The organism is Thermococcus gorgonarius, assembly GCF_002214385.1.
GTDB lineage: Archaea > Methanobacteriota_B > Thermococci > Thermococcales > Thermococcaceae > Thermococcus > Thermococcus gorgonarius.
In genome coordinates, this window is sequence record NZ_CP014855.1 from 164,593 (window position 1) to 220,505 (window position 55,913).

Here is a 55,913-nt window from a genome sequence, read left to right on the forward strand (position 1 = left end):
ATATAGTGAGAACCGTAGCCGAAGAGCTCCAGAACGTAGGTGGCGACCTTGTAAAAGGCCTCGGCGGCCTTTTCGAATTTTCTATCTTCGAGCATCTTCTCGGCCAGCTCCCCGTATATGGTTACTAGAATGTCGGCAATCCTTTTGATAGATTCTTCATCCTCAAGTATCTTATAGTATCTGAACGCATCTTCGTACGTCTTGATCGCCAGCGAGAGGTTTTCGTTTTCCCTGTATGCATTGGCTAGATCCTCGTAAATCTCTGCGAAGTATTTTGCATATTTCTTGAGGTTCTTTTCGTCCCCTATGGTCGCGAAAATGGAGAGAGTTTTTGAGATGTACTCGCTGAGCTTATTTACATCAACTTCAAACTTTGCCAGTTCCTCCTCGATGAGTTCTATGTAAAGCGAGGCGCTCTTGAGAAGCGGTTTTTTGGCCATATCGGGCTTTCTCAATCTCCCTAGAAAGAAATATCCAAAGTACCGGTATAGCCTAGCGGCGTCTTCAAATTTTTTTTCTTCCTCGTACTTTTTCGCCGCTCGAAGAATTAGCTTCAATCCTTCCTTTATTTCCCCTTCTTGGAGCTTTTTGAAGCCCATCCTCTCGAGGTCCTCAGGTGAGGCAAGATCTGGAAGGATAGTCAATTTGCTCACCCCGTGATTTAAAGCTTCAGTCCCTAAAGTTTGATATGGCCCTTTCTATTTAAGCTTATCCAGCTTATACTTTGACAACCCGGTAGCCGGCTGCTTTTCTGAGTCGGTTCATTACGGCCATACCAAGGCCACTTTCCTCCACACCTTCCGCTATTATGAGATCTACCCCCCTCCTGTCCAGTTCTCTCAGGGCTTTGAACAGGTTCCTGGCAACTTCTTCAACGCTCCCCCCAAGGTAGAAAAATTCGTCGGCATCATGTTCTTCCGTGGCCATTACTCCAACCTTGAATCCCTTTTTTCTGTACTCCTCAACGAGCTCGTCTATCTTCTCCCTGACTTTTTCTCGGTTGCCTTCTACTACTATCACCTGTGCGTTGGGTGAGTAGTGCTTGTACTTCATCCCTGGGGACCTCGGTATGTCAACTTTCTCTCCCTTCACGGCCGGATGAATGATAATCTCTCCGATTACCTTCTTGATCTCTTCAACTGGAAGTCCCCCCGGACGAAGAAGTAGAGGCACTTCGGACGTCAGGTCTATAACGGTTGACTCAACCCCAATTGGGGTTTCCCCTCCGTCAACTATGCAATCTATCTTCCCGTAGAAGTCCTCGATGACATGGTCTGCGGATGTTGGGCTTGGCCTGCCGCTTATGTTTGCCGAGGGGGCGGCAACTGGAACGTTGCTGAGCCTTATGAGCTCCAGTGCTATTGGATGGGCGGGCATTCTCAAGGCAACGGTGTCTAGGCCACCGGTAGTGGTTCTCGGCACGGTATCCCTCGCGGGCAGGACAATTGTCAGGGGCCCCGGCCAGAACTTTTCAGCCAGTTTCCATGCTTTTTCTGGAACTTCCTTTGCCAGTTTTTCGAGCCATTCTACCTCCGCTATGTGAACTATCAGGGGGTTATCAGCGGGCCTTCCCTTGGCCTCGAAGATCCTTCTGACAGCACTTTCGTTGAGGGCATCAGCGCCAAGGCCATAAACCGTCTCGGTTGGAAAAGCAACAAGACCACCTTTCTTAAGTATCCTGGCCGCCACGCTCAATTTATCCCTTTGTACTCCTTCCCGCATCAGGATCACTATCGTCATACCATACCACCGGGATTGTGCCCTTTTACGTCAATCCTTGGCAGGGGTACGTGGTAGGGCAGGCCCATCTCCTTGGCTATTACGAAGAGCATCGGCGCCACAGAGTGGGTTATAAAGTTGACGACCTCGGTAAAGACCTCGGGCTTGACTTTTCTCTCGCTTTCCCACGTGTCCAGGATCTCATCGATTTCTTCCCTTCTTGGGGGGAGGTACATCACAGCCCCCTCGATGAAGCCCTCAGCTATCTCGGGCCTGTAGGTTATCTCGTACTTGAACAGGATCTCAATACCCTGTGTCTTCCCCGTGGGGGTTCTTATCTCGCCGAGGCGCATATCCTTAACTTTGGGGCTTAAGTTTACCTCTATTCTGCCGCCGGGAAAGGGCGGAATTTTCTTTTCGAACTCTATCCTTGTGATGTTTATGCCTATAACCGGCATTTCCCTCACCTCAGACCTTTTTTGGAGAGGCTTTAAAAAGTTAAAGTGATAGCTAAAGTGATGCCGAGGGAAAAGGTCGTCCGGGTATGGGATGAGAGAGAGGTGGTTTATCCCCCAAAAAGATGGCGCTATCTGTGGGAGAAGCGTGAAAAAGCCCTGAAAATAATGGAACGCCTTTCCCAGTTCGACCCGCAGCTCTACGGTAGTGTGGCCAGAGGAGACGTGAGAAAAGACAGCGACATAGACATATTCATCCCGATAAAGGTTCCCAGTTACCTCATCGAACTCGCCCTTGAGGGCCTCGTGCGGAGGAGAAAGATAGTGATGGCAACGCCCTGGCACCTCATAAAGGGCGTCATCGAGATAGACGAAGAAACGACCGTTACCTTCCCGCTGATCGAGCCAACCGACAGGGAGCTTGAGTTCTACCGCTGGGGAGGGATGATTGACCTGTGGGGAGTCAAAACCAGGGAGCGCGTTCCCGGGGTGAACAAGAAGCTCATACTCATAATCCCGACCGAGAGGGGGCACATTGAAAGGGAAGTCGTTGGCAGGGAGAGCGAGGTCGCGAAAATTCTTGGCGTGAGCATTGACATCGTGACGGAGCGCGTCCATGTCCTCATGAGGAGGGACAGAATAGGGAGGACGGGAATCTATCTCAACGAAGAAGTGCCCGACTGGATGAGCTTTGAGGAGGCCCTGAAAATCATCGCCGACCGCGACCCGAACGTGAGGAAGAAGGTTAGGGAGAGGGGAGGAGTTTAGCAACCCTTATATCTTTCAAAACAGAACCAACCTTGGGTGGAGAGAATGGAAACCGTTAAGGTTGAGGTTCCCAAAGAGTTTGAGAAAAAAGTTAAGGAGTATCTTCAGGAGCTTGAAAAGAGGCGTGAGATTCTGAAGAAGACGGCAGGGATACTGAAAACCGAAAAGTCCGCCAAAGAGCTGAAGGTGGAGATTTATGAAGAGCTTTATGGTTGATTCCACCGTTCTTGTCGAGCACTTGAAAGGGAACCCAAAGGCCACTGAACTTCTTGAGGCACTCATTGATGGAAATGTAGAGGGATATATCAATGAAACCGTTGCCTCAGAAGTCATTTTTGTATATTTAAAGCTCAAAACTGGCAGGAGCTTTAGAACGCTCAAGAAAAAACCGAATTTAGTCAAGAAAGTCCAAAAAGAACCTGTTTACGAGCTTCTCTCACTGTTCAAGTTCCTTGACACAAACGAATTCGTGTTTGCCGTTTCCAAAAGGCTGGTAAATGAATATGGTCTCCTTCCTAACGATGCAATTATTGCTGCAACGGCCATCTTCTACAAACTCGATGGGATAATAACCCTCGATGAAGACTTTGAGAACATAGCCCAAAACGAGAATCTTCTGTTAATTTCGTCCCCCGAGGAACTCTCAAGGATATAGTGAACTGTATACACAACAACCTCGTATGAACCCCTGTATTGCGCACAGAATAATGCTCCAAAGGGAGATTTGGAAAAGGAAGAAAAATCAATCCTGGCAGCAGCGCTCCTTCATGTGGGCTGGCAGGATTTCCTTGAAGCCCGTGTACTTCCACAGGGCCCTCGGGAGCTTGACAACGCCTTCCTCCGTCTGGTGGTTTTCCAGGATAGCGACGATGGCCCTTGAGGTGGCTATGGCAGTTGAGTTCAGCGTGTGGACGAAGCGCGGCTTCTCGTTGGTCTTATCCCTGAAGCGGATGTTCAAGCGTCTTGCCTGCCAGTCGGTGCAGTTGCTGGCTGAAACGACCTCCCTGAACTTGCCCTGGCCGGCCATCCAAGCCTCGATGTCGTACTTTTTGGCCGCGACGTAACCGAGGTCGCCGGTGCAGATGTTGACGACGCGGTAAGGTATCTCAAGGGCCTGGAAGAGCTCCTCCGCGTTGGCTATAATCTTCTCGTGCCAGTCCCAGCTCTCCTCCGGGCGGGAATAGACGAACTGTTCGACCTTGTGGAACTGGTGGACGCGGAAGATTCCCTTGGTGTCCTTTCCTGCAGTTCCTGCCTCCTTCCTGAAGCAGGGGCTAACCCCGACGTAGAGGAGCGGCAGGTCTTTTCCGTCGAGTATCTCGTTGGCGTGCATTCCAGCTAATGGGTGCTCGGCCGTCGGGATGAGGTATAGGTCTTCGCCCTCAACCTTGTAGATTACGTCCTCGAAGTCCTCAAAAGTAGTTGCTCCCTCTTCCACGAAGCGCCTGACCATATAGGGCGGAATCACCGGGGTAAAGCCCTTCTCTATGAGCTTGTCAAGGGCGAAGCGTATCAAAGCTAAATCGAGGATGACCAGCTCGTTGAGGAGGTAGTAGAACCTCGCCCCACTCACCTTAGCGGCCCTCTCAAGGTCGGCTCCCCTCAAAAGTTCGAGCATGTCAACGTGAAGCCTCGGTCTCCAGCTCAGAACCTCGTACTCCATCTTCCCGAGGCTCTGCTCCTTAAAGCTTTCAAGGAAGCCCTCCCAGACCTTAGCCTTGCCCCAGAACCTTATCGGGACGTTGTCCTCGTCGCTCTCTCCAACCGGGACGCTCTCGTGGGTTATGTTCGGAAGCCTCCAGAGGTAGTAGTCGATTTTCTTCTTCAGTTCCTCGACTTCCTTTTCGAGTTCCTCAATCTGCTTCACTATTTCATTACTCCTCGCGAGTAAATCGTCTATTGGCTCTCCGGCCTTTTTGCGCTTTCCTATCTGTATTGCCAGCTGGTTGCGCTCCTTTCTCAGGGCGTTTATCTTCTTTAAGTTCTCGCGCCACTTCCTGTCCAGTTCAAGGATTTCATCGATCCACTTGACCTTCTCGGTTTCGCCCCTCTTGAGGAGGTCTTTCTTTACCAGCTCCGGGTTTTCGCGGATGAGCTTTATGTCGAGCATAGCCAACACCTAAGGTTGAGAAACGAGCGGGACTTTAAAAAAGGTTTTGATGGGAAATTGAAGGAATGGAAAGTCAGCCGAAGAACGTTACCTCGACCTCTTCTCCGGCCTCAAGTATCTCCACCGTCTCAGGGATCTCGATGAAGCCGTCGGCCTCGACGAAGCTCGTCACGGCTCCACTTCCCTTCAGTATTGGTACTGCCTTTTCGCCTTCAATCTTAACCGGGAGGAACTGCCTTCTTCCCTTAACGGAGAAGACCTTGTGGACGAGCTTTTTCCTGACCTTCCTTACTTCGCTCTCCCTTCCGATGAGCCTCCTCAGGAGGGGCGCGACGAGAAGGGTGAAGTTGGTGAGACAGCTAGTGGGATAACCGGGCAGGCCGAAGACAGGCTTTCCGTCCACGACGCCTATTATCGTCGGCTTTCCTGGTTGGATTGCTATGCCGTGTATATAGACCCTTCCGAGTTTTTCTATTACCGAACTTGTGAGATCCCTCATTCCACCGCTTGCGCCGCCGCTTATTAACACCATGTCGCATTCGGCAACCCCTTTTATCATCAGATCCGCGAGACTTTTCTCGTCATCCCTCGCGATTCCCAGAAAGCAAGCTTCGCCGCCGAGCTCTCTTATGGCGTCTGTGATGGCCCTTCCGTTTATATCATAGATTTTTCCCGGCTTGAGTTCTTCCCCTGGCAGGACTATCTCGTTCCCCGTGCTTATTACTGCAACCTTTGGCTTTGCGTAGACTTTTACCGTGTTGAATCCCAGGGCAGACAGTAGGGCTGTCTCTTTAAACCCCAGTCTTGTACCTGTTTCGAGGACCAGTTTGCCCCTGGGAATATCGGTTCCGGCTTTCATGACACCCAGGCTTGGGTATGCTGGTTTGTAGACTATTACCGTATCGTCCTTCCTGTCAACGTCCTCAAACTGGATTACCGCGTCTGCTCCTTCGGGAAGCGGGGCACCCGTTGAGACGTAGACTGCTGTACCTGGGGCGAGCTTGATTTTGGGTTCTTCTCCCGCGTGAACTTCTCCTATTACCTTTAGTTCAACGGGGTCGCTTTCGCTCGCCATAAATGTGTCCTGGGCCCTTACCGCGTAGCCGTCCACCGTGGCCCTGTCGAAGGGGGGCACGTTTATCGGAGAAACGATGTTTTCTGCGAGAACCCGTCCAAGGGCTTCGTCTAGGGATACTTCTTCGACTCGGGGCTTGAGTTTGAATGAGTTCACGATTCTTAAAGCCTCTTCCAGCGGGACTACCTTAAGGAAAGCCATAATACCACCGGGGAGAAATGGAATGTGGGCATATAAATCAGTTTTGCTAAATGGAAGCATTAACAGAATTGTGGCGGACCGGCGGGGCTTCGAACCCCGGACCTGCGGCTTAGGAGGCCGCCGCCCTATCCTGGCTAGGCTACCGGTCCAGACCCGTTTTTCCCTTTAGCGGAGGGTATTTAAAGTTTACGGTAAACTGTAGGCGGTGGTGAATATGGATGAGCTGGACTTAAAGATACTCAAACTCCTTCAAGAGAACGCTAGGTACTCCTATAGAGAGATAGCCAAGAAACTTGGCGTTGCGGTTGGAACAGTTTACAATCGAATAAAAAAGCTGGAAGATGCGGGAGTTATCAGGGGCTTCTGCGTTGATGTGGACTACGAAAAGCTTGGTTTTGGCCTTACTGCGGTTATCGGGATAAAGGCAAGGGGGAAGGACATAGTCAGAATAGAGAGAGAACTCTCAAAAAGTCCGAGGGTAATGCAGGTGTACGACGTTACAGGCGAGTATGATATAATCGTGGTTGCCAAGTTTAAGGACAGGGCGGACATGAACAAATTTGTCAAATGGCTGCTCTCTCTTGACGGAGTGGAAAAGACAAACACAAGTGTCGTCATGGATATAGTTAAAGAAAAGTTTGCGCTCTCTCTGTTCACAGAAGAATAAGGTTATTCTGGTTTTCTATAAACCTTTTTGCAAAGTCCACCAAGCTTTCGGCTGGGAGCTCAACTTCTTTCCCGTTTACCCTCCCCCTGAACACGTACTTTCTCACTTCTATTTTTTCGATTGGTTTGAAGTTTGGGTCTTCCTCTATAGTGCTCTCTAGGGCTTTATTGAACTCCGCCTCGGAGACTTCGATTATTATCCCCTCGAGGACAACCTTCTTGCCGCATTCTTCTTCGGGGCACTCAAAATAAAAGGGGGAACCAACTTTGGCCTCCACAGGTAGTGTGAGGCCGGCCGTGTTGTAGACCATGAACTTTGCCATAGTTCATCTCTCCAGGGCCACGATGCTCTCTACAGGAATTCCGTATTCTTCCCTGAGTCTATCAACTATGTCCCCAACGCTCACCAGGAACACCATTCCGACGGGTTCTGCACCGGCCTGCCTGCAGAGGTCAACGAGTGCTCTCTGGGTCTCTCCGCTCCTGACGACGTCGTCGACTATGAGGACTTTCTCCCCCTTCGACAGCGCCCACGATGGGAGATAGAGGGTTGTTATGCTCCCCGAGGCGCTTGGGACGTAGTTGACCTCGTAAAACTTCTCCACACCGACCTCTTTTTTCTTCTTGGCGTAGACAACGTCAACGCCGAGCTCTCTTCCAAGGTGAACTGCCAGTGGAATACCGTCGGTGGCCGCTGTCAGTATCTTTTCGATTTCAACGTCCTTAAGCCTGCTCGCTATTTCCTCGGATAGGAGGGTCATCAGTGATGTGTCGCTGAGTACGGACATGCTGTCGAAAAAGCCCCTGCTGTCAAAGCGAAGCCTCTTTTTCACCTCATTTTCGAGGTTCACGTACTGGGACAACAGCTGGGTAAGCTCTCTGGTTCTCTCGCTGTTGGGAAGGACCTTTCCTCTTACGTATCTGTTGAGGACAGTTATTGGGAGTCCGGTTATCTTTGAAAGCTCTTCGTAGGTGTAGCTTTTCTTCAGGAGCCTGAGTAAAGTAATAAGTCTCAGTTTTTCCTTAACTGACTTCAGCTGGCTCACGCTATCACCTCCGGTGCTCCGCATTTAACAAGAAAATGTATAAATATGTTTCGGTTTTGCTTCACTTTCGCTCAGCGAGTGTCCCCGACTCTTTCGTGGTTTTGGTGTGGTATTCTTCAATCACTTCGCCGTACTCTCTCAGGATGAACTCAGCCGTTACGGGTTCTCCCTCGGGATGGTCTATTCCGGGGCAGAGAGAATCAAGCTTGATGTGAACCTCCATTTTGTCGCCTTTTTTTATGAAAACAAAGGGGTAAAGCCGGCAGGCCAGGGGTCTGTGCTTGTATATTCTGCATCTTTTCGTCTCAGGGTCCAGGAAAACACATGAATCATCAAAGGGTCTCTTTTTCAGGCCGTAACCCAGGAATTTGTCCCCCCTATAGAACAGTTTTTCATAGTCCACGAATTCCCATGCGTTGTACCCGAGTTCTTCTATTCTCTCTATATCCTCGTCTCTGAGTGGTATCTCCAGCTCTCGGCAGCATTTTCCGCAGTTCTCAACGCATTTAAACTTCACTCTGGAGTGAATTGTAACATCTAGAGTCTTCAGGTCTATTGTGGCCACGAGCCTCGTTTCGAGGTTCATGGCCTTCACTCCTTGGCTCCGTAGGTACTGGCTATCAGTGTCTCAGTTGCCTCGATCTCTTTTATTTTTCTAAGGACGTTGTCGTGGAACTCATCGAGGTTCCTTATGTCTTCAACTTCCACCCGGGCAATGAGGTCGTACTCTCCGTATACTTGGTAGACTTCCTTTACTTTGGGGTGGTTTTTAAGCTGGTCGTAGACCTTTTTCTCTGCCCCGGGTCTCGTAACTATAAGGATTATGGCCTCCATCATATTCCAAACCCTCCCAGCCCTCCAAACTTCTTCGCCATTTTTGCGAGCTTCCTCTTATCAAGGTTTTTGAACATCTTTCTCATCTGGTTGTACTGGGCTAGTAATTCTCTTACCTCCTTTGTTGAAGTCCCTGATCCTCTGGCAATTCTCTTTATCCTGGAGTAGTTTATGATGTCTGGGTTTTCGAGTTCTTCCTCGGTCATGGAGTCCATTATAACCTTGTAGCGCTTGAGTTTTTCTTCACCGACTCTAATGGCCTCGTCCGGTAGGGAGTAGCCCAAACCGGGAATCATCTGGAGTACTTTCTGGAGGGGCCCCATCTTCTGCATAGCCTCTAGTTGCGCGTACATGTCCTTTAAGTTGAACTTACCTTTGAGGAACTTCTCTAGATCTTCTTCCTTGATCTCCTGTTCCTGGGCCAGTTCCTCGAACTTTTCAAGAAGGCTCTCTATATCTCCTAGCCCGAGAAGTCTGGAGACGAACCTCTTGGGGTCAAAGGGTTCCAAATCGTCTATCTTCTCTCCGGTACCTATGAACTTTATGGGTGCTCCAGTTGCAGCGACTGCCGAAAGAGCTCCACCGCCTTTAGCGCTTCCATCCAGCTTCGTGACTATTATTGAGCCTATTGGTGTGGCCTCTTTGAACGCCAGGGCTTGATTGTAAGCCTGCTGGCCGATTGTACCGTCTATAACCAGTATGACTTCATCGGGCTGGATGACTGAGCTTATTTGCTTCATTTCCTCTATCAGGCTGGCCTCTTCCTTGTGTCTGCCCGCGGTGTCGACTATGATAACGTCTACACCCTTGTTCTTAAAGTACTCAACTCCTTCTTTAGCCAGCTTTATTGCGTCCTTCTCTTCTGGATTTCCAAACACCTCTATCCCTAGGGGATCAACGAGCTGTTTGAGCTGGAAGTAGGCACCTGGACGCCATGTGTCTGTACACACGAGACCGACCTTGTAGCCCCTCTTTTGGAGGTATCTTGCAAGTTTGGCTATGGTCGTGGTTTTTCCCGATCCCTGAATTCCGACCGTGAGTAGAACTGTGGGTTTCTTCTTTATCTCCAGGGGCACGGCTTCCCTACCGAGGAGATTAGTGAGTTCCTCGTACACTATCCTGATAACATGCTCCCTTGGGCTCATCCCTGCCGGTGGTTTCTCTTTTAGTGCTCTTTCCTGTATTCTTCTGGTGAGCTGAAGAACCAGCCTAACGTTCACATCCGACTGGATTAGGGCCCTCTGTATGTCCCTCACGACCTCTTTTATTAAGGCTTCGTCGATTGTGCCTGCCCTCGCGAGTTTTCTCAATGCACTGTTCAGTGCCTTTCCCAGCCTCTCTAGAGCCATTCTCAACCCTCCGGGGTTAAGTGTTCCGCCATCTTTATAACCCTTCCTTCGTGTTTTTGCGAGTTTGATGTTCATGATTTTTGATTAAACTCCGTTTTAAATCGTTGAATTTTTCCAATTATGTACATTATAGTAAAACTTGGAGCAACCATCCTCTTTAGGTTTAATCTCTATTTTGGAACGAGCATTGACGAAGAAAGCAGAGTTGAAAACTTTTTTAAACCTAAAACCCATATTCTCTTCCGGAATAGGTGAGAGGAGGTGAGAGAATGGAGTGGCTGATTGCACTTTACAATTACAAGTATCTAAAGGACATGGAGCGCCGCAGAAAGAAACCCATACCCGAGGAAATGGAGTACGTTGAAGCACTTCTCCGGTGATATCGTCGTTTGACGATATCCTTTTTAACAATTAACTTTCCGAAATCTTTTTATATATTGAAGTTGTAGTAACTATTGGTGAGTACCATGACCACGGTTATTAAAAGAAACCCCCTCCTGTTTTTGAAGGAGCTTAGAGAATACTACGACGACATCTGGAAGCTCCCTGACAGTCAGTACCTGGTCGATCCTGATTTCCTGGTTGTCGACCCAAAAACTGGAAAAGGAGCAAAGATTGCTTTTGTAGTTCTTGACGACGGAGAAACTGTAAGCGTCGTCTACGACGATATAAGTTGATATTAGTGCACGCTAAAATTCCCCACATAAAATAAGTTTTTAGCTGTATTTTCTCCGGAAAAGTTATATAACGCTGACTCCTTAAAGAACTAATGGGTGGTACTGTGAATACAAGTTCTCCAGAGCGGATAAAACTACACTCTCAGGTTATAAATGTCGCTCAGGAGATCCCTGATCCCTACGTGCGGGCTGTAACCCTTGCTAGAATTGGCCACAGGCTTTATCTTGCTGGTGACGCCAACTACGGGAAGGCTTTTTCCCTTGCTCTCTCTGCCATCAATGATATTGATAATCCATTCATGGTTCTGAAGGCCATGGTGGACATTTCCAAGTATTTTCACCTTTCTGGAATGGAAGAGAAGGCAAAGGATTTACTTAGAAGCGCCTATGAGGGTTCTCTTCTTTTAAAAGGTCCTGCAAGAGACGTGGTCCTTTTGGATATAGCAAGGGGTGCTCTGGCTATCGGAATGCCCGATGAAGCTCTTCTTTACTCAACTGACATTCAAGACATCCAAAGGCGGGACCTTATTATGGCGGAAGTCGTTCAGTTTTATATCAAAAGGGGTGATCTGAGAAGGGCGTCATCCCTCTTAGATGGGGTGTCTTCGGAGGAGGTAAAGTCGAGGATTTCCTTTGAGCTTCTTAATGCTTACCTTAGAAGGGGGGAATTTGCAAGTGCCCTGAGAATTCTTCCCAAAATAGAGGTTTATTACTGGGTGGACTCTTCTATTGAGGAGATCGCTAAAAGGATCAGTGAAGAAGATGCTTTCGAGGATGTTTACTGGAAGTTTGTTGAGGCCATAACGGAGCTCTCCATGACCTCGGGGAAGGATTATTTGACAACGTTTCTAATCGGGCTCTCCCGTGGGGGGAAGGCAAGGTTTGTAGCCAAGGTTTTGAACTCTCTGGCCGATTTTCCACGGGCTGAGGCTGTAAAGAGGATTGCCATGGCCCTTATCTCCAGTCCTAGAAATCTTGAAGAGTTCATCCGTGAGCTATCTCTTCCACCCGAGGAGTTTGATCCCCTTGCACGTGCGGTAATGGATGAGCTGTTGAAGGGACCGGTATCACCCGCTTACCGGGAGGTTGCTCTGATTATAGGGCGGAGAACTGAGGACATGGCTGTCCTCGTTAAAGTTTCCACTTATCTTTCAAAGATTGGCTATCCCGAAGAGGCCAGAACTTTTGCAGAACAGATCATCGACCCATATTTAAGATCCCTGGCGTTTGGTGCCATAGCGCTCGCCCATCTCAAGAGGGGAGACATCGATAGCGCCATTGAAGCGGCTGCCGAAGTTCGTGACAGGGACTGGGGGTCATGGTTGATGGGAGAAATACTCGTCAAGGTAGTTGAAAGCTCTATAGGAGAGAACGCTGAGGAAGAGTTAAGCGAGAGGGCTCGGAAGCATAAAAAGTGGAGAGAAGATATTGGCCCCTAAACCTTTTTAATGAATTCGGGCTGATTGTTTTAGGTGGTGTGCATGCCGAGGATAGCGATAATAGGTGGTTCTGGAGTTTACGACCCTTCTTTGCTCTCTAACATCCGGGAGCAGGTCGTTGAAACGCCCTACGGTAGGGTTAAGCTGAAAATTGGTGAGTACGAAGGCGAAGAAATAGCCTTCCTCCCAAGACACGGCGAAAAACACAGTGTTCCGCCGCATAAGATAAACTACCACGCCAACATATGGGCCCTTTATGAGCTCGGCGTTGAGAGGATTCTTGCCACCTCAGCTGTTGGTTCCCTGAACTTGGATATGAAACCAGGAGATTTTGTAATACTCGACCAGCTGATGGACTTCACCAAAACGAGGCACTACACCTTTTACGACGGAGAGGACAGCCCTCACGATAGGAAATTCGTCGCCCACATAGACTTTACGGAGCCATACTGTCCGGAACTCAGAAAGGCTCTGATGAGTGCGGCTAAGGAACTGGGTCTCAATTACCACCCGACCGGAACCTACGCATGTATGGAGGGTCCGAGGTTCGAAACCCGGGCGGAGATAAGGGCACTCAAGATACTCGGTGCCGACGTCGTCGGAATGACTCAGTGTCCGGAGGCAGTTCTGGCAAGGGAACTTGAGATGTGCTACGCCAGTGTTGCTGTAGTTACCAACTACGCCGCTGGAATAAGCAGGGAAAAGCTGACCCACACTGAAGTAGTGGAGCTCATGGAGAAAAAGGGCAACGAACTCAAGTTGCTCTTGATGAGTGCCATCAGGTATATCCCCAAAGAGCGCCGCTGTCCGTGCAAGGACGCCCTGAAGGGCGCGACCGGTGAGTGATGTCCTCTTTTCTTCATCTCTCTTCCAAAAAGTGCTTACGTTGAGAACTTAAGGTTAAAGAAAGCGTTTAATAATCAGAAACCCCGTTCTTTATGGTGATTGAAGTGAAGTACGACGTCGTGGTTATTGGAGCCTCCGCTGGAGGATTGACGGCAGCAATTTCCGCCAAGAAGTTCTACCCTGACAAGACCGTCCTGGTCATCAGAAAAGAAGAAGTCGGGATGATACCCTGCGGAATCCCGTACATATTTGGAACCCTGAAGAGCGTTGACGATGACGTTCTGCCTGTTGAAAGATTCCTGAAACCCCTCGGTGTTGACATTCTGACCGATGAGGTCGTTGAAATTGACCCCAAGAGGAAAGTCCTCAAAACTAGGTCGGGAAGGGAAGTTGCCTGGGAGAAGCTCGTCATCGCAACGGGTTCGAGGCCGGCAAAGCCGAACTTTCCGGGTGTTGAGCTCGATGGTATCTACACAGTTCCCAAGGACTACGAATACCTCAAAAGGCTCAGGGAGAAAATTGAGGAAGCGGAGAGGGTTGTTATTGTCGGTGGTGGCTTCATAGCCCTTGAAGTTGGAGACGAAATAAGGAAGCTCGGAAAGGAAGTCACGCTTGTTGTCAGGAGCAGGCTTTTGAGGAACTCCTTTGATCCGGAGTTCAGTGAGATGATTGAGGAAAGACTGAAGGAAGTCGGGGTTAATATCGTCCACGGCCAGGTTGAAGCGTTTGAGGGAAGCGGAAAGGTCGAGAAAGTTAAGCTCCTCGGTGGGGAAGAAGTTCCCGCGGATTTGGTAATTCTCTCGACCGGCTACAAGCCAAACGTTGAGCTCGCGGTTAAGGCCGGGCTCAAGGTTACACGCTATGGTATCTGGACCGATGAGTACATGCGGACTTCTCATCCGGACATCTTCGCAGTTGGAGACTGCGTTGAGCACAGAGATTTCTTCACAGGGAAGCCCTACGGCCTTATGCTCGCCTCGACAGCGACCTTCGAGGCTAGAATAACGGGTGCGAACCTCTTCAAGCTCCAAATCGTGAGAGAGAACAGGAGGACGATAGGTGTTTACTCCACCCACGTTGCAGGATTAACCCTCGCTGCTGCTGGATTGACTGAGGAGAAAGCCAGGGAAGAGGGCTTTGAGGTTATAGTCGGCTACGGAAAGGGCCCCGACAGGCACCCCGCGAAGTTCCCGGACACCTCGATGGTAACGGTCAAGCTCATATTCTCCCGCGACAGGGGGGCGATACTCGGCGCCCAGATAGCGGGAGGAAAGAGCGTCGGCGAGATGATAAACATCCTCGCCCTGGCGATCCAGAAGAGGCTGACCGCGAGTGAGCTCTACACTCTTCAGATAGCCACCCACCCGCTCTTAACGGCTTCCCCAGTAGGCTATCAGATTTTACAGGCCGCCGAGGACGCGCTAGCGAAGCTGAGGGCTTGAAACCTCTTGCCCTGTTTCTGCTCTCTTTTTAGCAAACTTTTCAGTGCAAAGTTTGATCAGAGAGATTCTTTTCCCTCCAAGAGCAAAAGGTCAGTTGTGCCTTATTCAAGGGCAAGTTTTGAGTGGGTTTAACGTTAAATTACACTCTCCAAGCAGTTTCAACTTTATTATCGACGCCCGAAGGGTGCCTTTAGAGAGCGAAACACTCACCAAAGGAGCAAGCAAGTAAAAAACCCTTCAAGACCTGAAGCTTGTAGAGGAGGCACCTAATTTTCCGCCAGCGCTTTCGTCAGAAAGGGCTGTAATGGTGCGGTGGCCGGGATTTGAACCCGGGTCACCGGCTTGGGAGGCCGGTGTCCTGGACCAGGCTAGACTACCACCGCGCGTCCTCATTATGGGATGTGAAATTTAAAAGTTTTACGCGGACTAAGATGGACAGAGTAGTTCATTGAGGGTGCTTTTTGGGTGTGAAACCTCTCTTAAACTTTTCGTAAGGCCTATAAACCCTTCACCTCACTTCTACCTCGAAAAGCTTATATAGGTGAACCTGAACCGGTGGATAGTGGCGGTCATTCTTAAAAAACTGTAAGGGGGCATTTCTCGGTGGCGGCGAAAAAAGAATTTAGTGTGTTTATGCACGAACTGGTTCCAGAACACAGGATACTTAGCGAGGAGGAGAAGGAGGAGCTCCTCAGGAGGTACAGGATCAAAATCTCCCAGCTCCCCCAGATACTGGCTTCTGATCCAGCAGTAGTGGAACTGGGTGCAAAGCCCGGCGATGTTATTGAGATAAAGAGAAAGAGTCCTGTGGGCACTTCCTACTACTACAGGCTCGTTGTTGAAGGCTGATTTTGAGGTGAGACCATGAGCGCGAGAGGACCCACTCTTGTTGATGTTACCCCCGACGACCTCTGGCTTGTTATGGAATCCTACTGGAAGGAGAAGGGACTTGTTAGACAGCACCTCGACTCTTACAACGCCTTCATTGACTATGGCCTTCAGGAAGTAGTTGACGAGTTTGGCGGTGTTAAGCCAGACATACCCAACTTCGAGGTCAAGTTCGGGAAAATAAGGATAGGGGAACCAGTATTTCAGGAAGCCCAGGGACAGAGAAGACCTCTTTATCCCATGGACGCCAGGATAAGGAATCTCACGTATTCTGCGCCACTGTTTTTGGAACTCATTCCAGTAGTCAACGGGATTGAGCAGGAACCCGTTGAGGCGAGAATTGGAGAGCTCCCAATAATGCTCAAGTCCAAGATATGCAGGCTTTACGGCCTCAGCGATGAAGAGCTCGTGAAGCTCGGTGAGGATCCAAAGGATCCGGGAGGATACTTCATCATCAACGGTTCTGAGAGGGTTATTGTTTCTATCGAGGATCTCGCACCCAACAAGACCCTCGTCGAAAGAGACGAAAGGCAGGACAGGATAATTGCCAAGGTCTTCTCTTACAGACACGGTTACCGCGCACTTATAACCGTCGAGAGGAGAAAAGACGGGATTCTTTACGTCACGATTCCGAACGTTGCTAAACCAGTCAAGTTCGTTTACGTAATGCGCGCCCTCGGTCTTCTCAGCGATAAGGAGATAGTCGAAGCGGTTAGCGACGACCCGAGGATTCAGCAGATCCTATTCGACAACTTGGAAGATGCCAGCGATATAAGAACACAGGAGGATGCGCTCGATTACATAGGCAAACTTGCCCTGCCGGGACAGCCAAAGGAGTACAGGCTTAGAAGGGCCGAGCACATAATAGACAACAACCTCCTGCCACACATGGGCGTTGAGCCCGAGAATAGAAAGGCCAAGGCCTATTACCTCGGAATGATGGCCCTCAAAGTTCTTGAGCTCTCACTCGGCCTGCGCGGTGAGGACGACAAGGATCACTACGCCAATAAGAGGCTCAAGCTGGCTGGAGACCTCCTTAAGGATCTCTTCCGCGTTGCCTTCGGCCAGCTCGTCAAGGACATGCAGTACCAGATGACCAAGACTTACCAGAGGAAGGGAGAAAGATACACCTTCCAGAACATACAGCGCTTTGTCAGGAACTCGATAAGGCCCGACGTGTTGAGCGAGAGGATAGAGCACGCCCTGGCGACCGGTTCATGGCCGGGCGGAAGGACGGGTGTCAGCCAGCTCCTCGACAGAACGAACTACATGTCGACTCTTTCACACCTGAGGCGCGTAACGTCTCCACTAAGCAGGGATCAGCCCCACTTCGAGGCGAGAGATCTCCACGGAACTCACTGGGGTAGGATCTGTCCGACCGAAACGCCTGAAGGTCCGAACTGTGGTCTCGTTAAGAACCTCGCCCTGATGGCCCAGATCACTACAGGACTCCCGGAGGAGGAGGTAAGGGCTTATCTGGAGAAACTTGGCATAGTCCCCATTGAGGAGAGAAGACCTGCTCCAGGCCTTTACAGAGTTTACCTCAATGGTGTTCTTATTGGCACGGTTGAGAACGGACGCGAGCTCGTCGAGAGAATAAGGGCCGACAGAAGAGCGGGTAAGATAAGCGACGTAATCAACGTGGCCCTCTACGAGGAAGAGGACGTTAAGGAGATTTACATAAACAGCGACGATGGCAGGGTCAGGAGGCCGCTCATCGTAGTTGAGAACGGAAAGCCGAAGCTCACCAGGGAGCACGTCGAGGGCATAAAGAACGGAACGCTTACTTGGAGCGACCTCATCAAGATGGGAGTCATAGAGTACCTCGACGCCGAGGAAGAGGAGAACGCCTACGTGGCAACATGGCCATGGGAAGTTACCGAGGAGCACACCCACCTCGAGCTCATGCCTGCTGCGATACTCGGAATTCCGGCTTCACTCGTCCCCTATCCGGAGCACAACGCGGCCCCGCGTAACACCTACGGAGCCGGTATGGCCAAGCAGAGCCTCGGTCTCGGCGCTGCCAACTTCCGCATAAGGGTCGACACGCGCGGCCACCTCATGCACTACCCGCAGGTTCCGCTCGTCAACTCACGCATAATGAAGGCCGTTGGTTTCGAGGACAGACCTGCGGGCCAGAACTTTGTCGTTGCAGTTCTCAGCTACCACGGGTACAACATGGAGGATGCTGTTATCATCAACAAAGCATCAATAGAGCGCGGGTTGGCTCGTTCGACCTTCTTCAGAACCTATGAGGCCGAAGAGAAGCGCTACCTCGGTGGCCAGATGGACCGATTCGAAAAGCCAGACCCGACCATCAAGGGCTATCTTGGAGACAGATACTACCGCAATCTCGATGAGGACGGTATAATCTTCCCAGAGTCAAAGGTCGAAGGCAAAGACGTCCTCGTTGGAAGAACTTCCCCACCCAGGTTCCTTGAAGAGCAGGGTCGCCTCGGTGGAATCGCCCTCCAGGAGAGAAGAGAAACCAGCGTTGCAGTTAGACCGAGTGAGAAGGGTATAGTCGACAAGGTGATAATCACCGAGACAGGTGATGGAACCAAGCTCGTCAAGGTTACGGTGAGAGACCTCCGCATTCCGGAGCTTGGAGACAAGTTCGCTTCAAGGCACGGTCAGAAGGGCGTCATCGGTTTGATCGTTCCGCAGGAGGACATGCCTTGGACCGAGAGCGGTATCGTTCCGGATTTGATTGTCAACCCGCACGGTATCCCGAGCCGTATGACCGTCGGACAGCTCATTGAGGCCATCGGTGGAAAGGTAGCCTCGCTCAAGGGCAGGCGCGTTGACGGAACTGCCTTCATCGGTGAGTCCGAGGAGAAGCTAAGAAAGGAACTTGAAGAGCTCGGCTTCAAGCACAGCGGAAGGGAGGTCATGTACGACGGTATAACCGGAAGAAGGCTTGAGGCTGACATATTCATAGGCGTCATTTACTACCAGCGCTTGCACCACATGGTTGCCGACAAGATGCACGCGCGCTCTCGCGGTCCGGTTCAGGTTCTCACCAAGCAGCCAACCGAGGGAAGGGCCCGCGAGGGAGGTCTCAGGTTCGGTGAGATGGAGCGTGACGTACTCGTTGGTCACGGTGCGGCAATGCTCCTCATAGAGAGACTCCTGGAGGAGAGCGACAAGACGGAAGTATTTGTCTGTGAGAACTGCGGACACCTTGCCCTAGAAGACAAGCGCCGTGGTAAGGTCTACTGCCCGGTCTGTGGTGAGGAAGAGAGGATAAGCAAGGTTGAGATGAGCTACGCGTTTAAGTTGCTCCTCGACGAGTTGAAGGCGATGGTCATTAGGCCTTCCCTCAGGCTGAAGGATAGGGTGTGAGAGCCATGCAGTCGATGAAAAAGGTCATCGGAAGTATTGAGTTTGGAATCCTCTCACCTCAGGAAATCAGGAAAATGAGCGCCGCCGAGATAACAGTTCCGGACACCTACGACGATGACGGCTATCCGATAGAAGGCGGCCTCATGGACAAGCGGCTCGGTGTTATCGATCCTGGACTGAGATGTGAGACCTGCGGTGCCAGAGCGGGCGAGTGTCCCGGTCATTTCGGACACATAGAGCTGGCCAGACCAGTCATCCACGTTGGTTTTGCCAAGACTATCTTCAGGGTTCTCGAGAGCACCTGCAGGGAGTGCGGCAGGATAAAGCTCACCGATGAGGAAATAGAGGAGTACATGAAGAAGTTTGAAATAGTCGGCGACAGAAAGAAGGCCAAGGATAATTTGATCAAGGAGATCCACAAAAAGGCCAAGGAAAGAATGGTATGCCCTCACTGTGGCGCCCCACAGTTCCCGCTTAAGTTCGAGAGGCCAACAATTTACTGGGAGCTCAGGAAGGACGAGGAAGGCAACGACTACAAGCACAGGATGATGCCGAGCGAGATAAGGGACAGGCTTGAGAGGATCCCCGATAAGGATCTGCCGCTCCTTGGCCTTCACCCGGAGAAGTCCAGGCCGGAGTGGATGGTTCTTACGGTCCTTCCAGTTCCGCCGGTCACGATGAGGCCGTCAATCACCCTTGAGAGCGGCATCCGCGCAGAGGATGACCTCACCCACAAGCTGGTCGACATAATCCGTATCAACAACAGGCTCAAGTCCAACATAGAGGCCGGTGCACCGCAGCTGATCATCGAGGATCTCTGGGATCTCCTCCAGTACCACGTCACCACATACATCAACAACGAGACCTCGGGCATTCCACCGGCCAAGCACAAGAGCGGAAGACCGCTTAAAACACTCTCCCAGAGGCTTAAGGGGAAAGAGGGGCGCTTTAGAGGCAACCTCAGCGGTAAGCGTGTCAACTTCTCCGCCCGTACGGTCATCAGCCCTGATCCCATGATAAGCATCAACGAGGTCGGTGTTCCTATAGCCATTGCAATGGAACTCACCGTCCCCGAGAAGGTCACCGAGTTCAACTACGAAAAGCTCAAGCAGAGAGTCCTTAATGGTCCTGACAAGTATCCGGGTGCCAATTACGTCATTGATCCTGAAGGGAGAAGGATACGCCTGATGGAGAGCAATCTTGAGCTCATAGCTGAAAAACTGGACATAGGCTGGACGGTGGAGAGGCACCTTGAGGACGGTGACATAGTCCTCTTCAACAGACAGCCTTCCCTGCACAGGATGAGCATAATGGCCCACCGCGTCCGCGTTATGCCCTACAAGACCTTCAGACTTAACCTGTCAGTGTGCCCGCCCTACAACGCAGACTTCGATGGTGACGAAATGAACCTCCATGTCCCGCAGACGGAGGAGGCCCAGGCGGAGGCAAAGATACTCATGGAAGTCCAGAACCACATAATCTCGCCACGTTACGGTGGGCCGCTGATTGCTGGAATCCAGGATCACATCTCGGGCGGCTATCTCCTCACCAGAGAGGGGGCGTACTTCACCAAGCTGGAAGTCAGTCAAATGCTGACCTTTGCAGGTGTTGAGATTGACGAGCTCCCTGAGCCGGATAAGTATGAGGACGGTCAGCCCCTGTGGAGCGGAAAGACGATCTTCTCACTCCTCCTTCCCGATGACCTAACCATCTGGTACCGCAACAAGCTCTGTGATGAACTGGAGAGATGTGAAGCCTTAGAGAAACTAATCGAGGAGAAACTCGTCCCCGATCCGGAGGAAGTCAGAAAGTTAGCCTACGATGGCTTTGTCTACATCCAGAACGGAAAGTTACTCAGCGGTGCGATAGACAAGAAGGCCTACGGAAGGGAGGACGGAAAGCTCCTCGACATAATAGTGAGAGAGTACGGCGTCGAGAGGGCCAGACAGTTCCTTGACCAGGTCACCAAGCTTACGATCTGGGTCATAACCCACAAGGGCTTTACCACTGCCATAGACGATGAAGATCTCCCAGAGGAGGCTTTGGACAGAATCAAGGAGATAATCCGTGAGGCCGAAGAAAAGGTTCAGAAACTCATCGAGGCCTATGAAAGGGGCGAACTTGAGCCCCTCCCGGGCAAGACACTTGAAGAAACTCTCGAGAGCAAGATAATGGCTGTCCTCGCCGAGGCACGTGACAACGCAGGTAAGGTTGCGGAGAGATACCTTGGTATGGGCAACCACGCGGTGATAATGGCCAAGACCGGGGCAAGGGGTAAGATACTCAACATCACCCAGATGGCGGCAATGCTCGGTCAGCAGTCAATACGTGGAAAGCGTCTTTACCGCGGCTACCGCGGAAGGGTACTAACCCACTTTAAGCCAGGAGATCTTGGAGCGAGGGCTAGGGGCTTCGTTACCAACTCCTACAAGAGCGGTCTAACTCCTCAGGAGTACTTCTTCCATGCCATGGGTGGTAGAGAAGGTCTCGTCGATACCGCGGTTAGGACTGCACAGAGCGGTTACATGCAGAGGAGATTGATAAACGCCCTCCAGGACCTCAAGGTGGCCTACGACGGAACGGTCAGGGATCCAACGGGAATCATAGTCCAGTTCAAGTACGGTGAAGACGGTGTCGATCCAATGAAGAGCTGGCAGGGCAAGACGGTTGACGTTGACAGGGTCATTGTGAGAACCCTTCTCAAGGTGAGGGGGAACGGAAAGGCGTGAGGTGAGAAAATGGTAGCGGCCAAGACCATTAAATCTTTAGTTGAGAAGACTCCCCTCCCGGATGCGGTTAAGGAAGAGCTCTACAACAAGCTCATCGAGTACAATAAGAAGTACAAGCTCAAAAAGGCCGAGGTAGAGGCTATCGTTGAGGAAGTGGTGAAGGAGTACGAGAAGGCCCTTGTTGAGCCGGGAGAACCTGTTGGTACTGTTGCGGCACAGTCAATAGGTGAGCCTTCAACGCAGATGACCCTCAACACCTTCCACTACGCGGGTGTCGCTGAGATAAACGTTACCCTCGGTTTGCCCAGAATTATCGAAATTGTCGATGCCAGGAAGAACCCATCAACACCAATCATGACGGTTTATCTTGACGAGGAGCACAGGCACGACATGGCCAAGGCCCTTGAAGTCGCCAGGAGAATAGAGGGAACCACCCTTGAAAACCTCGCCAGAGAGGAGACAATAGACATCCTTAACTTCGAGTATGTAGTTGAGATTGATCCTGAGAGGCTTGAAAAGGCAGGTCTTGACATGGAAAGGGTGCTGAAAAAACTGTCCAGCTCTTTTAAGAGCGCTGAGTTTGAGGCCGACGGGTACACGATCATCGTCAGGCCCAAAAAGGTTGGTAAGCTCTCAGACCTGAGAAAGCTTGCCGAAAAGGTTAAAAAGCACCGCCTTAAGGGTCTCTCTGGCGTCGGGAAGACCATCATAAGGAAGGAAGGCGACGAGTACGTGATATACACCGAGGGCTCGAACTTCAAGCAAGTACTAAAGGTCCCCGGCGTTGATCCAACCAGGACGAGAACCAACAACATCTGGGAGATCGCGGAAGTGCTCGGCATTGAAGCCGCCAGAAACGCCATAATAGAGGAAATAGTGAGCACAATGCGTGAGCAGGGTCTGGAGGTTGATATAAGACACATCATGCTCGTCGCCGACATGATGACTCTGGACGGGGCAATCCGTCCGATAGGGAGACATGGTGTGGTCGGAGAGAAGGCGAGCGTCCTGGCTAGGGCCGCCTTTGAGATAACTACCACGCACCTCTTCGAAGCAGCCGAGAGGGGTGAGGTCGATCCCCTCAACGGTGTCGTTGAGAACGTCCTCATCGGCCAGCCAATCCCCGTTGGAACCGGGATGGTCAACCTGAAGATGGGCCTTCCCCTGAGACCGAAAAGGGAGTAGGGAGGTGTGAAGTATGGATCTTGCGTTTGAACTGAGAAAGGTATTGGAAACCGGAAAGGCAGTGCTCGGTTCAAGGAGGACAATACAGCTCGCAAAAACCGGTGGGGCTAAGCTCATTATAGTGGCTAAAAACGCCCCTGCCGAGATAAAGGAGGACATCTACTACTACGCGAAGCTGAGCGGGATACCCGTTTACGAGTTCGAGGGAACGAGCGTCGAGCTCGGCACTTTGTTGGGTAAGCCATTTGTCGTGGCTTCCCTGGCCATAGTGAACCCTGGCGAGAGCAACATACTCGCCTTGGCTGGGGGTAAGGAGTGATGCCGCTCAAGCTCAACACGGACCAGATCAAGTACATAGCCCTCTTCGAGAGCATGACCGGAGCGACTGTCCTCGACTGCCTCATCGATAACAACAGAAACAGACTCATCTACGTCATAAAGAAAGGAGAAATGGGCCTCGCCCTTGGAAAGAAAGGAGCAAACGTCAAGCGCGTTCAGAACATGCTCGGAAAGGAGGTAGAGCTCATAGAGCACTCCGAAAATCCTGAGGAGTTCCTCAAGAACATTTATAAGAGCCTTGGGGTTAAGGTTAAAAAGATCCACATCACTGAGAAGCGTGATGGTAAAAAGGTCGCCCTCCTTGATGTTGGCCCGCGCGACAAGCCGAGGGCCATTGGAAGGGGCGGCCAGAACATCAACCTCGTGAAGGAGTTGATGGAGAGACACCACGGCATTCACGATGTGGTCATAATTTGAGGTGATGATCATGGCTGGAAAGAAGGCCCCGTATGGAGAATTCGCGGGAAGAAAGCTCAAGCTCAAGAGGAAGAAGTTCCGCTGGAGCGACATAAGGTACAAGAGGAGGGTCCTCCGCCTCAAGGAGAAGAGCGACCCGCTTGAGGGCGCTCCACAGGCCAGGGGAATAGTCCTTGAGAAGATCGCGGTTGAAGCAAAGCAGCCGAACTCGGCTATGCGTAAGGCAGTCAGGGTTCAGCTCATCAAGAACGGTAAGGTCGTCACCGCCTTCACCCCCGGTGACGGTGCCATCAACCACATCGACGAGCACGACGAGGTCATCATCGAGGGAATCGGCGGTCCTAAGGGCGGTTCGATGGGTGATATCCCCGGTATCAGGTACAAGGTCGTCAAGGTCAACAGGGTTTCCCTCAAGGAGCTCGTCAAGGGAAGGAAGGAGAAGCCGAGGAGGTGAAGTGAATGGCCAAGCCACTAACCGAGAGGTTCTTCATCCCGAAGGAAGTCAAGGTCATGGGCAGGTGGAGCGTTGAGGACGTCGAGGTTACCGACCCGTCCCTCAAGCCCTACATAAACCTCGAGCCGAGAATACTCCCGCACAGCCACGGAAGGCACGCAAAGAAGCCCTTCGGCAAGGCCAACGTCCACATCGTTGAAAGGCTCATCAACAAGGTCATGAGGAGCGGCGCCAGCCACTACAAGGCTGGTGGCCACTTCATGAGAAGGGAGCACCGCTCGATAATGAGCAAGAAGATGAAGGCCTACGAGGTCGTTAAGGAGGCCTTCATGATCATCGAGAAGAGGACGAAGCAGAACCCGATTCAGGTCCTCGTAAGGGCTATTGAGAACTCCGCCCCGAGGGAAGATACAACAACGATAGCCTTCGGTGGAATCCGCTACCACATGTCAGTTGACGTCTCCCCGCTCAGGAGGCTCGACGTTGCCCTCAAGAACATCGCCCTCGGTGCGAGCATAAAGTGCTACCGCAACAAGACCACTTACGCCCAGGCTTTGGCCGAGGAAATAATCGCCGCCGCCAACAAGGACCCGAAGAGCTTCGCCTACAGCAAGAAGGAAGAGATCGAGAGGATTGCCCAGTCCTCACGCTGAGGGCTGGTTCCGTCTTACACTTTTCTCCCCTGTTTCTTGGGTGAACTTTTTAACCCTGGGCACCAACTTGTTGTGGTGTGATATCATGATATTCCTCATAGGATTTTCCGAAGATGAAGTTGAGCTCGTAAGGAACGCTTTTGGGGACGTTCCGGTGTATGAAATTCCCGAGGAGTGCAGGGGCTGGATTCTGAGTGAAATCATCGAAAAGGCCGACTCGCTGAAGGGCAGTGGAAACTGGCACGAGAGGAAGTTCTTCCTAATGCACGACCTGAGCAACGAGGAGATAAAGGACGCCCTGAGGAAGATGAAGTCCCTCGGCTTTAGGGGAGTCATCTACGCAACAACAACGCCGAACTCCCTCACCATGAAGCTCGACGAGCTTATAGAGGAATGGCTCGAGGAGGATGAGTACTTCAGGCAGCTGAGAAAAATGAAGAAAGGGCCTTACCTGAACATAGGCAGTAGTTAAGGCAACCGTTCTCGCCTTTTGGATACAGCTTCTTTCTTTTGGCTCCTTCGCCCCCAGTATTGTTCTCTCTGGGGGGAAATAGTGTGGGGCTTATGAAAGGCGGAATCATTAGCTTTGGAGAATATCTTGGATTTTTCCAGCAATGCTCTTGTTTAACCTTCCTTGTCAACTTTTTCGAAGGGGTTGTATATCTTGAGACCCTCAACTTTCTCGAAGTCCTTGACGTTCCTTGTAACCAGTGTTAAGCCGTGAAGGAGTGTTGTGGCGGCTATAACCGCATCAGGGAGCTTTATGCTGACCTTCCTCCTGAGTTCAATCGCAACGTCGGCTATCTCATTGGTGAGCGGTATAACGTGCGCGAAGCTTATGAACTCCTTTGACTTCTCAAAGCCTTCTGGTGTATGGCCTTTCCAGCCGAGGAACTCTATCTTCGTGATTATGGAGACGTTGAAACTTTTCCTCAGGATTTCCTCCACTTTGGGGAGTTCATCCTCAGGAATAGTATCGGCCAGATAGTAGATGAGAACGTTTGTGTCAATCAGAAACCCCTCTCCCATTCCTCCCTCAGCTCCCTGAGGCTTTTTTCTAGGTCTTTTCTGCCCCTGTAGATCCCCCTGTACTTAGAGGGCTCGAAGAACTCAGCTTTTATCTTTTCCCAGAGTTCCGGGGGAATTATGACACCCTTAACTTTTCCGTGCTCATCGTAGATGTATTCAATTCCTTCCATATCCCCACCTGAAGTAGTTTTGTTTTTCGCATATTTAACCCCTTCGTCCTCAGTATTGTACTCTGACTATTATTTCATACCGTCGCAAACGCTCCATCGAGAAGACCCTTTTTAACCATCCAGCTCAAGAAGACCTATAAGGCAGAGCTTTCAATAAATCTCTGATTTCATCCCTTTATCAAACTCCTCCCCACCATGTTGGCAGGCTTATCCACGCCAAAGAAGTCCAGTATCGTCGGAGCTATGTCCATGAGCGAGGCGTTTTCAAGGTTTGCTTTCTCAAAGCCCCAGAGGATGAGCGGAACCTTAACAACCGGCTCGTTGTTGGAGCCGTGCATACCCTTAACCCAGTGGCTTACTCCCTTAATCCCCTTGCACATCCTGTGGGAGCAGAACCAGTAGCCCGGCTTGGCTGAAACTATAAGCTCGCCGCTGTTGGGGCTGTTCAAATGGGGAAGTTCGTCGCGGAAGAAAACGTCTTTAACGCCCGGCGCTTTCCTTAAAACCTCGAAGGCATCCTCAGCGTCGCCCGGGTTTCTCAGGTAAACATGAACGCCCCCGCCAGAAGAGACCCTCCTAACTCCTATCCCGCTATCCACGAGGAGCTCCCTGATGTTCACCCAGGTGTGCACCTCTTCCTGCCCGTGGTCGGCGAAGATTACGAATGCGTACTCGTCTTTAAGCCTTTCCCACAGGGTTCTAACGGCGGTATCGACAGTTTCCACGGCTTTGAGCGCGCCCTCGCTCAGGGGCCCGTGGTCGTGGCTCATCCCGTCTATTGAGGCGAAGTGGACGAGGAGCAAATCCGGTTTACATTCCTCGTAGATGTAGATGGCTGAATTCAAGACCCATACATCTTTCCTCCAGTCCCTGCCGTGTTTTCTATAAAGCTCGTTGCTCGCGAAGAAGGGCGGGAAAATCCTAACGTCCGTTCCACTGAAGGGGGGCATCGTGTAGCCGCTGACGGAACCCGTCCTGATGCCCCTCCCCCGGAGGATATCAACGATAGTTGGAGCTCTGATGACCCTGTGCGGGTTGAAAGCCACCTCGTAGTCGTAGAAGTTAATCTTCCTGTCGGCCAGCCTGTCATAGTAGCCGTTCTCGACGACGCCGTGGTCCTTCGGCCAGACCCCGGTCATGACGCTCGTGTGAACGAGGTCGGTAAGGGTTGGGAAGATTGAGTCAACTACCACGAAATCGCCGTTTTCTGCCAGCTCGCTCAGGAAGGGCATGTGTTTGAGGTTGTAAACCCCGTTACCGTCTAGGCTTATTAGGGCGAGCTTTTTCATTTCGATCACCGGTGTCGGCCTGACGTGCAGTCATCACCGTTCAGTGGGATGGAGTGGTCGTCATCCACCTGCATTATCTCTATCGAGGCGGTATATATTCTTTCCGAGCCACTGGTCTAAAGTTTTCTGCCTCGCGAGATTTCTTAGGATGTAGCTCCTCTCAAGGTATTTCTCGAACGGGTGCTCAAGGCGTCTCTTAATGGCCTCCAGCGCCTCGTTTAACGTCTCAAAGCGCCCTATGGGGTTCTCCATCGCTTTCTTCACGCCGAGCCTTATCTGCCACACGCCAAGAGGGGCGTAGTACTCCGGAGTAACCTCGCGGAAGACGACGGCCCTTGCCTGCCTTTTCCTTTTCCTCAGGGCTTCAAGGACGCTTAGACGGGCCGCGTAGTAGGCCCCAGCCGTTTCCTTGACGTATTCCTTCCTTCCGCGGAAGTCCTCGTAGTCGTGGATTACACTCGGTTCACTCGAACCGAAGAGCGAACCCTTCAGCCAGACCTCAAGGAGCTCGAAGGCGTAGCTCTCGGGCATCAGGAGAACAGCGTAGCGATTTCCAAGGAAGCGGTAAAAGTAAACCTCGTAATCGCTGATGGGCGGATAGTGGAGAATTTCCCCCCTCAGGTTCTTCCCTATCGTGTCCTGCACCGCCGTGATGCTCCACCTCGTCGGGACGAGTTTCTTTTCAACCCCAAGCAGTCCGGCTGAGAGGAGCCTCACGATGTAGTACTCGTCAAAGCCCCAGTTGTAGAGCCTCATTATTGCTTCCTCTGCCTTCAGCTCGTCGCTCACAACGTAATCCGTCTTCCTCGGTATCCTCGGGTTCTCGGTGAGCTCGAAGTCAAGGAGCTCGGCCCGCGGACCGAGAGGCGGTGCAAACTCGCTTGGGATGACCTTGAGAACAGGTCTTTTCTTGAGAAGGATTTCGCTGTCCACGGGTTTTATTGACATGGCTAGCTCCTGAATCTCGCTCAGAACTCTTCCGCTCTTCCTCACGTTCACGTCCACCTTGCTCTCGCCCATAACGAGGAGGGAGCGGTAGTAGAGGATGTCGCGTATAGTTTTGTCCTCCCATTTGAGGGGATTATCGAGGTAGCTCGTGTTCCCCTCTATCGGGGGGACGAGCGGGCCTATTCTAACCTTCGGGTAGCCATACTCACCGACGAAAACACTTGGTGGGGAAGAGCCGAAGAGATGCCTCTTGTTCAGCTTCCCCTCTACCCTTTGGGCTACCCTGAAGCGCTCAAGGATTGGACAGGTCGGTCTTCCGCAGAGCAGCTTTCTGCCCTTGCAGACGGCACAGAGTTTTGAGTTGAAAACGCGCGCATTCATCGAATTTGCTTTTGTACTGTGATATTTATGGCTTTCCCCCGAAAAACCGAAGACCTTTTTGTAAACAGCAGTGGCTAACAAAAGGGATTTTTGCGTATAAGGGTGTTTTCCTAAACCCTTATATACTTCGATGTACTGATATGTCATGAGGTGTTTTTATGTACGGCAACTGGGGAAGGTTTCTGCGCGTGAACCTCTCCACTGGAGAGATAAAGGTTGAAGAGTACGACGAGGAGCTCGCCAAGAAGTGGCTGGGCAGCAGAGGCCTGGCGATATACTTCCTTCTGAGGGACATGGACCCGAAGGTCGACCCGCTTAGCCCCGAGAACAAGCTGATAATTACCCCCGGCCCGCTGAGCGGAACGAGCGCTCCAACCGGTGGAAGGTACAACGTCGTCACGAAGAGCCCGCTGACGGGCTTTATAACCATGGCCAACTCCGGCGGCTACTTTGGTGCCGAGCTGAAGTTCGCCGGCTGGGACGGAATCATCGTCGAAGGAAAGGCAGAGAGCCCGGTCTACATCTATATCAAGGACGACAATGTCGAGATCCGCGACGCGAGTCACCTCTGGGGCAAGGTCGTGAGCGAGACCGAAGAGGCCATAAAGAAAGAGATAGGGAGCAAGAAGCTCCACATAGCCAGCATAGGCCCGGCTGGAGAGAACCTCGTTAAGTTCGCGGCCGTTATGAACGACGGCCACAGGGCGGCTGGAAGGGCTGGCGTTGGTGCTGTCATGGGAAGCAAGAACCTCAAGGCGATAGCAGTGGAGGGAAGCAAACAGGTTCCGATAGCGGACAGGCAGAAGTTCATGCTCACCGTCAGGGAGAAGATAAACAAGCTGAGGAACGACCCCGTTGCTGGTGGAGGATTGCCGAAGTACGGTACCGCCGTTCTGGTCAACATAATTAACGAGAACGGTCTCTATCCAACGAGGAACTTCCAGACGGGTGTCTTTGAGCACGCCTACGAGCAGAGCGGTGAGGCGATGACTGCCAAGTACCTCATAAAGAACCAGCCGTGCTACGCCTGTCCGATAGGCTGTGGAAGGGTCAACAAGCTCCCGACCGTTGGTGTCACTGAAGGGCCTGAGTACGAGAGCATCTGGGCGCTCGGAGCGAATTTGGGCATAAACGATTTGGCCAGCATAATAGAGGCCAACCACCAGTGTGATGAGTTCGGTCTCGACACCATCTCGACAGGTGGAACTCTGGCAGCTGCGATGGAGCTCTATGAGAAGGGCTACCTCACGGACGAAGAGCTGGGCGACGCTCCGCCCTTCAGGTGGGGCAACACGGAGGTTCTTCACTACTACATCGAGAAGATAGCCTACAGGAAGGGCATAGGCGACAAGCTCGCCGAGGGAAGCTACCGCTTCGCCGAGATGTATGGTCATCCAGAATACTCGATGAGCGTCAAGAAGCTTGAGCTTCCGGCATATGACCCGCGTGGTGCAGAAGGACACGGTCTCGGTTACGCAACCAACAACCGTGGTGGCTGTCACATCAAGAACTACATGATAAGCCCAGAGATACTCGGCTACCCGTACAAGATGGACCCGCACGACATAAGCGACGACAAGATAAAGATGCTCATCCTCTTCCAGGATTTGACGGCCCTCATCGACGCCGCTGGACTGTGTGTCTTCACGACCTTCGGCCTTGGAGCAGACGACTACCGCGACATGCTCAACGCTGCCCTCGGCTGGGACTTCTCAACTGAGGACTACCTCAAGATTGGAGAGCGCATCTGGAACGCCGAGCGCTTGTTCAACCTCAAGGCCGGACTCGTTCCGGAGAGGGACGACACCCTGCCAAAGCGCTTCTTGGAAGAGCCGATGCCCGAGGGGCCGAACAAGGGTCACATTGTCCGCCTGAAGGAGATGCTCCCGCGCTACTACAAGCTCCGCGGCTGGACGGAGGACGGAAGGGTTCCGAAGGAGAAGGCGGAAGAGCTAGGCATAGCGGAGTTCCTCTGATTCTTCTTCCCATTTTTGTCCAGCAACTCTTTTATGTTCTCCCAAGGAGAACCTGAGTTAAGGTGATCTTCGTGCTGGTTAAGCTCTTCGCGACTCTAATTGAATTCACTGGAAAGAGAAAGCTGGAAATAAATGGCCCGAAAACAGTTGGGGAACTTTTGGAAGAGCTGGATCGAATGTTCCCCGGCTTTAAAAAAGAGCTTGAGCAGGGATACATAATTCTGGTGAACGGAAAGAACATCGAACACCTTCAGGGCCTTGATACACCCCTCTCGGATGAAGACACCGTTAGCATATTCCCACCAGCAGGGGGCGGTTGAGATGGGCATAAAGTTCACCTTAGACAAGGAGTACACCTTCTCCCTCTGGGACGGAAAGGTTATAGTCAGGCCGAAGCTCGACATGAAGTACCTCTACCTCGAGATTACGAGCCGCTGTAATCTGAAGTGCGAGATGTGCTTCAAGCAGTACTGGGAAGATGAAGAAGGAGACATGGACTGGGAGCTATTTCTCAAGATCCTCGACGATGCTGAGGAGTTCCCGGAGCTTAAGATGATCTACTTCGGTGGTATAGGGGAGCCGACCGTTCACCCACGCTTCATGGACATGGTAAGGGAAGTTAAGAAGAGGGGCTTCGCCCTCGGAATGAGCAGTAACGGAACCCTCCTGACCGACGACATGCTCCGCGAGTTCGCGAAACTCGGCGTTGATTTGATTTACTTCTCCATGGACACGGTTCCAACGGCTCAAAACGCCATAACCCTCGGCCACATAGCGGCCGCCGTAACTGCCGACAAGATAAGGAAGCTCGTCAAGTACCGCGAGGAGTACGGGACGCACAAGCCGAGCATCGGCGTTGAGGTCGTTGTCACCAAAGAGAACTACCAGGAACTCCCCGAGCTGGCCAAGTTTCTCCTCGACCTGGGGGTCGATGCGATGCTCGTCTCGAACCTTCTTCCGCTGACGCCGGAACAGGTCGATGATATAGTCTACGATGGTAGCGTTGACATGACGCCGATCCTTGACGAGCTCTACAAGATAGCCCACAGCGGCCTCTCCATAAAGCTGCCCAAGTTCGAGCTGAGGACCGAGAGGCAGTGCGACTTTGACGAGAACAACGTCGCCGTTGTCCGCTGGGACGGTGAGGTTGCACCCTGCTACCGCTTCCTGCACACATACAAGGAGTACATCTTCGGCAGGGAAAAGAAGGTGAACGCCTACTCCTTCGGCAACGTCAGGGAGAAGAGCCTTGCTGAGATATGGACGAGCGAGAAGTACACGTGGTTCCGTTTCACCATGAAAAATTACATGTATCCCTCCTGTACCGACTGTGACCTAAGGGACGCGTGCGACTTCGTCAAAACGACCGACATAGACTGCTGGGGCAACGAGCCCAGCTGCGCCGACTGTCTCTGGTCAAGGAGGATAGTCCAGTGCCCGATTCCGCAGTACATGTTCGGGAAGTTCTTCTGAGATTCCAAAAAGCTTAAAAACCCTCACAGGCCCATATACGTTGGGCGTCAAGTGCCGCGGTAGCCTAGCCTGGTAGGGCGCCGGCCTGCTAAGCCGGTGGGCGGTGCCCACCGGGGTTCAAATCCCCGCCGCGGCGCCATCGTCTTTCTTCGGGTCAAACGCCGGGATAGCCTAGAGGCGAGGCGAGGGACTGCAGATCCCTTCCACCCGGGTTCAAATCCCGGTCCCGGCTCCAATTTTCCTCGTTAAAAGAGATCAAAAAGAGCTTTGTCTTCTATGATTCTTTTTTCTTCCCCACCTTTGTCGGTACTCTCTTTCAAGCTCTTCGTTCCTGAACGGGTCTCTGTAGGATGGGATTAAATCTGTGCTTATCTTTGACTTCCTGACCTCTACTCCTGCCTGTTTGGCTATGTATCTGAATCTTCTAAATTCTCCTGGCTGGAGAAGGGTTACTGCTTTGCCTTTTTTCCCCATTCTTCCAGTTCGTCCTATCCTGTGGATATACTGTTCTGAGTTCATTGGAATGGAGTAGTTAATAACGTGGGTGATTCCAGTTACGTCTAGACCTCTGGCGGCAACGTCAGTAGCGACCAGTATCTTGGTTCTTCCCTCTTTGAACCTTCTAAACGTCCTTTCTCTGGCCGCTTGGCTCATGTCCCCGTTAAGGGCCTCTGCTTGATAACCATCTCCCCTCAGTCTGCTTTCAAGTTCCCTGGTTTCTCTCTTGGTCTGGCAGAAGATTATCCCGTAGAAATCTTCCTTAAGAATTTCCTTCAGTACTCTGTACTTTCTTCCCCTGGGTACTTCCACGTATTCCTGCTCAACTTCCCCTGGAACAAGCTCATCTCTGCTTACTATGACTATCTCCGGATCCTTCATGTATTTCTTGGCTAGAAGAAGAACGTCCATCGGCATAGTGGCCGAGAACATGAGCGTTTTCTTTTCTTCGGGTAGTTCTTTGAAGATGGCTTCGATGTCCTCCTGAAAGCCCATATCGAGCATTCTGTCCGCCTCGTCAAGGACAAAAAACTTCACATCGTCCAGTTTAAGAGTACCGCGTCTTATATGGTCAAGTATTCTCCCTGGAGTGCCGACGATGACGTGAACTCCTTTGCTGAGGGCCTTTATCTGTGGCCCTATTGGCTGGCCTCCATAAATAGCATAAACGTAAATCCTCTTCTCTCCCCGGAGACTTTTGATTTCATCCGCGACTTGGAGGGCAAGTTCTCTGGTAGGCGTGATTATCATTGCCTGAACGGATTTAACTTTTGGATCAACGGTCTCGATTATGGGGAGGGCAAAGGCGGCAGTTTTTCCGGTTCCAGTCTGGGATTGGCCTATTAAATCCCTCTTCCCGGACATCAGAAGGGGTATAACTTCCCTTTGAATGTCCGTTGGTTTGCTAAAACCTTTTTTCCTAACCGCCACTAACGTGGCCTCGGATAAACCTAATTTTTCAAAACTCATTTTCCTAAACTCCTTATGCTTTTTCAAACGCATTCCTTCTCAAACGGAACGCGTCGAGAAGAAACGCGATCTGGCGGGCCGGGGGGGATTCGAACCCCCGACCTGCGGATTAAGAGTCCGCCGCTCTAACCAGGCTAAGCTACCGGCCCGCAACCCGAAAGCATAGACGGGAAGTTGATTTATAAATCTTTTGGTTGTTCGGTTCGTCTGCTGAGGGAAAACTTTATAAATACACTCTGAGCCCTATAATTGGGCAACGCGGGGGTTGCCGAGCCTGGTCAAAGGCGCGGGATTGAGGGTCCCGTCCCGCAGGGGTTCCGGGGTTCAAATCCCCGCCCCCGCACCAGTATCGTGTTGATTCTCCTTCTGTAAAATTGCTATTGAGAGGCTTCTAGAATTGTGGACTTTCAAAGGTTCTACTCCCCGGTCGTCGATCAGGGGAACATCTTTTCTGCTGTCTCAAAACTGACTATTGAGTTTTGATATTTTGGGCAGGAATTCTTTTTTGGAGAGGTTTACGGCGATATCTCCCGTCCAAACCCTCCAATTACCGAAAGCTTTATATATCTCCAATTCGTTAGAAAATAACGAAAAGCCCTTTAAGGAGGTGTTGGGAATGGCTGAGTTGCCGATTGCCCCAATTGACAGGCTTATAAGGAAGGCCGGTGCCGAGAGGGTCAGTGAGGAGGCCGCCAAGGTTCTCGCCGAGTACCTCGAGGAGTACGCCATAGAGATCGGTAAGAAGGCTACCGAGTTTGCCAGGCACGCTGGCAGGAAGACCGTTAAGGCCGAGGACATCAAGCTCGCCATCAAGGCTTGAAGTCTTTTGGCTTTTCTCTTCCATTTCTGAACCGTTACCGTTTTAAGTTCCTTCTCGGGCATCAGACCATGCCCGAGATAGCCGTTAGGATGACCAAGAGAAATCACAACGCCTTTGTCCACCTCCTTGGAGCTTTGGAAAGTCAGGGATTTGATCTAAGCGAGCTTCTCATAACCAAGGATTTTAACGAGATTCTAAAGGCGCGACCAAAGGTTGTCCTCTACTCATTCTTCACAGAGGAGATATGGGGTTCCCTTCCGAGGGAAGTCAAACTCCTAAAGGAGCAAGGTTCTCTGCTGGTTGCCGGCGGTTATCATGCCATAGCTATGCCAAAGCATACGCTAAACCAGCTCGGTTTTGATATTGCAGTCATTGGCGAGGGTGAAGAAGTTCTATTTCAGCTTCTCACAACGCTCAGGAGAACCGGCTACAGAAGAACTAAAGACCTGCTGGACATTAAGGGCCTCGCATTCTACCTCAACGGCGAGTTTGTTTTCACCGGCTTTACAAAGGTTGAGGACTTCTGGCGCTTTCCACCTTATCCCGAATCCGTGGGGCTTATCTCACCGATAGAGATTACCCGGGGCTGTCCCTTCGGCTGCTACTACTGTCAGACTCCTTATATTAAGGGGTTCCGTATGAGGCACAGACCAATAGACCAGATAGTGAAATACTCACGCAGAATGAAGGACATGCGCTACATCACCCCAAACGCTTTTGCCTATGGTTCCCCTGGTGCGATACTGAAGCTGAACAAGCTTGAGGCCCTCCTAAAGGCGCTTCAGCCGCTGAGGAAGGAGGGCAGACGGCTTTTCTACGGCACCTTCCCAAGTGAGGTAAGACCGGAATTCGTCCTGCCCGAGACCTTGGAACTCCTCATTGACTACGCTGACAACAGAAAACTAGCCATCGGCGCCCAGAGCGGAGATGATGCAATGCTCAAAGCAATGCACAGGCTTCACAAAGTCGAACACGTTAAACGGGCTGTAGAATACATGATAGAGTACGGCTTCGAGCCTGTTGTGGATTTCATAGTCGGCCTGCCCAACGAGAGCGTTGAAAGCCAGAGGAAGAGCATCGAGCTTATGAAGTGGATTATGAGGGAGGGTGGAAAGGTTCGCGCCCACTACTTCATGCCCCTTCCGGGAACACCATGGGCGAGGTGCAAGCCAACCCCCTTGAGCGACGAGATGAAGAAGTTCTTGGGTAGAATGGCGGCAAAAGGTAAAATAGAGGGCTCCTGGGGGGTTCAGATAGAGCTCTCCAGAAAGCTCCAGAGGCTAATGGAGGAGTTCTACGAGGAGCCCATGAGCCACACGGTTCCGGTAAGGAACGCCTGCTAACGAAAAAGTTTTATATGTTTTTTTACAGAGATTAAACCGGTGAGAATATGGAGAAAAAGTGGCTCCTCCTGATGATCTCGGCGGCTCTGTTTATAGCTTTCTCGTACCTTGTATGGAATACCTCGGGCCTTATGTTTTCGATCCCCTTCTCAGCGCTGCTTCTGCTCTCGGCATCAAACCCAAGGTGGGCCGGGATGATCTTCTACTTTTTCATAGGTTTTCTGGCGGGCTTTGTGGTGGCCTTGATAATAGGTGTAGAAACCAATGCAACCGGCTGGAAATCGGGAGCACTCATGATTCTACCGTTTATCGGGGCATTCCTGGCCCTGTATTATGGAAAGAAAAGCAACTATCTTTCTTGGCCGGTTTTTGGATTCAGGTACAAGCTTTGAGTACCCGCCAATAAACTTATAACCACATTTTGTTGTCATCAGAACGACGGCGAAATGTACGCCGAAAACTATAAAAGGTTCCTGGAGCTTATAGACAAACTGCGAGAGTTTGAGGGGGCCATCATAGTTGAAGGCCCGCGAGACGAGGTAGCTCTGAGGAATTTGGGGGTCAGAGCGGAGATAATAAGGCTGTCACGCTTACCGCTCGCTGAAATAGCGCTCATCGCATCCCGGTATCATGAGGTCATGATCCTTACAGACTTCGACAAAAAGGGCGAGGAGCTTGCCAAAAAGCTCCTCTGGTACCTGGAGGGTTATCCCTGCAGAGTCGATGCAGAGACCCGCAGAGAACTCAGGAAAATCCTTAAAAAGGATATAAAAGGCATTGAGGATCTCTATGGGCTGTACCTCTCCGTTTCTGGCCCCCATTTGGAGGGGTTTCAATGAAGAGGAAGAAGCACGTCCTTCATCAGATTTTGTCCGAAAAGAGAAAGGCAGAAAAGATAAGGGGTGATAACATGTCAGCCAAAGATGAATTTGGGACGACTAAATATATAATCTACGCTGAGTTTGAGGCAAACGGCGTTGTTGAAAGGCCCGACGTCGTCGGTGCCATTTTTGGCCAAACTGAAGGTCTTCTCGGGGACGATCTCGATCTTAGGGAGCTTCAGAAGACCGGAAGGATTGGAAGGATCAGAGTTGAGGTCCACACAAAGGCCGGAAAAACCTACGGAACGATAACGGTTCCATCTAGCCTTGACAGAGTTGAAACCGCTATTTTGGCCGCTGCACTGGAGACTATAGACCGCGTTGGTCCGGCAGAGGCCCACATAAAGGTCCTCCGCATCGAGGATGTAAGGGCGACCAAGAGAAAGTACATCATAGAGAGGGCCAAAGAGATACTTGAGACCCTCATGGAGGAAGAGATCCCCGAAACGCAGGAGCTCACGGAGGAAGTTAAAAAGGCTGTCCGTGCCAAGGAGCTCATAGAGTATGGCCCCGAGAAGCTCCCCGCTGGACCTCACGTGCCCTTCTCAGACTCTATCATAGTCGTGGAGGGCAGGGCAGACGTTCTCAACCTTCTCAAGCACGGCATAAAGAACGCGATAGCCGTTGAAGGGACCTCAATCCCAGAGACGATAATTAAACTCAGCAAGGAGAGAATCGTCACAGCCTTCACCGACGGCGACCGCGGTGGGGAGCTTATACTTAAGGAGCTCCTCCAGGTTGCCGATGTGGACTACGTTGCCAGGGCACCGGAGGGGAAGGAAGTTGAAGAGCTCACCAAGAAGGAGATAGTGAAAGCCCTTAGGAGCAAGGTGCCTGCAGAACAGGTCATAACCGAGATGTTTTACAAGGGAAAGAGCTTCTACGACATCGTTAAGGAGAGGGAAAAGACCTCACAGATAAAGCCCGCGGAAAGACCCGAGGTCCCGCCTGAGGTGAAGGTTGAGAAGAAACCGAAGGCGGAAGCCCAATTCAATGAAAAAACAGGAGAAGAACCAAAAGAAAAGGCTGGGATTAAGGCGGAGGAGGCCAGGATAATCAAACCCATCCAGCAGCAGCCAAAGAAGGCCCCCGAGCTGGAGGAGTTTGCGGACTTCATAGAGAGAGTTAAGAAGGAACAGACCGCCGTTCTGCTCGACAAAAACAAGAACGTCATAGCGGAGATCCCCGTCAGGGACTTGCTGACGACGATAAGCAACAGGGACAACGTTTACGCCGTGATATTCAATGGTATAATCACCCAGAGGCTTATAGACATCGTCAGCGAGAAGGGCGTCAAGTACTTGATCGGGGCTAGAAAGGCCAACGTGGTCAGAAGGCCAATAGACCTGAAGATAATCACTTTTGCCGAGTGATTTGGGCTAACTTTATAACTCCTCCTTTTCTTCTCTTCCCGGTGGTGAAAATGGAAGTTGAGACGCTAATCTGGAAGTACGCTCTGGTTAACGCTTACACCCACAAGGGAAAGGCAAACCCGAAAGCCGTTATCGGAAAGGTTCTCGGTGAGAACCCCGAGCTAAGACCAAAGGCCAAGGAGATAATCCCCCTCGTTAATCAGATAGTTGAGAAAGTTAACGCCATGAGCATCGAGGAGCAGGAGGGAAAGCTAAAGGAGCTTTATCCCGAGTTCTTTGAGGAGAAGAAGGAGAAGAAGGAAGAGAAGAAGGGCCTTCCACCACTCCCCAAGGCTGAGAGGGGAAAAGTCGTCACGCGCTTTGCCCCTAACCCCGACGGTGCCTTCCATCTCGGAAACGCGAGGGCGGCTATTCTAAGCCACGAGTATGCCCGCATGTACGACGGCAAGTTCATCCTCCGCTTCGACGACACGGATCCGAAGGTCAAGAGGCCCGAGCCCATCTTTTATGAGTGGATTAAGGAAGACTTGGAGTGGCTTGGCTTTAAGATTGACGAAATCCACATAGCAAGCGACAGGCTTGAAATCTACTATGACTACGCCGAGAAGCTGATCAAGATGGGCAAGGCCTACGTCTGCACCTGCCCGCCCGAGAAGTTCCGCGAGCTTAGGGACGAGGGGATTGCCTGCCCGCACAGGGACGAGTCTGTGGAGGTTCAGCTGGAGCGCTGGAGGAAGATGCTCAACGGTGAGTACAAGGAGGGCGAAGCGGTAGTCAGGATAAAGACCGACCTCAAGCACCCGAACCCCGCCGTAAGGGACTGGCCGGCTTTAAGAATCATAGACAACCCAAACCACCCAAGGACGGGCAACAAGTACCGCGTCTGGCCGCTATACAACTTCGCATCGGCCATAGACGACCACGAGCTTGGAGTTACCCACATCTTCCGCGGGCAGGAGCATGCTGAGAACGAGACAAGGCAGAGGTACGTTTACGAGTACTTGGGCTGGGAATACCCGGTAACGGTACACCACGGAAGGCTGAGCATTGAGGGAGTTATCCTCAGCAAGTCCAAGACGAGAAAGGGCATTGAGGAAGGTAAGTACTTCGGCTGGGACGACCCGAGGCTTGGAACCATCAGGGCACTTAGGAGGCGCGGAATCCAGCCTGAGGCCATTAGGGAGCTCATTATAGAGGTCGGCCTCAAGAGGAGCGATACGACGGTGAGCTGGGACAACCTGGCGGCCATAAACAGGAAGATAGTCGAGCCGATAGCCAACCGCTACTTCTTCGTCGCTGATCCTGTTCCGATGTACATTGAGGGCTATGACAAGGAGTTCGTCGCCGAAATACCTCTCCATCCAGACCACCCGGAGAGGGGAACGAGAAAGCTGAAGTTTGAGCCAGGCAAGCCGGTGTACGTTTCCAAGGACGACATTGAGCTGTTCACGCCAGGCAACTTCGTCCGCCTGAAGGACCTCTTCAACGTTGAGATAGTTGAAGCCAACGAGAACGGCATCAAAGCTAAGTTCCACAGTGTTGAGTACGAGATAGCCAGGGAAAACCGCTGGAGGATGGTTCACTGGGTAACCGAGGGCAAGCCCTGCGAGGTCTGGGTTCCGGAGGGCGAGGAGCTGATAATAAGGCAGGGCCTCCTCGAGGAGGATGCAGACGTTAAGGTTGACGAGATTGTTCAGTTCGAGCGCTTTGGCTTTGTGAGAATAGATGAGGTAAAAGACGGAAAAGTCAGGGCGATATTCGCCCACAAGTAATCGTTTCCACTTTAATTTTTATTCTGGAAAATAGAAAAAAGCTCCGGCCTCCTCGGGAGCCGACGGGTGCCACTATCAAAGCCAGGAATGCTGGGGCATAGAACCGCTTTGAGTGCCATTTCGGTAACTTGATGGAAGTTAGTAAAGTAGTACTTGGGCCACCATAATAATCTCAGTCGCGTTTATGGCAAGAACCGGTAAGAGGAGCAGCGCATTACTTGAACTGCAAGTCATTTAATGCCGTATTTCAGCAAGATCCATAGAAACAGGCCTAAATGGTACCCCTTCAGGACCATCATAAAAAGAATGGGAGATTAAAAACCTCAATCGAGGCCAATCCACTTTACAAGTCCGAGGAGGAACTTGTGTGGGAGCTTTTCGTGGTGGGGGTGAATTCTTACCGCGTAGTGCCAGCAGGGATCGCCAAGATGCCTGAGAGCGTTGCCCTCGTAAACGTAGAGCCACTCGCCTTCTCCAATTTCCTGAGGATGTCTGAGCTCGACTATGTGGGGTTTCTCTATCTCATACCCCTTGGCGCGAACACCGTAGTAGAGCTCCACCCTCACGTCTTCGGGTCTAAGGCCGTCCAAGTAAACCCTGACCTCAAGCTTGCCGTTATTAACGCTGGCCTCCCTAATTTCAACATTCGGCCACGCTGAGGTGACGCGGTCCTTCCATGCGGCAATCTCCTTTGCCCCACTGTAGTTATCCCTCGTGAGCCAGATGTAGTTGCTCATGGCCTTTGAGTAGAACTTGTCCATATACTCCTTGACCATCCTGTGGGTGCTGAAGCGCGGGGCTATGCTCTTTATGCTCTCCTTCATCATGTAAATCCAGCGGCTCTTGTTCTCGTAGTAAGTCGGGATGACCTCCTCCTCAAGGAGTCTGTAAAGGGACTCGGCGTCCTTTGCATCATCTTCCTCGGTCTCAGGCTCGGTGGTTTCCTCTCCAATAACCCAGCCGTTCTTGCCGTTGTAGCCCTCGACCCACCAGCCGTCGTAGATGCTTGCGTTGAGGACACCGTTAAGGCCGGCCTTCATGCCGCTCGTCCCGCTGGCTTCAAGCGGTCTGCGCGGGTTGTTTAGCCAAACATCAACTCCAGCTACCATAAGCCTCGCGCTTCCCATGTCGTAGTTCTCGAGGACGAATATCTTGCCCCTGAACTCGGGCATCTGGCTGACCTCGTACACTCTCCTCAGGAACTCCTTTCCAGCTTCGTCGCGCGGATGGGCCTTTCCACCGAAGACTATGTACACTGGTCTCTCCGGGTTGTTGAGGATCTTCTTCAGCCTCTCAAGGTCGTTCAGGATGAGTGTTGCCCTCTTGTACGTGGCAAAGCGTCTGGCAAAGCCTATTATGAGGGCGTTCTCGTCTATCGCTGGTATTGGATCATCAATTCCAAGTCTCTTGTTTCTCTCCATTACCTTTCTCCTGAGGAGCTCTATGAACTGTCTCTTGGCTTCGAGGTGAGCCTCCCATAGTTCTTCATCGGGAATTCTCTCGACGGCGTACCAGACACCCTCAAGGTTCGTGTGCTCACGCCAGACCCGGCCTATGTACCTGTCAAAGAGCTTCCTCATCTCGTTGTGGACCCAGGTCATGGTGTGGACTCCGTTGGTTATGCCTTCTATTGGGATCTCGTCGAGAGGAACCCCTGGCCAGAGGTTCTGCCACATGCGCTTGCTTACCTCTGCGTGGAGCTTGCTGACACCGTTGACGTAGCTTGAAGTCCTTATTGCAAGCAGTGTCATGTTGAGGTGGTCACCCTCGCGGCCGAGTTCGAGGAGCTCGTCTCTCCCCTCAAGGAATTTTGAAAGCCTCTTTCTCACCTCTTCAATAGGAAACCTGTCGTGGCCTGCAGGGACCGGCGTGTGGGTTGTGAAAATGGTAGTTCCCCTGACGATGCTCAAAGCTTCCGTGAAGGTTAGCCCTTCTTCCATGTACCAGGCAATTCTCTGGATGTTGGCAAAGGCGGGATGCCCCTCGTTGAGGTGGACGACGCCAGGTTCGATGCCTAGAGCCTTCAAGAGTCTCATCCCACCAATTCCGAGGAGGATTTCCTGTTTTATTCTCTTGTCCATCTCGGCGTTGTAGAGGTAGTCGCAGACCGTTCTGTCCTCTGGGCTGTTCTCGGAAACGTCCGTGTCGAGGAGGTAGAGCTTGACCCTACCGACGTTAACCTCGAAGGCTCTCGCATAGACGATCCTGTCCTCAATTGGAACTTCAATGAGGAGAGGTTTTCCATCCTTGCCCAGAACGGGTTTTATGGGCATTTCTTCCGGCCTGTATTCGGGGAATATCTCCCTCTGCCTCCCGTTCTCGTCTATCTCCTGCCTAAAGTAGCCGTGCTTGTAAAGGAGGCCTATCGCTATGAACGGAAGGCCCAGGTCGCTGGCGGTCTTGACGTGGTCTCCGGCGAGGATTCCGAGGCCACCGGAGTAGATCGGGAGACTCTTGCTTATTCCATATTCCATACAGAGGTAGACTATCGGCTTGTCCCATTTGGGGTAGTTGGTCGAGAACCACGTTGATCTCGGATTCATGTATGCCGTGAACTGGTCCATAACGAGCTCATAGAGGTTCATGAAGTCGTCGTCCTTAAGGAGTTCTCTGAACCTCTCTTCGGGTGTGTCCAGAAGGAGTTTGACCGGATTCTTGTACTCGCGCCAGTGCTCCGGGTCTATGTACTCCCAGAGCTTGGTGGCACGTCTGTTCCAGCTCCACCAGTAATTATACGCCACATCAACGAGATCGCCCAGGGGATAAGGAAGCTTCTCCCTTATTAGATCTTCAACCGTTCCTGGACTATCTGTCATGGCAACCACCTTATATCATCGTCGGTGATACCAGATTGATTCCGACCTTAAAAAGTCTGTCCCTCGGCAGGTGACGAAAGTGAAGAAAACAGAAGGGAATCAGGCGCCCTCAAAAATGAAGGGACTTATGTAGTCGCCGTACTTTTCCCTGGCCTCAAGCAGGCGTTTCCTCTCCTCTTCGAGAACCTGGAACAGCTCTTCTGGTACGTTATCGAGCTTCCTGTAGATCTCTTCGATGCGGTCTATCTTTGCCAGAAGCTCCGGAACCCTTATCGTGAACTGCCTCTCGTAGGCCTCTCTCGTGTATTCTTTGTTCAGGACCTCCTTGAAGAGCCTCTTTAAGTCCTCGTACTTCGGTATGTAGCCTATCGGGGTCTCTATTGCATCGACGTCGCCGTGAACCCTCAGCTCCATCCACTTGAGCCAGACCGCCTTGTCGAGCTTGTGGTTGAGCCAGTTGCCCTTTTCATCGCGGAGGAAGTAGTTGACGGCAAAGATTTTCGGCGATTTCCTGAGCTTTCTGCCGAACTCAAGGTAGTTCCTGAGGTAGTCGCCGAGGTGGACGCTCATGAAGTCGAGGATGGCCATTGGATTAAAGGCCCTAACTCCTTCCTTGCCGAGCGTTGCCGCCGTTGTCTCGCTCTCAAGAGAGGCACCCATGGTTATGACACCGTGCTCCCAGTCGAAGGCTTCTCTCACCGGTGGCCAGGTGTCCGCGTCCCTGCCACCGAATATCATGCCGCCAATTTCGACACCGCACGGGTTCTCAAGGGCTTCTAAATCTGCGTTGGGGAAGTGTTCAAGCGAAACGGTGAAGCGCGCGTTCTTGTGGCTCGGCGGTATCTCGTTGCCCTCTTTATCTTTCTTTCCGCGCCACCACTTTCCGCTGTGGTTTTCGCCCTCGTCGGGGATCGGGACGCCCATGTCGTTCCAGTAGGGCTTTCCATCCTTCACCAAAACGTTCGAGAAGATTATCTCGACCGGCGAGTGGAGAACCTGCCATATTATCGGATCGTCTTCGGGGTTTACGCCCTGGATGATGCCGAAAACACCCTTCTCGACGTTCGCTCCCCTGGCAACTCCGTTGACCGGCAGGATGAACGTTAGGTCGTCGCCGACTATGTTCTCCCACGGAATCATGGCCGTCGATGTCTTCCCACACATGCTCGGGTATGCTCCTGTGAAGTAGGTCTTCCTGCCGTGCGGGCCGTTCACTCTCATCAGGAACATGTGCTCGCTGAGCCACCCCTCCTCGACGGCCCTCTTGATGGTCAGCCTGAAGGCGAGCTTCTTGAGGCCTATCGTGTTCCCGCCGTACTGGGTGTTGACTGAGTAGACGGTCTCGTCCTCGAGGTCAATGTAAATTCTCCTCTTGTCGAGGTTCTTGCTCGTCTTCCTCTCGTCCAGCTCTCCAGCCGAGTGAACGAAGCGGAAGAACTTGGCCTGTCTTCCAAGCCTTTTAAACTCCTCGTAGCCTTTCCTGTAGAGAATGAACTCAGAGTGGGCAACGTAAGCGGAATCGGTGAGCTGGACGGCCGGAATCGTGAAGATCGAGTTTTTAGGTCCGAGGACGAAGAAGCAGATGAAGAGCTCCTTGCCCTTCATAACGCCCCTCATGAGCTCGCGTATCTCTTTCAGGCCTTCGTCCCGATCCTTGGTGTTTATATAGGGGAGCTTCTTTCCGCCCGGCAGGAGGATTGCTGTGTTTGCCTTGTCCCTCGCCTGGTCGTAGTAGTTGTCGTAGTGGACGGTGTGGTTCGGGGTTTCGAGCATCTTCTCCTCGCCGTAGTAGAGGGCCTTCCAGCGGACGTACTGCTCGTCCTCTTCGCTGTCTGTACAGACGAAGACCTTATCCGGCTCAAGCCACTCAATCCAGTCCGCCAGAAAAGCATGAAGTTCAGGGCTGTCTATTGCCTTTATCTTCTCGAACTGCTCTTTATCGAGGAGCTTTTCAAGCCTCTCAAGGGGTTCCATGATATCGCCTCCTGAAATCCTTGGGAGAATGTATTAAATAGTTTGTCAGAAACACTAAGTACTGTACGGAATATTTAAGTCCATCGAACCACAAAGTTTATCATGAGGGCGGCGTGTATATTAAGGGAAAGCTTGAAAAAGAATAACACTCCTGGTGATACATGGAGGTGATAGCATGGAACTGTACCATTCAGAAAAGTTCAAGCCAGAAGAGCTGGCGCTGTTGGGGCGTGCAGTGGGTACGGTTGCCCATGGGACAACCATAGTGGGAAGGGACGGAAGGGCTCTCTCAAGGTACGGTAAGAGAGCCATGGTCGTTGGAATCGTCAGTACTGGATCAACCATAATGGACGTCAGGTTGATCCCTCTCATTGCTCTCAAGGACTTCGCTCACAAAAAGGGCCTCCCCCTGGCGTACGTCTACTACTACAACGGGGTAAGAGTTGAGGTCAGCGGCCTCGACGTTGAGGAAATCGAAACGATACTCCAGACCAGGAGTTTTATTGAGGCCCATCCAAGTGATATCGGCGCGACGGTTTATTATCCCAACGCTCTCGACGATTTCATGAACGAACTTCTCAAGAAGTACCACATGAACCTCGAGATGAAAGTCCTTGTTGATGCCATGAACACCCCGGCAGTACTCTTCTTCCCGCGCCTCTCGGAAGCCCTTGGAATTGACGTTGAGATAATGAACGACATGATGACCAGCTACCTTCCACCGAAACCAAAGGAGGTCTTTCTCCATAAGTTGAAGAAAGAGGGCTACGACTTTGGACTACGTTTCAGGCCAGATGGATACGTTGAACTCCACATTGGAGGGGAAGAATTGGAATTTGGAAGCATGTGGGCTCTGATGGACCACATTAAGAAGGCCTTCTGACTTTGTTTTCTCGCTTTTCTGTTCGCAAAACCATTAAAAGGCTAGTGAGATTATCCTCTCCAGTGGGGGTGAAATCCGTGGGGATATTCATTGTCTTGGAGGGCATTGATGGTGCTGGAAAATCCACTCAGGCTAAAATGCTGGCTGAATGGTTTGAAAAAAGAGGTTATGAAGTTGTTCTGACGAAAGAACCCACCGACACCGCCTTTGGAAAGCTCATCAGAAGACTCGTTCTGACTGGCGGTAGGGAGGGTATCATAGACGGAGCCAGGATAAGCCATGAAGCGGAAGCGCTTCTCTTTGCCGCAGATAGAGCAGAGCACGTGGACAAGCTTATACGCCCCTCTCTTGAGGCTGGAAAAGTCGTTATCTCGGACAGGTACTTTTACTCCTCCCTAGCTTATCAGTGGGCCAGGGGCCTTGACCTGGAATGGCTCATAGACCTCAACAGGTTCGCCATCAGGCCTGACTTGGCGGTTCTTCTTGACCTTCCCGTGAAGGAGAGCATGCGGAGGATAAACCGGAGAAGCTTGAAGAGTGAGTTTGATAAAATCGTTGAATTGCAGCGGAGGGTCAGGGAGAACTACCTTAAGCTGGTCGAAATGTTCCCGGAAATGCGTATAGTCAACGCCCAGAACAGCATTGAAGACATACACAACGACATAGTGGGCCTTATCGAAGAAGAGATCCTTAAAAAGACTTGACACCTTGCTATTTTTCTTTTCCTGCGAACTGAACTTTTTTGGAAAGCCAGCTCAAGAAATGTCGCCCTTGGAGGAGTACAAAATTTTGTAATCGAACGGTTGTGAATACTTGCCCAGATTCTATCCCCGCAGAAGAGGTTTTGCTGGTGGGCCCGCGGGGATTCGAACCCCGGACCTCCACCTTGTCAGGGTGGCGTCATAACCAGTCTAGACCACGGGCCCGCCCAAAATTTGTGGTGGACCGGCCGGGATTTGAACCCGGGGCCTCCGCCTTGCCAAGGCGGCGCTCATACCAGGCTGAGCTACCGGCCCGCCTGAACGCCGTAATCACCTATCTGGGCGGGTTTATAAATTTTGCGGTGGTAACAAACAAAAAGTGAGGAAATCAGATGTTCCCTATCCTCTGGAGAACCATACCCTCTATCCTTATTGGCTCCGTTCTCCTGGCATAGACTATAGCTTGCTCCAGCCTAGCCTCGTTCTCTGCGTGAATCGTGAAGAGGGGATCGCCCTCCTTGACCTTCTCACCCACTTTGACGTAGAGCTCTATTCCAGCCCCTTTGTCTTCGGGTGCTCCCGCGGCCCTGGCTATTCCCGTTATCGCGCGGTTGTGAATGGCGGTGACGTATCCACTCGTGGGAGCGACGAAGGTGTATGTTTTGTCCCCCACTGGTATATCTTCCGGCTTGATATTGGGATCTCCCCCCTGGGCTTCTATGATCTCTTTCATCTTCTCCCAGGCTTTGCCGCTCTCAAGTATTTCCTTGGCCATTCTCTTTCCAGCCCCTGGAGGGGCAACTCCACCCATCTCGAGCAGTATTCCTGCCAGTCCGGTGGCTTTCTCTATTAGGCTTCCGGGACCTTTGCCGGTCATCAGAGCTGAAAGGGCCTCTCTAGCTTCGAGAGCCGGTCCGACGGTGTGTCCTATCGGCTGGCCACCGTAGGTTATCGCAACTTCAACGTACTGGCCGAGCCTCTTGCCGAGCTCTATGAAGTCCCTGGCTAGAGCCCGTGCCTGATCGATGGTTTCGACTTTGACTCCTTTTCCGGTGGGTATGTCGATGAGGACGTACTGGCTTCCCATGGCGTACTTCTTTGACATTATGCTCGCCAGCATGAGTCCCGTTGGGTCAATGCTGAGGGCGCGCTCAGCTTTTATCGTTATATCATCGGCCGGGGCGAGGTTCAAAGCGCCGCCCCAGACAAGGCAAGCTCCCACCTTCTCCACTATCCTTTTGATTTCGTCGAGGGAGAACGTCACATTCGCAAAAACCTCAACGACGTCGGCCGTTCCGGCGGCGCTGGTTATAGCCCTCGAGCTGGTCTTGGGTATGGTGAGGCCGGCCGCGGCGACGATAGGTACAACGAGGATGTTGGTTTTGTTCCCCGGAACGCCGCCGATGCTGTGGACGTCCATTATCGGCTTTCTGTCGATGTCAAGCATGTCTCCGGTTTCGGCCATCGCTATGGTCAAAGCAGCTATCTCATCCATGTCGAGGCCGTTTATCTCGAGTGCGGTTACAAAGGAACTTATTTCTATGTCACGGAGTTTTCTATCAACGATGTCCCTAACAATAGCCTCGATCTCAACTTTTCTGAGTTTCTCACCGTGCATCTTTTTCTTTATGTAGCGGACGCTCTCGGGAGTTCCTGCCGGCACGACTTCCACAACTTCGCCCTCTGAAAGATGATACAGTTGTAGGACATCCTTACTGACGCCCACTTCTCCTGGCTGAACAAAGCTGCTTATTACCAGGCTTCCGTAGATGCTCCTTTTGCCGGATTCTATTTTAACAAGGTCATCGGGGTGTAGCTTCGCGGCCTTCGCGTCCTCGGGGTTTATGAAGATGGAGTACCTGTCAGTATATGCATCCAGTATCTTCACGGTCGCCCTCATAGTCTTTCCCTCCTGATGACGGGTATCGGGATAATAGGATAAAACCCTTTTAACGTCTTCGCCAGTGTGAACAAAAAAGAATTCAGTAAGTGGGGCTATTCTGTGCTACTGGCGGATATGACTTTGGGGGAGATCTAAACCTTTCGAGAACCCGGGCAACGTCCTCGGCAACTTCAAGGAATACTGCGGGTATGGGAAATGTGGGATCGTACCTTGCCCTTATAACGTCCGAAACGTCGGCCGAATAGAGCTTCCTCTTAAAGAGGTACACCCGATCCCCCCTAATTTCCACGATCCGGTCTGGGTACCCCAGCCGGATCATGGCCATCACCGAAATTAGAAACAATAGGTAATTTAAAAAATTAACGGGACAATTATGGGAAATAGAAGGGTGATAAGTTAGGAATTTGAAAAAGACGGCTCACAGGTTTCTAACCTCTTCTTCAATACTCCTTTCGAGTTCTTTTTCCCATTCCTCTATGTCGAAGTCAACCAGTTCCTCTTCGAGTTCCTCTTTTAGGTTTGTGACACGTCTTTTGAGAGCGTTCTTGGTTTCCTCATCGTAGACAACGTAGTACGGGTTCTTCTTGGCCGAGAGGTACAACAGGAGGACTATCAAGTTCGTGAAAATAAGGACTATAAGCAGTGCCGCGTAGATTCCATCGGCCATTTCAATCACCTCTTTCCGCCGAATATTGCCTTGAAGACCCTCTTAATCGGGCTCTCTGGTTCGGGCGGCTGCCATTTGATTCCAGCCAGCTTTGCAGCGAGCTGTTTGATCGCTATCGCAGCTGGACTCGTTGGGTTCTTTATGACGAGCGGGACACCGTAGGCGCTGGCTCTCTTAACCTCTGGATCCTCGGGGATAACTGCTAGAACGGGAACTTCGAGGATGGCCTCTATTTCCTCCTGCGTGAGCTCGGTCTTCTCGTTGGTGACCCTGTTGAGTACAGCACCCAGAGGGAGCGTCCCGAGCTTTTCGGCGATCAGCTTCGTCTTGAGGGAGTCTGTTATGGCCGATATCTCCGGGTTCGTGACTATTATGAGCTCCTTACCGATGAGCAGAGCAGTAACAGATGTCATCTCAAGACCAGCGGGGGCATCGATGAGAATAAAATCGGCCATCTGGCTGATCTCCCTTATAACCTCCCTCAGTCTTTCGGGCTTGGCTTTCTTTATCTTCTCCAAGCTGAGTCCACCGGGAATGACTTTTACTCCGGCGGGCCCTTCGTAGATTGCCTCCTTGAGATCGGCCTCCCTCGCCAGAACGTCGTGGAGTGTTATTGGTATGTCTTCCATTCCGAGGATGAGGCTCAGGTTTGCCATCGTTATGTCTGCGTCTATCAGGATTACTTCCTTTCCGAATTGAGCGAGTGCCACACCTAGATTTGCAACCGTAGTGGTTTTACCAGTACCACCCTTTCCAGAGGCAAAAACTATGGATCTACCCTCCAAAGCCGGCACCTCCCGATATTTGATACATAAGCGCGGGGTTTGAGTAACCTATATTCCTTTTAAGGCGAAACAACTTTTATCTTTTGTGGTAGGCATGTACATAAAAAAGCCCTCTCAAAAGGTCTAGCAAACTTTTAAAAGACTTGGAAAAAGCAAATGGGTGGGTGAAAAAAGTGAGGCCGGACAATAAATTTGCACTCATCGTGTACCTCTGGGGGGCAATAACCGGGACCATTAGCGGGTTGCTTTCAACTTACTATCGTCCCGCTTGGATTATTGGTGCCCTTATGTTTCTAGCAACAGATCTCTTTGTAAAATTGCTCCTGGGGGATGATTTGCCCCAAGACATAAAGGAGCTTCCCGAGAGCGAAAGACGGAAGGCTATCCTGAGGAGGGGTTTCTGGGGATGGTTGCTGTTCTGGCTGTACTTCACGATGCTCGTATACACAATTGGAATAGAGTTTGAACCAAGGGCTTACAACAACCAGAGCCTTCTCTCAAAGATGATAAACGGAACTGGATAATGAGGTGGTAGTATGGATTTGGAAGAACTGAAAAAAACCGTCGCAATGGAGGCACTGTCATTCGTTGAAGACGATATGGTGATTGGCCTCGGTACTGGTTCGACAACTTCTTATTTCCTGAAGTTTCTGGGCGACAGAATCAGGGAGGAAGAGCTTGAGATATACGGCGTTCCAACATCCCACCAGTCAAGACTTCTGGCCCTTGAATACGGGATACCCATTCGGGCCCTCGACGAAGTAGACGCCATAGACATAGCGGTTGACGGTGCGGATGAGGTTGACCCCAACCTGAACCTGATAAAGGGCCGTGGGGCCGCTCTGACTATGGAAAAGATAGTCGAATACAGGGCAGGTACTTTTATAGTCCTCGTTGACGAGAGCAAACTGGTGAACAGACTGGGAGAAAAGATGCCCGTTCCAGTTGAGGTGATTCCTGCTGCTTGGAGGGCCATAGCTGAAGAAATAGAAGTCTTCAACGCCAGGGCTGAACTCAGGATGGCGAAGAAAAAAGACGGCCCTGTTATAACTGACAACGGCAACTTCATACTGGACGTTAAGTTCGAAAGAATCGACGATCCACTTGATATGGAAATAGAGCTCAACACCATCCCTGGCGTTGTTGAGAATGGGATATTCGCGGATATAGCCGATATAGTCCTCGTTGGAACTCCTCAGGGAGTTAAAAAGCTGGAACGTTAAGTTTATAAGGTGGCTTTAATTTTCTCTCTCTGGCGGCGCGGGGGTTGCCGAGCCTGGTCAAAGGCGCGGGATTCAGGGTCCCGTCCCGCAGGGGTTCCGGGGTTCAAATCCCCGCCCCCGCACCACAAAACCCCAAAGAACCGGGAAGGTGCTTTTTCTGGAGAAGTTTATTTTGTTTCTCTGATGCCTCCACCGTCCAAAGCACTTGAACATACTGAATAAGTCGAAAGTTTCATCCATCCCGATTTTCAGGCCAAACCCTGCCGATTGAGTTAAAAAGACCAAAACCCCTTTCATTCCCCGGTGATAAAAGTGAAAATCCACTACGAGTGCCTTGCCTGCGCCGCCAATCAGTGTCAGAAAATCGTGGAGATGGGGACGGACGACTTAGGGCTCAGGAAGAGGGGTGTCATCGAGGCGGCAAAGCTCATGGCGAGGATAAACGAAGATTCCGTTCCTGCTGTTTTTGGGAGTGAGGTATTCCTAGGCGTTTACAGAGTTATAGGCAACGACGACCCGTTTAAAGAGTACAAAGAGCTCTCGAACAAGCTGGCTGAGAAGGTCGTCTCAGACCTTGAGGGAGAAGATATAGACCTTAAGACCGCTCTAAAGCTTGCCATAATCGGCAACGTCATAGACTTCGCCGTCGGCTACTCCCCGGAGAGGATTGAAGAGGACGTTAAGGCGATGCTCGGCGAGGAGCTCTACATTGACCACTCCGACGAGCTCTTTGAGAGGTTGGGGAAAGCCAAAACCCTCCTCTACCTCACGGACAACTGCGGGGAGATATACTTCGACAGGCTCTTCATACGGAAGCTAAAGAAGGCCTTCCCACACCTGAAAATCTACGTCGCTGGAAAAGAAGGGCCGATAATCAACGACGCAACTGTTGAAGATTTGAGAAAGGCAGGCTTTGGGGAACTTGCCGAGATAGTCTCAACTGGCACGAGGATAGTCGGCGTTCCGCTCGACAGGGTCTCCCCCGAGTTCAGGGAGGTCTTTGAGAAAGCTGATGTCATAATTGCCAAGGGACAGGGCAACTTCGAGACGCTGAGCGAGGTGAAAGATAACCGCGTCTTCTACCTGCTAAAAGCGAAGTGCAGGCCGGTAGCGAGGGAACTCGGAGTGCCGCAGGGGAGCATGGTGTGTTTGAGGGGTTAGTGGCTGAGTGCGAACTCAAGCACTGGATCTGCTATGCTGTAGGCTATGTTTCTCCCCTCGACCCTCTTTTCTATGAACGAAGCTTTCAGAAGCGCGTTGAGGAGCCTCGCCAGCGTGGCGTCCTCTATTTCTCTCTTCTCCTTCCCTTCGAGCTCTCTCTTCAGCTCGCTCCACGTGTTCTTGCCCGAGGCTATCGCCCGGAGAACCGTCAGATAGCGCCTCCTCGCGAGGGGGCGCTTTTCAAGGAAGCGCTCAAGCTCTGCCAAAGCGAGCTTTGATGCCTCCTCAAGGACTTTATCGATAACCTCCTCCCGAAGACCTTCCCTGAGCGAAACCACACCGAACTTCACGAGCCAGCCCACTATTCCGTCGAGCCTATCAACGGCCTCTTCCAGAAGCTCCTTGGGGGCATCAACGCCAGCCTGTTCAAAGCCCCTCCTGAGGAAATCAAGGCTCTGCTCCCTTGAAAACCTTGAAAGCTCTATCTCGTGGAAGGCCCTCCCGTAGAGAGGAGCGTCCGGGTTCTCAACGCCGAGGAAGTCGTAGAGGAGGCCCACTTCAGAGCCGGTCAGGATGAAGGTGGTCTCGCCGTAGTCGTAGAAGTGGGCTATCAGCGAGGCGAGCTCCTTTCCGGCCGGCCCCCTTGCCTCTTGGACTTCATCGAAAGCTATCACAAAGCCCTCGCTTTCGAGCGCCGAAATGAGGGAATAGAGTGTTTCAGGGTTCTTCCACGAGAGGGAGACACCGATTCCCGAAAGGCTCACGCCGTCTATGAGCTTTATCTTCCCCTTCAGCCTCGCGAAGAGGGGGGCGTTTTTTGAGAGATGCTCGTTGAGCGCCGCCTGAAAGCGGAGGTAGAGGTCGCGCCTTGAGTTCGGGTTCACCCCGCGGAGGTCGACTATCACGTGAGGTTTTTTGGCCTCGTTGAGGGCAACCCGCAGGAGGGAAGTCTTCCCGAGCCTGCGGAGTCCCTTGAGAACCACCAGCGGCTTTTGATGCTTAATGGAGGCAAGCATCCCCTCAAGCTCCCCCTCCCTGTCGTACAGGTCCTCCCTCCTGCTCTTGGGCCTCTCGTCGAAGTACATACTAACACCCCGATAGTATACTATCACCCCGATAGTTAAAAGGGTTGCGATTGAGTGGCAGGGAGGATTAATATTAACCGAAGGGCGAAAACGTCTTCGAAAGGGACTCAAAGATGCTTGAAACCGAGGACAGTGGCGTAACTGGCTTAGGAGTTGGGGATTTTGAGGTCATACCATGCTAAGTTTTTCCTCAGTTTGTGCACTTGAAACACCACACTGCACAAAATCCTTAGAATTTGTGCACTGTACTGCACAACTTGAGAAACGGTTAGCAGTTGCAGCACGATTAGACTACTCATGATGAAACAATTCGTTAAGTTGCCCTCTTCTCCCCCTCCGGGAACTTCCAGTTCTTCGTTATCTTGGTGACGTTCCTCACGAGGGCCCTCTCCTCTGGGTGCCTTGAGACGAGCTCCTCAAGGAAGGAAATCAGCTCGTCGTAGGCCGGCTTGTCTATCGGGAAAGGAACGCGATCCTTGCCGCCAACGGCGTAGCTGAACTTGAACGGATCAGGAGGGTGAGTTACCGGGTCCTTCCAGCTCGGGTGGACGTCGTAGACCAGCTCAAGGACGAGCGATAAAGCCCTCAGAGTGCTCGGCCCGAGGCCCTTCAAAAGCAGAAACTCCTCGTAGTTCGAAACGCTGAGTTCTCTCGCAAATTCTAAGGCCCTCCTGTTCAGCTCGAACTTTCCGAGGCTCTCGTAGCGCTTTAGCAGGTCTTTCTCCCAGGGCTCGCGGGGCTTGTAATAGACCAGCGGACGGTAGCCCTTTGCTATGGCCTTCAAACCCTCAAGCTCGCGCTCTATCTTAACTGGATTTTCCTGGATGACGTCGAGGAGGGTCTTCTGGTATTCCCTCGCTTCCCTTGATACGGTGTTGAGGGCGAACTCCCTTTTAAGGCCCGATATGGCTTTGTGAGGATCGAGGGTGAAAGTTTCAGCGTCGAACCAGTGGAAGCGCCTCGCGAGCCTTTCCCTCTCGTTCATCCCCTGCTGAATCACCGCCCAGTTGCCCTCCTCATCGAGGAAGAAAACGTGGTGGTAGAGCTGGTAGCCGGTCTGGAGGGCGACTGTGTCAATCTTGGCGACCAGCCTCGAAGTCCTGACGTAGGGCCCGGGGTCGAGTTCGTAGAGCTCCGCGATGGTTTTCAGTTCCTCCGGCGTCGCCCGGCTCTTCTTTCCCTTTCCGCCGGCCGCTTTTACTCCAAGTTCCTCCCTCCAAAGGGCGTCCTTTATCATGCCGGCCGTTACCGTCGTCGAGCCACTGCTGTCCCAGTCCATCCCGATGACGTTGTTGAAGGCCTGAAACCACACCGGGTCGGAGAGCCTCTCGAGGAGGCCCTTCGTGCCGTATTCCTCGACGGCTAAGATTAGAACTAACCTCGTCAGCTTCCTCATTCGCTGGGCGAGCCACCCCGGGACGTGGCCGCCGTGGAGGGGCAGGTCAGCGACGTTCCTCATCGGAGCTATTTGGGCCTTTGGTGTTTTAACGGTTGTCCCTTAAAATCCTCAGGCTTTATCCCGCTTTTCCGCAAAATGCCCGGGGAATGTTGTCCTTATGAAAGGGAAAGCCTTTTTACCCCTCGTTTCGAGAGGGGTCTGAAGGTTTAACGCTTACGGAGGGTTGAGAATGGGAGTGGAAAAGGTTCCGAAGTATGACATCCCGACCAAGAAGGTCGACTACGTTTTTATCGAGCTCGACAAGATGAAGCCCCACGAGCAGCTCGTCCAGAAGGAGCTTGAAGCCTTCATCGAGAGCGTTACTGGAAGCGGTATCTTCTGGAAGCCGATGCTCCTCGCGAAGGTTCCGGGCGAGGACATGTACCTCATCGTTGACGGCCACCACCGCTGGGCGGGTTTGCAGAAGCTTGGAGCGAAGAGGGCCCCGTCAGTCATACTCGACTACTTCAGTGACGACGTCAAAGTTTACACCTGGTACCCGGCCTTCAAGGGAGACCTCAACGAGGTCATTGAGAGGCTCAAGGCTGAGGGCCTTGAGGTCATCGAAGATCTGGAGGCCGAGGAGAAGGCCGAGAGGGGAGAGATAGCCTTCGCCCTCGTCGGCGAGAAGAGCTTCGCCATTCCTGGCGGCCTTGACGAGCAGAAGAAGGTAAGTAAGGTTCTTGACGAGATGAGCGTTGAAGGAAGGATAGAGCTCATCTACTATGGCCTCAAGGAAGACGCCAGGGAGGACATGGCCAAGGGCGAGATTGACTACGTCTTCATCAGGAAGGCCCCGACCAAGGAGGAAGTTATGGAGCTCGTCAAGCGCGGTGAAGTTTACTCTCCGAAGACCACCAGGCACGTCCTTCCCTTCAACCCGGACAAGATTGACGTCAAGCTTGAAGAACTGTTCTGAAGGTTTTTAACCTCTCCACCTTTCATTCTTCACCCGATGACGAAGGATTAACCGGCTGAACCGTGATGACATCGGCCTTGTCTGAGGGTGCTTTATTTTTTCTACACAGACACTTACACAACCACCTGCAAAAAAGGCCTTTAAATTTTCGGGCGTTTAGACTTATGGTGGGAAAATGCTGCCTATTAGAGGCTTAGTAACCCTCATTGGCCAGCTCCTTTCGGTGTCGGTCTCATCTCAGACCTACGCCCGCCGGACCCGTGGGGTGGAGATAGTACGCTCCCGGGGGCAGGCGAGGGAGTCAAAAGTTCTTACCGTTGGCAGGCCGGGGACTCGGGTGGAGGGGGATGCTATTTTTGTGGGCTCTGCCCCCGGCTTTGTGGGCCCCCGGGAGCTCCACAGGCTTTTACACATGCTCATCTCACACCTGCAGGAGAACCCGGATGTTCCAGTGGTTATAGAATGCCTTGAGTACCTTGCACTTCACAACGGCTTCAACAGCCTCCTGAAGTTCCTGAATACCCTGAGGGACTATGCAATTCTCTACGGCGGGACGGTTTATCTCGTAACTGATCCATTGGCGTGGACTGATAGGGAGTATGCCCTTCTCGAAAGGCTTATCCTTTAGTCAGCCACCTATCCAGCTTTACCGGATTTCTCCTGATGTCCCTGAGTGTGAGAACGTAGAGCTTCCTTCCGTCTTTGGCTCTTTTTATTCTTATCTCTCCCGCTTCCTCGAGAAGAACCAGCGCGTTCTTTATCTCCTTCTCCTTTAGGCTGGCCCTTTTGACTTCCTCCC

Annotated in this window: 57 protein-coding genes and 9 tRNA genes (2 of these 66 only partly in view); 37 read left to right on the plus strand and 29 right to left on the minus strand. The window is 51.8% G+C overall.

The features are described from left to right. The 3 genes from A3K92_RS00985 to A3K92_RS00995 all read right to left on the minus strand — a co-directional run. Positions 1-653, minus strand: the 5' portion of a protein-coding gene (locus A3K92_RS00985; RefSeq protein ID WP_232460882.1) for a hypothetical protein. 547 nt of this gene lie to the left of the window's left edge; the window shows 653 of its 1,200 coding nt (coding positions 1-653); it begins with the start codon at positions 651-653; the stop codon falls past the left edge of the window. A 64-nt stretch (positions 654-717) separates the two neighbouring features. After that, a complete protein-coding gene (locus A3K92_RS00990; RefSeq protein ID WP_088884503.1) occupies positions 718-1,740 on the minus strand; it encodes an L-threonylcarbamoyladenylate synthase in 1,023 nt (340 codons plus the stop codon). Then, complete coding sequence (locus A3K92_RS00995) at positions 1,737-2,177, minus strand: hypothetical protein (RefSeq protein ID WP_088884504.1); 441 nt, start codon at positions 2,175-2,177, stop codon at positions 1,737-1,739. The genes A3K92_RS00990 and A3K92_RS00995 overlap by 4 nt, the downstream gene beginning before the upstream one ends. A gap of 60 nt (positions 2,178-2,237) precedes the next feature. Between A3K92_RS00995 and A3K92_RS01000 the strand changes: the two genes are divergently transcribed. From A3K92_RS01000 to A3K92_RS01005, 3 genes are read left to right on the plus strand one after another with little or no spacing between them, the layout of a single operon-like run. Then, positions 2,238-2,942, plus strand: coding sequence for a nucleotidyltransferase domain-containing protein (locus A3K92_RS01000; protein ID WP_088884505.1), 705 nt, complete (start codon positions 2,238-2,240; stop codon positions 2,940-2,942). Between the two features lie 36 nt (positions 2,943-2,978). Continuing rightward, the gene (locus tag A3K92_RS09355; RefSeq protein ID WP_157722395.1) at positions 2,979-3,158 is read left to right on the plus strand and encodes a hypothetical protein; all 180 of its coding nucleotides are present in this window, start codon (positions 2,979-2,981) and stop codon (positions 3,156-3,158) included. Then, on the plus strand, positions 3,139-3,597 hold the full coding sequence (locus A3K92_RS01005) for a type II toxin-antitoxin system VapC family toxin (protein WP_088884506.1): 459 nt from the start codon (positions 3,139-3,141) through the stop codon (positions 3,595-3,597). Before A3K92_RS09355 ends, A3K92_RS01005 begins: the two co-directional genes overlap by 20 nt. A gap of 87 nt (positions 3,598-3,684) precedes the next feature. Here A3K92_RS01005 and serS read toward each other — a convergent pair whose 3' ends face one another. The 3 genes from serS to A3K92_RS01020 all read right to left on the minus strand — a co-directional run bounded on the left by serS (position 3,685) and on the right by A3K92_RS01020 (position 6,477). Then, positions 3,685-5,052 (minus strand): serine--tRNA ligase, encoded by a 1,368-nt coding sequence (gene serS, locus A3K92_RS01010; protein WP_088884507.1) that lies wholly within the window; start codon positions 5,050-5,052, stop codon positions 3,685-3,687. A gap of 73 nt (positions 5,053-5,125) precedes the next feature. Then, positions 5,126-6,328, minus strand: a complete 1,203-nt coding sequence (locus A3K92_RS01015; protein ID WP_088884508.1) for a molybdenum cofactor synthesis domain-containing protein — start codon at positions 6,326-6,328, stop codon at positions 5,126-5,128. 71 nt (positions 6,329-6,399) lie between these two features. After that, positions 6,400-6,477: transfer RNA gene (locus A3K92_RS01020), tRNA-Arg, on the minus strand. A gap of 65 nt (positions 6,478-6,542) precedes the next feature. Between A3K92_RS01020 and A3K92_RS01025 the strand changes: the two genes are divergently transcribed. Further along, positions 6,543-6,995, plus strand: coding sequence for an Lrp/AsnC family transcriptional regulator (locus tag A3K92_RS01025; RefSeq protein ID WP_088884509.1), 453 nt, complete (start codon positions 6,543-6,545; stop codon positions 6,993-6,995). Here the strand turns inward: A3K92_RS01025 and A3K92_RS01030 are convergent. The 5 genes from A3K92_RS01030 to A3K92_RS01050 all read right to left on the minus strand — a co-directional run bounded on the left by A3K92_RS01030 (position 6,982) and on the right by A3K92_RS01050 (position 10,223). Next, positions 6,982-7,272, minus strand: coding sequence for a hypothetical protein (locus A3K92_RS01030; RefSeq protein WP_335755192.1), 291 nt, complete (start codon positions 7,270-7,272; stop codon positions 6,982-6,984). The genes A3K92_RS01025 and A3K92_RS01030 overlap by 14 nt on opposite strands. 48 nt (positions 7,273-7,320) lie before the next feature. After that, positions 7,321-8,040: a phosphoribosyltransferase family protein gene (locus A3K92_RS01035; RefSeq protein WP_088884511.1), complete on the minus strand. Its 720-nt coding sequence runs from the start codon at positions 8,038-8,040 to the stop codon at positions 7,321-7,323. 61 nt (positions 8,041-8,101) lie between these two features. Beyond that, positions 8,102-8,626: a YkgJ family cysteine cluster protein gene (locus tag A3K92_RS01040; protein WP_088884512.1), complete on the minus strand. Its 525-nt coding sequence runs from the start codon at positions 8,624-8,626 to the stop codon at positions 8,102-8,104. A 5-nt stretch (positions 8,627-8,631) separates the two neighbouring features. Then, complete coding sequence (locus A3K92_RS01045) at positions 8,632-8,877, minus strand: Lrp/AsnC ligand binding domain-containing protein (protein WP_198361945.1); 246 nt, start codon at positions 8,875-8,877, stop codon at positions 8,632-8,634. Further along, on the minus strand, positions 8,874-10,223 hold the full coding sequence (locus tag A3K92_RS01050; RefSeq protein ID WP_088884513.1) for a signal recognition particle protein Srp54: 1,350 nt from the start codon (positions 10,221-10,223) through the stop codon (positions 8,874-8,876). Before A3K92_RS01050 ends, A3K92_RS01045 begins: the two co-directional genes overlap by 4 nt. A gap of 467 nt (positions 10,224-10,690) precedes the next feature. Here A3K92_RS01050 and A3K92_RS01055 point away from each other — a divergent pair, with 467 nt between their 5' ends. The 4 genes from A3K92_RS01055 to A3K92_RS01070 all read left to right on the plus strand — a co-directional run bounded on the left by A3K92_RS01055 (position 10,691) and on the right by A3K92_RS01070 (position 14,627). Beyond that, positions 10,691-10,900: a hypothetical protein gene (locus tag A3K92_RS01055; RefSeq protein WP_088884514.1), complete on the plus strand. Its 210-nt coding sequence runs from the start codon at positions 10,691-10,693 to the stop codon at positions 10,898-10,900. A gap of 92 nt (positions 10,901-10,992) precedes the next feature. Further along, complete coding sequence (locus A3K92_RS01060; protein WP_157722397.1) at positions 10,993-12,339, plus strand: hypothetical protein; 1,347 nt, start codon at positions 10,993-10,995, stop codon at positions 12,337-12,339. 42 nt (positions 12,340-12,381) lie between these two features. Further along, positions 12,382-13,185, plus strand: coding sequence for an S-methyl-5'-thioadenosine phosphorylase (gene mtnP / locus A3K92_RS01065; RefSeq protein ID WP_088884516.1), 804 nt, complete (start codon positions 12,382-12,384; stop codon positions 13,183-13,185). A gap of 95 nt (positions 13,186-13,280) precedes the next feature. After that, positions 13,281-14,627: an FAD-dependent oxidoreductase gene (locus A3K92_RS01070; protein ID WP_232460883.1), complete on the plus strand. Its 1,347-nt coding sequence runs from the start codon at positions 13,281-13,283 to the stop codon at positions 14,625-14,627. Positions 14,628-14,932: 305 nt separating this feature from the next. Here A3K92_RS01070 and A3K92_RS01075 read toward each other — a convergent pair. Beyond that, positions 14,933-15,010, minus strand: a tRNA-Gly gene (locus tag A3K92_RS01075). 220 nt (positions 15,011-15,230) lie between these two features. Here A3K92_RS01075 and A3K92_RS01080 point away from each other — a divergent pair. From A3K92_RS01080 to A3K92_RS01120, 9 genes are all read left to right on the plus strand, one after another. Further along, positions 15,231-15,476: a DNA-directed RNA polymerase subunit H gene (locus tag A3K92_RS01080; RefSeq protein ID WP_088884518.1), complete on the plus strand. Its 246-nt coding sequence runs from the start codon at positions 15,231-15,233 to the stop codon at positions 15,474-15,476. Positions 15,477-15,491: 15 nt separating this feature from the next. Then, positions 15,492-18,860, plus strand: coding sequence for a DNA-directed RNA polymerase subunit B (locus tag A3K92_RS01085; RefSeq protein ID WP_088884519.1), 3,369 nt, complete (start codon positions 15,492-15,494; stop codon positions 18,858-18,860). Between the two features lie 5 nt (positions 18,861-18,865). Then, positions 18,866-21,589, plus strand: a complete 2,724-nt coding sequence (locus A3K92_RS01090) for a DNA-directed RNA polymerase subunit A' (protein ID WP_088884520.1) — start codon at positions 18,866-18,868, stop codon at positions 21,587-21,589. A gap of 9 nt (positions 21,590-21,598) precedes the next feature. Beyond that, a complete protein-coding gene (rpoA2, locus tag A3K92_RS01095; RefSeq protein WP_088884521.1) occupies positions 21,599-22,774 on the plus strand; it encodes a DNA-directed RNA polymerase subunit A'' in 1,176 nt (391 codons plus the stop codon). A 13-nt stretch (positions 22,775-22,787) separates the two neighbouring features. After that, positions 22,788-23,093 (plus strand): 50S ribosomal protein L30e, encoded by a 306-nt coding sequence (locus A3K92_RS01100; RefSeq protein ID WP_088884522.1) that lies wholly within the window; start codon positions 22,788-22,790, stop codon positions 23,091-23,093. Further along, complete coding sequence (locus A3K92_RS01105) at positions 23,093-23,530, plus strand: NusA-like transcription termination signal-binding factor (RefSeq protein ID WP_088884523.1); 438 nt, start codon at positions 23,093-23,095, stop codon at positions 23,528-23,530. The genes A3K92_RS01100 and A3K92_RS01105 overlap by 1 nt, the downstream gene beginning before the upstream one ends. Positions 23,531-23,540: 10 nt before the next feature. Further along, complete coding sequence (locus A3K92_RS01110) at positions 23,541-23,984, plus strand: 30S ribosomal protein S12 (RefSeq protein WP_011250029.1); 444 nt, start codon at positions 23,541-23,543, stop codon at positions 23,982-23,984. A 5-nt stretch (positions 23,985-23,989) separates the two neighbouring features. Continuing rightward, positions 23,990-24,637, plus strand: a complete 648-nt coding sequence (locus A3K92_RS01115; RefSeq protein WP_088884524.1) for a 30S ribosomal protein S7 — start codon at positions 23,990-23,992, stop codon at positions 24,635-24,637. A gap of 85 nt (positions 24,638-24,722) precedes the next feature. Then, positions 24,723-25,109, plus strand: coding sequence for a DUF3783 domain-containing protein (locus A3K92_RS01120; protein ID WP_088884525.1), 387 nt, complete (start codon positions 24,723-24,725; stop codon positions 25,107-25,109). A 152-nt stretch (positions 25,110-25,261) separates the two neighbouring features. Here the strand turns inward: A3K92_RS01120 and A3K92_RS01125 are convergent, their stop codons facing one another. From A3K92_RS01125 to A3K92_RS01140, 4 genes are all read right to left on the minus strand, one after another. After that, positions 25,262-25,666 carry a type II toxin-antitoxin system VapC family toxin gene (locus A3K92_RS01125; RefSeq protein ID WP_232460884.1) on the minus strand — a complete coding sequence of 135 codons (405 nt, stop codon included), beginning with the start codon at positions 25,664-25,666 and terminating at the stop codon, positions 25,262-25,264. Then, on the minus strand, positions 25,648-25,836 hold the full coding sequence (locus A3K92_RS01130) for a hypothetical protein (RefSeq protein ID WP_088884526.1): 189 nt from the start codon (positions 25,834-25,836) through the stop codon (positions 25,648-25,650). The genes A3K92_RS01125 and A3K92_RS01130 overlap by 19 nt, the downstream gene beginning before the upstream one ends. Positions 25,837-26,003: 167 nt before the next feature. Continuing rightward, positions 26,004-27,125, minus strand: a complete 1,122-nt coding sequence (locus A3K92_RS01135; RefSeq protein ID WP_088884527.1) for an alkaline phosphatase family protein — start codon at positions 27,123-27,125, stop codon at positions 26,004-26,006. Between the two features lie 60 nt (positions 27,126-27,185). Next, on the minus strand, positions 27,186-28,454 hold the full coding sequence (locus A3K92_RS01140; RefSeq protein WP_088884528.1) for an Nre family DNA repair protein: 1,269 nt from the start codon (positions 28,452-28,454) through the stop codon (positions 27,186-27,188). A gap of 158 nt (positions 28,455-28,612) precedes the next feature. On the opposite strand from A3K92_RS01140, the gene aor reads away from it, so the two are divergent. From aor to A3K92_RS01165, 5 genes are all read left to right on the plus strand, one after another. Next, positions 28,613-30,430, plus strand: coding sequence for an aldehyde ferredoxin oxidoreductase (gene aor, locus A3K92_RS01145; RefSeq protein ID WP_088884529.1), 1,818 nt, complete (start codon positions 28,613-28,615; stop codon positions 30,428-30,430). A 71-nt stretch (positions 30,431-30,501) separates the two neighbouring features. Continuing rightward, positions 30,502-30,750: a MoaD/ThiS family protein gene (locus tag A3K92_RS01150; protein WP_088884530.1), complete on the plus strand. Its 249-nt coding sequence runs from the start codon at positions 30,502-30,504 to the stop codon at positions 30,748-30,750. A gap of 1 nt (position 30,751) precedes the next feature. Then, positions 30,752-31,903: a tungsten cofactor oxidoreductase radical SAM maturase gene (locus tag A3K92_RS01155; protein ID WP_088884531.1), complete on the plus strand. Its 1,152-nt coding sequence runs from the start codon at positions 30,752-30,754 to the stop codon at positions 31,901-31,903. 53 nt (positions 31,904-31,956) lie between these two features. Beyond that, a tRNA-Ser gene (locus A3K92_RS01160) sits at positions 31,957-32,042 on the plus strand. Positions 32,043-32,063: 21 nt separating this feature from the next. Next, positions 32,064-32,138: transfer RNA gene (locus A3K92_RS01165), tRNA-Cys, on the plus strand. Between the two features lie 20 nt (positions 32,139-32,158). On the opposite strand, the gene A3K92_RS01170 is transcribed toward A3K92_RS01165, so the two are convergent. Further along, entirely contained in the window at positions 32,159-33,370 is a 1,212-nt protein-coding gene (locus A3K92_RS01170; protein WP_088884532.1) for a DEAD/DEAH box helicase, read from the minus strand. Positions 33,371-33,441: 71 nt separating this feature from the next. Next, positions 33,442-33,519 (minus strand) — tRNA-Lys (locus tag A3K92_RS01175). Between the two features lie 109 nt (positions 33,520-33,628). Between A3K92_RS01175 and A3K92_RS01180 the strand changes: the two genes are divergently transcribed. From A3K92_RS01180 to A3K92_RS01210, 7 genes are all read left to right on the plus strand, one after another. Further along, positions 33,629-33,716: transfer RNA gene (locus A3K92_RS01180), tRNA-Leu, on the plus strand. A gap of 270 nt (positions 33,717-33,986) precedes the next feature. Next, complete coding sequence (gene hpkA, locus A3K92_RS01185; protein ID WP_088884533.1) at positions 33,987-34,190, plus strand: archaeal histone HpkA; 204 nt, start codon at positions 33,987-33,989, stop codon at positions 34,188-34,190. 68 nt (positions 34,191-34,258) lie between these two features. Continuing rightward, complete coding sequence (locus A3K92_RS01190; RefSeq protein ID WP_088884534.1) at positions 34,259-35,533, plus strand: TIGR04013 family B12-binding domain/radical SAM domain-containing protein; 1,275 nt, start codon at positions 34,259-34,261, stop codon at positions 35,531-35,533. A 47-nt stretch (positions 35,534-35,580) separates the two neighbouring features. Beyond that, positions 35,581-35,925, plus strand: a complete 345-nt coding sequence (locus tag A3K92_RS01195) for a hypothetical protein (protein WP_088884535.1) — start codon at positions 35,581-35,583, stop codon at positions 35,923-35,925. A 54-nt stretch (positions 35,926-35,979) separates the two neighbouring features. Next, positions 35,980-36,372 (plus strand): toprim domain-containing protein, encoded by a 393-nt coding sequence (locus tag A3K92_RS01200; protein ID WP_088884536.1) that lies wholly within the window; start codon positions 35,980-35,982, stop codon positions 36,370-36,372. Beyond that, the gene (gene dnaG, locus A3K92_RS01205) at positions 36,369-37,787 is read left to right on the plus strand and encodes a DNA primase DnaG (protein ID WP_088884537.1); all 1,419 of its coding nucleotides are present in this window, start codon (positions 36,369-36,371) and stop codon (positions 37,785-37,787) included. The genes A3K92_RS01200 and dnaG overlap by 4 nt, the downstream gene beginning before the upstream one ends. A 50-nt stretch (positions 37,788-37,837) precedes the next feature. Further along, on the plus strand, positions 37,838-39,559 hold the full coding sequence (locus A3K92_RS01210) for a glutamate--tRNA ligase (protein ID WP_088884538.1): 1,722 nt from the start codon (positions 37,838-37,840) through the stop codon (positions 39,557-39,559). Positions 39,560-39,882: 323 nt separating this feature from the next. Here A3K92_RS01210 and malP read toward each other — a convergent pair whose 3' ends face one another. Together malP and A3K92_RS01220 are read right to left on the minus strand one after the other, a co-directional pair. Next, a complete protein-coding gene (gene malP / locus A3K92_RS01215) occupies positions 39,883-42,375 on the minus strand; it encodes a maltodextrin phosphorylase (RefSeq protein WP_088884539.1) in 2,493 nt (830 codons plus the stop codon). A 99-nt stretch (positions 42,376-42,474) separates the two neighbouring features. Further along, a complete protein-coding gene (locus A3K92_RS01220) occupies positions 42,475-44,349 on the minus strand; it encodes a phosphoenolpyruvate carboxykinase (GTP) (protein ID WP_088884540.1) in 1,875 nt (624 codons plus the stop codon). A gap of 175 nt (positions 44,350-44,524) precedes the next feature. On the opposite strand from A3K92_RS01220, the gene A3K92_RS01225 reads away from it, so the two are divergent. Then, on the plus strand, positions 44,525-45,232 hold the full coding sequence (locus tag A3K92_RS01225; RefSeq protein ID WP_088884541.1) for a phosphohexomutase domain-containing protein: 708 nt from the start codon (positions 44,525-44,527) through the stop codon (positions 45,230-45,232). Between the two features lie 77 nt (positions 45,233-45,309). Further along, entirely contained in the window at positions 45,310-45,936 is a 627-nt protein-coding gene (tmk, locus tag A3K92_RS01230) for a dTMP kinase (protein WP_088884542.1), read from the plus strand. A 144-nt stretch (positions 45,937-46,080) separates the two neighbouring features. On the opposite strand, the gene A3K92_RS01235 is transcribed toward tmk, so the two are convergent. The 6 genes from A3K92_RS01235 to minD form a co-directional block, all read right to left on the minus strand. Further along, a tRNA-Val gene (locus A3K92_RS01235) sits at positions 46,081-46,158 on the minus strand. 12 nt (positions 46,159-46,170) lie between these two features. After that, a tRNA-Ala gene (locus tag A3K92_RS01240) sits at positions 46,171-46,248 on the minus strand. A gap of 73 nt (positions 46,249-46,321) precedes the next feature. Further along, positions 46,322-47,833 (minus strand): AMP phosphorylase, encoded by a 1,512-nt coding sequence (locus A3K92_RS01245; RefSeq protein WP_088884543.1) that lies wholly within the window; start codon positions 47,831-47,833, stop codon positions 46,322-46,324. 82 nt (positions 47,834-47,915) lie between these two features. Beyond that, positions 47,916-48,164 carry a hypothetical protein gene (locus A3K92_RS01250; protein WP_157722398.1) on the minus strand — a complete coding sequence of 83 codons (249 nt, stop codon included), beginning with the start codon at positions 48,162-48,164 and terminating at the stop codon, positions 47,916-47,918. Positions 48,165-48,254: 90 nt separating this feature from the next. Beyond that, positions 48,255-48,503, minus strand: a complete 249-nt coding sequence (locus A3K92_RS01255) for a hypothetical protein (RefSeq protein WP_088884545.1) — start codon at positions 48,501-48,503, stop codon at positions 48,255-48,257. 5 nt (positions 48,504-48,508) lie between these two features. Next, a complete protein-coding gene (gene minD, locus A3K92_RS01260) occupies positions 48,509-49,288 on the minus strand; it encodes a cell division ATPase MinD (RefSeq protein ID WP_088884546.1) in 780 nt (259 codons plus the stop codon). Positions 49,289-49,452: 164 nt separating this feature from the next. Here minD and A3K92_RS01265 point away from each other — a divergent pair, with 164 nt between their 5' ends. From A3K92_RS01265 to A3K92_RS01280, 4 genes are all read left to right on the plus strand, one after another. Next, positions 49,453-49,812 carry a hypothetical protein gene (locus A3K92_RS01265; protein ID WP_232460885.1) on the plus strand — a complete coding sequence of 120 codons (360 nt, stop codon included), beginning with the start codon at positions 49,453-49,455 and terminating at the stop codon, positions 49,810-49,812. A 12-nt stretch (positions 49,813-49,824) separates the two neighbouring features. Next, positions 49,825-50,511 carry a ribose-5-phosphate isomerase RpiA gene (rpiA, locus tag A3K92_RS01270; RefSeq protein WP_198361946.1) on the plus strand — a complete coding sequence of 229 codons (687 nt, stop codon included), beginning with the start codon at positions 49,825-49,827 and terminating at the stop codon, positions 50,509-50,511. A 37-nt stretch (positions 50,512-50,548) separates the two neighbouring features. Further along, positions 50,549-50,636 (plus strand) — tRNA-Leu (locus A3K92_RS01275). Between the two features lie 187 nt (positions 50,637-50,823). After that, positions 50,824-51,672, plus strand: coding sequence for a damage-control phosphatase (locus tag A3K92_RS01280; RefSeq protein ID WP_088884548.1), 849 nt, complete (start codon positions 50,824-50,826; stop codon positions 51,670-51,672). Here A3K92_RS01280 and A3K92_RS01285 read toward each other — a convergent pair. Beyond that, positions 51,669-52,757, minus strand: coding sequence for an AAA family ATPase (locus A3K92_RS01285; RefSeq protein ID WP_088884549.1), 1,089 nt, complete (start codon positions 52,755-52,757; stop codon positions 51,669-51,671). The two genes, A3K92_RS01280 and A3K92_RS01285, sit on opposite strands and share 4 nt — an antisense overlap. A 313-nt stretch (positions 52,758-53,070) precedes the next feature. Further along, positions 53,071-54,216: a DUF763 domain-containing protein gene (locus A3K92_RS01290; protein ID WP_088884550.1), complete on the minus strand. Its 1,146-nt coding sequence runs from the start codon at positions 54,214-54,216 to the stop codon at positions 53,071-53,073. A 169-nt stretch (positions 54,217-54,385) separates the two neighbouring features. On the opposite strand from A3K92_RS01290, the gene serK reads away from it, so the two are divergent. Both serK and A3K92_RS09725 read left to right on the plus strand, forming a co-directional pair. After that, complete coding sequence (gene serK, locus A3K92_RS01295) at positions 54,386-55,114, plus strand: L-serine kinase SerK (protein WP_088854348.1); 729 nt, start codon at positions 54,386-54,388, stop codon at positions 55,112-55,114. A 412-nt stretch (positions 55,115-55,526) separates the two neighbouring features. Next, positions 55,527-55,742, plus strand: a complete 216-nt coding sequence (locus A3K92_RS09725) for a DUF835 domain-containing protein (protein ID WP_394335178.1) — start codon at positions 55,527-55,529, stop codon at positions 55,740-55,742. On the opposite strand, the gene A3K92_RS01305 is transcribed toward A3K92_RS09725, so the two are convergent. Further along, on the minus strand, positions 55,732-55,913 hold the 3' portion of the coding sequence (locus A3K92_RS01305; protein ID WP_088884552.1) for a hypothetical protein. Its footprint extends 85 nt past the window's final position; only the last 182 of its 267 coding nucleotides appear in the window; the start codon falls outside the window, past its right edge; the stop codon is at positions 55,732-55,734. The two genes, A3K92_RS09725 and A3K92_RS01305, sit on opposite strands and share 11 nt — an antisense overlap.

Coding starts and splice junctions, on each gene's coding strand:
- serS (WP_088884507.1), bottom strand. CDS start 5,052: ATGCTCGACATAAAGCTCATCCGCGAAAACCCGGAGCTGGTAAAGAAA.
- A3K92_RS01135 (WP_088884527.1), bottom strand. CDS start 27,125: ATGAAAAAGCTCGCCCTAATAAGCCTAGACGGTAACGGGGTTTACAAC.
- A3K92_RS01130 (WP_088884526.1), bottom strand. CDS start 25,836: ATGGAAGGAATTGAATACATCTACGATGAGCACGGAAAAGTTAAGGGT.
- A3K92_RS00990 (WP_088884503.1), bottom strand. CDS start 1,740: ATGACGATAGTGATCCTGATGCGGGAAGGAGTACAAAGGGATAAATTG.
- A3K92_RS01195 (WP_088884535.1), top strand. CDS start 35,581: ATGGAGAAAAAGTGGCTCCTCCTGATGATCTCGGCGGCTCTGTTTATA.
- mtnP (WP_088884516.1), top strand. CDS start 12,382: ATGCCGAGGATAGCGATAATAGGTGGTTCTGGAGTTTACGACCCTTCT.
- A3K92_RS01210 (WP_088884538.1), top strand. CDS start 37,838: ATGGAAGTTGAGACGCTAATCTGGAAGTACGCTCTGGTTAACGCTTAC.
- A3K92_RS01225 (WP_088884541.1), top strand. CDS start 44,525: ATGGAACTGTACCATTCAGAAAAGTTCAAGCCAGAAGAGCTGGCGCTG.
- A3K92_RS00995 (WP_088884504.1), bottom strand. CDS start 2,177: ATGCCGGTTATAGGCATAAACATCACAAGGATAGAGTTCGAAAAGAAA.
- dnaG (WP_088884537.1), top strand. CDS start 36,369: ATGAAGAGGAAGAAGCACGTCCTTCATCAGATTTTGTCCGAAAAGAGA.
- A3K92_RS01085 (WP_088884519.1), top strand. CDS start 15,492: ATGAGCGCGAGAGGACCCACTCTTGTTGATGTTACCCCCGACGACCTC.
- A3K92_RS01285 (WP_088884549.1), bottom strand. CDS start 52,757: ATGTACTTCGACGAGAGGCCCAAGAGCAGGAGGGAGGACCTGTACGAC.
- A3K92_RS01290 (WP_088884550.1), bottom strand. CDS start 54,216: ATGAGGAACGTCGCTGACCTGCCCCTCCACGGCGGCCACGTCCCGGGG.
- aor (WP_088884529.1), top strand. CDS start 28,613: ATGTACGGCAACTGGGGAAGGTTTCTGCGCGTGAACCTCTCCACTGGA.
- A3K92_RS01105 (WP_088884523.1), top strand. CDS start 23,093: ATGCCGCTCAAGCTCAACACGGACCAGATCAAGTACATAGCCCTCTTC.
- A3K92_RS01170 (WP_088884532.1), bottom strand. CDS start 33,370: ATGAGTTTTGAAAAATTAGGTTTATCCGAGGCCACGTTAGTGGCGGTT.
- A3K92_RS01140 (WP_088884528.1), bottom strand. CDS start 28,454: ATGAATGCGCGCGTTTTCAACTCAAAACTCTGTGCCGTCTGCAAGGGC.
- A3K92_RS01245 (WP_088884543.1), bottom strand. CDS start 47,833: ATGAGGGCGACCGTGAAGATACTGGATGCATATACTGACAGGTACTCC.
- A3K92_RS01050 (WP_088884513.1), bottom strand. CDS start 10,223: ATGGCTCTAGAGAGGCTGGGAAAGGCACTGAACAGTGCATTGAGAAAA.
- rpoA2 (WP_088884521.1), top strand. CDS start 21,599: ATGGTAGCGGCCAAGACCATTAAATCTTTAGTTGAGAAGACTCCCCTC.
- A3K92_RS01090 (WP_088884520.1), top strand. CDS start 18,866: ATGCAGTCGATGAAAAAGGTCATCGGAAGTATTGAGTTTGGAATCCTC.
- A3K92_RS01000 (WP_088884505.1), top strand. CDS start 2,238: ATGCCGAGGGAAAAGGTCGTCCGGGTATGGGATGAGAGAGAGGTGGTT.
- A3K92_RS01255 (WP_088884545.1), bottom strand. CDS start 48,503: ATGGCCGATGGAATCTACGCGGCACTGCTTATAGTCCTTATTTTCACG.
- A3K92_RS01055 (WP_088884514.1), top strand. CDS start 10,691: ATGACCACGGTTATTAAAAGAAACCCCCTCCTGTTTTTGAAGGAGCTT.
- A3K92_RS01190 (WP_088884534.1), top strand. CDS start 34,259: ATGCCCGAGATAGCCGTTAGGATGACCAAGAGAAATCACAACGCCTTT.
- A3K92_RS09725 (WP_394335178.1), top strand. CDS start 55,527: ATGCTCATCTCACACCTGCAGGAGAACCCGGATGTTCCAGTGGTTATA.
- A3K92_RS01005 (WP_088884506.1), top strand. CDS start 3,139: ATGAAGAGCTTTATGGTTGATTCCACCGTTCTTGTCGAGCACTTGAAA.
- rpiA (WP_198361946.1), top strand. CDS start 49,825: ATGGATTTGGAAGAACTGAAAAAAACCGTCGCAATGGAGGCACTGTCA.
- A3K92_RS01220 (WP_088884540.1), bottom strand. CDS start 44,349: ATGGAACCCCTTGAGAGGCTTGAAAAGCTCCTCGATAAAGAGCAGTTC.
- serK (WP_088854348.1), top strand. CDS start 54,386: ATGGGAGTGGAAAAGGTTCCGAAGTATGACATCCCGACCAAGAAGGTC.
- A3K92_RS01200 (WP_088884536.1), top strand. CDS start 35,980: ATGTACGCCGAAAACTATAAAAGGTTCCTGGAGCTTATAGACAAACTG.
- hpkA (WP_088884533.1), top strand. CDS start 33,987: ATGGCTGAGTTGCCGATTGCCCCAATTGACAGGCTTATAAGGAAGGCC.
- A3K92_RS01120 (WP_088884525.1), top strand. CDS start 24,723: ATGATATTCCTCATAGGATTTTCCGAAGATGAAGTTGAGCTCGTAAGG.
- A3K92_RS01040 (WP_088884512.1), bottom strand. CDS start 8,626: ATGAACCTCGAAACGAGGCTCGTGGCCACAATAGACCTGAAGACTCTA.
- A3K92_RS01125 (WP_232460884.1), bottom strand. CDS start 25,666: ATGGGAGAGGGGTTTCTGATTGACACAAACGTTCTCATCTACTATCTG.
- malP (WP_088884539.1), bottom strand. CDS start 42,375: ATGACAGATAGTCCAGGAACGGTTGAAGATCTAATAAGGGAGAAGCTT.
- A3K92_RS01110 (WP_011250029.1), top strand. CDS start 23,541: ATGGCTGGAAAGAAGGCCCCGTATGGAGAATTCGCGGGAAGAAAGCTC.
- A3K92_RS01155 (WP_088884531.1), top strand. CDS start 30,752: ATGGGCATAAAGTTCACCTTAGACAAGGAGTACACCTTCTCCCTCTGG.
- A3K92_RS01015 (WP_088884508.1), bottom strand. CDS start 6,328: ATGGCTTTCCTTAAGGTAGTCCCGCTGGAAGAGGCTTTAAGAATCGTG.
- A3K92_RS01025 (WP_088884509.1), top strand. CDS start 6,543: ATGGATGAGCTGGACTTAAAGATACTCAAACTCCTTCAAGAGAACGCT.
- A3K92_RS01115 (WP_088884524.1), top strand. CDS start 23,990: ATGGCCAAGCCACTAACCGAGAGGTTCTTCATCCCGAAGGAAGTCAAG.
- A3K92_RS01060 (WP_157722397.1), top strand. CDS start 10,993: ATGGGTGGTACTGTGAATACAAGTTCTCCAGAGCGGATAAAACTACAC.
- A3K92_RS01100 (WP_088884522.1), top strand. CDS start 22,788: ATGGATCTTGCGTTTGAACTGAGAAAGGTATTGGAAACCGGAAAGGCA.
- A3K92_RS01045 (WP_198361945.1), bottom strand. CDS start 8,877: ATGATGGAGGCCATAATCCTTATAGTTACGAGACCCGGGGCAGAGAAA.